Genomic DNA, 57,032 nt, shown 5'->3' with positions numbered 1-57,032 from the left:
GGCGCATGACCCAGACCTGGGGCACGTGGGAGGGCGAGCACGAGTGCGTGCTCCCGGGCGACGACCTCGTGCCGGACGCGCGCGCCGTCGTCGCGACGCGGGCCGTCACGGTCGATGCGCCGCCGGCGGACGTGTGGCCGTGGCTCGTGCAGCTAGGTCAGGGCCGCGGGGGCTTCTACTCGTACGACGCCCTGGAGAACCTGGTCGGCCTGGACATCCACAGCGCCGACGCGATCGAGGAGCGCTGGCAGGGCCTGGCCGTGGGCGACGACGTCCACCTCGCCGACGAGGCCGTGCTGCGCGTCGCGCTCCTGGAGCAGGGCTCGCACCTCGTGCTGCTCGGCTCGCCCGGACCGGGACAGCCGGACACGATGCCGTTCCGGTTCTCGTGGGCGTTCGTCGTCCGCCCGCTGCCGCCGGGCGAGGACGGCGTGCCGCGCTCACGCCTGCTGGTCCGCGAGCGCTATCTCCCGCTCGGCGTCGTGGGCCGGGCCATGGTCGAGGCGGTACAGCCGGTGAGCTTCCTCATGACGCAGAAGATGCTGCGCGGCGTCCGCAACCGGGCGACGCGCCGCCCTCACCGCTGAGTGCGGGACAGGTGCAGCCGAAGGCCCCGTGCGACGACAAGCATCCCGCACTCAACGGTGGGGCGTGGCTCAGCCGCGGAAGACCTCCGCAACCGCGCGGGCGAGGTACCACGGGTCGACGACCGCCGTCAGCTCGCGCGCGGAGTGCATCGAGAGGATGGGGACGCCGACGTCGACCGTGCGGATGCCCAGGCGGGTCGCGGTGAGCGGGCCGATCGTCGAGCCGCAGGGCACGGTGTTCTTGGACACGAACTCCTGGCTCGGCACGCCCGCCCGCGCGCAGGCCCGGGACCAGGCCGCCGCGCCGTGCGCGTCGGTCGTGTACCGCTGGTTCGCGTTGATCTTGAGGATCGGCCCGCCGCCCGCGAGCGGCCGGTTCGCGGGGTCGTGACGCTCCGGGTAGTTGGGGTGCACGGAGTGCCCGACGTCGCTCGACACGCACAGCGACGCCGCGAGCTGGCGGTGCCGCTCCTCCTCCGTCGCGCCGAGGCCGGCCGCGATCCGGTCGAGCACGTCAGCGAGGAACGGTCCCGACGCGCCGGAGCGTGACTCGGACCCGATCTCCTCGTGGTCGAACGCCGCGAGCACGGGGATCACGTCGCCGTCGACAGGGGCGTCCGGCGTCCTGGCGACCTCGAGCAGCGCGACGAGCCCGGCGTGCACGGAGAGCAGGTTGTCGAGGCGGCCCGACGCGAGGAACGCGCCGTGCGCGCCGAACACGCGCGGCGACTGCGTGTCCGCGACGACGACGTCGTAGCCCGCGACCTCGCTCGCCCGGACGCCCGCGTGGTGCGCGAGCTCGGCGACCACGTCGCCGCCACCCGGCCCGGCCCCCGCACCCACCGCGTCGGACCCCGCCGGGCCGGCCGCCGAGGCCAGCCCCCACACCGGCTGCGTGTGCTGCTGCTTGTCGAGCGCGAGCCCGTCGTTCGCGGCACGGTCGAGGTGGATCGCGAGCTGCGGGACGCGCAGGAGCGGGCCGGTGCGCACGAGGTGCTCCTCGCCGTCGGACGTCACCAGGCGCCCGGCGAGCTCGAGCTCGCGGTCGAGCCACGAGTTGAGCAGCGGGCCGCCGTAGACCTCGACGCCCGCCTGCCACCAGCCCTCGCGCACGACGCCGGGCCGCGGCTTGAGCTTGAAGCCGGGCGAGTCGGTGTGCGCGCCGAGGACCGCGAACGGCGTCGTGGCGGTCGCGCCGGCCGGGACCGCCCAGGCGATCACCGCGCCGTCGCGCACGACGACGTACCGCCCGCCCGGGGATCCGGCCCCGCCGGTGGGAGCCGACGGCCACGCCGCCGTCTCGTCGAGCCGCTCGAAGCCGACGGCCTCCAGGCGACGAGCGACCTCGTGGGCCGCGTGGTACGACGACGGGGACGCCTCGACGAACGTCGCCAGGTCGTTGGCGTGCGCGAGCGCGCGGTCGTGCAGGGTCGGATCGGTCACGGCGGGCGTGGTCGGTGAGGTCACCCGCCCATCATCACCCACGGCGGGTCGTCACCCCGGGCCGCTGCCGAGAAGAGTCACCCGACGACGACCTCGAACGGTGCGCTGACGATCGCCGTGGACGTGCCGGCGGCGTCCGCCGGTCCGTCCCGGTGCGGGGGAACGGCGACGAGGTGCTCGACGTCGCGCCAGCGCCGGGTGCGCCGGTTCCCGTCGACGTACAGCGAGAGGATGGCGCGGCGCACGTACGACTCGGGAGCGTCGGGCCACCGGTGGCGGCGGGACCGGACGAACACGCGGACCACGGCCTCCTGCGCGAGGTCCTCGGCGGCGGGGACGTCCCCGGTGAGGAGGTACGCGTAGCCCACGAGCGCGCTGCCGCGGTCCCGCACGAGCACCGTGAGCGGGTCGTCGTCGGGGCGGTCCTGGCCGGTCGCTGGTCGCACGGTCCTCCTCGAGCTGGGACGGCGCGGGTGCGTTCGTCCTGTCGCACCCTGAGACGAGCGGCGCCCGCGAAACGTTGTACCGCGCGGGGCGCGGGTCCGCTCCCTAGGGTGGGTCCGTGAGCGCAGGCCGAGGAGCGGACGCGCCGGACCGCGCGTCGACCTGGGTCATCCTGCCCGGGCTGGCGCTGACGCCCGAGGACTCCGCACCGCTCGCGGACGAGCTCCGCGTCGTCGCCGGGACCGACGACGTTCGCGTCCTCGACGCGTGGCGCACGCCCGTCACCGGGCCGGTCGACGCGGTGCGGACGACCCTGCGGGTCGACGGCTCCGGACCGGTGGGCCTCGTGGGGCACTCCGTGGGCGGGCTCGCCGCGCTGGAGTGGGCGCTGCTGCACCCGGACGAGGTGCGTCGCCTCGTCCTCCTCGACCCGACGAGCCCGTGGGAGCCACACCTCCCGGCCCTGCACCCGGGGCGGCCGACCGCCCGGGCGGGGGACGCGCTGGCTGCGCTGGTCGGCAGCGCGCTCGCGACGGCCGGACCGGCCCTGCGGCGCGGGGCGGTGCGGGTCGTCGCCCGCCGCCCGGACCCGCTCCCGCGCGACGTGGCGCGGGTGCGCTACGGGAGCGCGAGCACCTGGACGATGCTCGCCCACGAGTGGTTCGCGAGCTGGGAGCAGGCGCCGCGCGTGCGCGCGCTGCTCGACTCAGGGCGCTCCCTGTCCACGGCGGCGGACCCGTTGCTCGTCACGGGTCTGCGCGGGAGCGCGCGGTTCCTGCGCCAGCAGCGGGAGCTGTCCGACCGGCTCGCCGTCCCGCGCGTCGGGCTCGCGGGCGAGGGGCACCTGTTCCCGCTCACCCGGCCCGACGTCGTCGCGCGACTCGCGGCGGGCGGTCACCGCACCCAGCGGCGCACGCCGGGCGCACCGCACGGGCACGCCCGGATCTGACCGGCCCTGACCGGCCCGGATCGGCGTCGGGTCAGGTGATCGTCAGCCGGACCGGTGCCGAGACGAGCCAGCCCTTGTAGAGGCCCCCACCCGTGGTCTCGGCACCCCACGACCCGTCGACCTGCTGGAGCGAGTACCGCGTGATCATCCACGGGTGCACGACCTGCACCGTGTACTCGCCCGGCGGCAGGGACGCGTCCGAGGGCATTCCCCACTCGCACGCCACCGCGATGGTGACGGCGTGGTCGAGCTGCTCGGTCGCGCCCGGCTCGAGGACGGCGTACGCCTCGGAGTCGGTGGCCGGTACGGTCGAGCTGACGATGGTCCCGTCCTGGGCGACGACGTACGCACGGAGCCAGCGGAAGTCGACCGTCTCGGTGCGCGCCGTGGGGAGCCCGGCGAGCCGGGCGGCGAGGGTGGCCTCGGTCCCGCTCGCCACCGAGAGGGCTCCCGGGGTCTCGAGCCGTGCGAGGAGCTCGTCGCCGGTCGGGGACGGGGCGGGCATGCCGCACTGGAGGTCCTCGTACGACGGCGCGCCGGGGAACGTCGTCGTCGGGCCGGTGAAGGCCCCGGGTACGGGGTCGGGGGTCGCCGGGGTCGCCGGAGGCTCCGCGTCGGGGGCGGCCGAGACCGTGAACGGGACCGACGGCGTCACGAGCCAACCGTCGAACAGCGGCTCGCCCGGCCCGGTGGCGGCGGTCACGGGCTCGCCCCAGGCGCCGTCGCGCTCCAGCGCGTACGACGACACGACCCAGGGGACGACGACCGCGAGCTCGTAGTCGCCCGGCAGGAGCGACGGCGAGTGCTCCGTGACGCCGGCGGGGTCGCACGAGGCGAACGAGTCGACCGACGTGGTGAGGTCGAGCACGTCGCCCTCGGCGAGGTCGACCGGCGCCGCGCCGTCGAGGTTCGTGGGGGTCACGGACGACACGACGAGCCCGTCCTGCACGACGACGTACCCGGTGAGCCCGGTCGGGTCCACGGCGCTCACGCGCGCGGCGGCGTCGACGGACACGCGGCCCGGGACCTCGACGAGGTCCGAGGACGCGACGGTGACGGCGGCGGGGTCGACCGACGCCGTCGCGAGCAGGGCCGCGCCCGTCGCGGCGGGTGCGGGCTCGCCGCACCGGAGCGCGTCGGTCGTGACGGGCGAGGGGAACGCGGCCCGGTGGGTGGGTGCAGGGCTCGGCGTGGGCTCGGGGCTCGGGGCGGGAGCGGGCAGGACGGGGCGAGGCTCCTCGGCGAGCAGGGCGTTCGCGCCGACGCCCGCGGCGGCGACGGCGAGCACGGCGGCCGCGCCGACCAGGACGGCACGGCGACGGCGGACGTGGCGGACGCCGTCGCGGACGAGACCGGCAGAGGTCGCGTCGTCGGTCTGGGGGACCACCTCGTCGGCGACCGACCGCAGCACGACGTCGAGGTCGACGGGGCCGGGGTTCGTGGGGCGGTTCATCGCGCACCTCCAGGGGCGGACGGGGCGGACGGGGTGGACGGGGCGGTCCCGCGGACGGGAGGCGTGACGGGCAGGTCGTCGTCGGCGACGCGCAGCGGGCCGAGCCGTGCCGCGAGCTTGGCGTTCGCGTCGCTCAGGTACCGCTTGACGGTGCCCTCGCTCAGCGAGAGCCGTTCCGCGACATCCCGGACGGTGAGGTCGGAGAAGTGGCGCAGGACGACGCACGCGCGCTCGCGGGGAGCCAGCACGCCGAGCGCCTCGACGACGTCGACGCGCGCCTCGACGACCGGTTCGACGCGGTCGGCCGGGTCGGGCGGGGCGAGGAGGTGGCGCACGCCGTCCCAGCGCCGCCGCCGTCGGGTGCCGTCGAGGAACCCGCTGAGGACCGCGCGCCGGACGTAGCTCTCGGCGAGAGCGAAGTCGGTCGCCGCGCGGCCCCGCCGGAACGTCCGGAACAGGGCGTCCTGCACGAGGTCCTCCGCCTCCGTGACGTCTCCCGTCAGCAGATAGGCGTAGCCCACCAGGGCGCGTCGCCGCGTGCGGACGATCTCGTCCAGCACCTCTTCCCATCGCGCCATCGCGACCGCCTCCCCCGCTCGTGGAACCACTCTTGTCCTTCTCAACGACGGGGTCGAGCGTTTCGTTGGGGTGGCGGGAGAGCGCGGTTCAGTGCGGCCCAGGGCCGGTCGGCGCGCCACGTTTGTGACGTCCTGCACGAGTGGTCGTGACGTGCGCCACACGTGCGTAGACTCACCCCCATCGCTCCGGCAGGGGACCGGCGCGACGGTCGCGCGGTTCGTCAAGGAGGACGGATGCTCACGCTCGGTTCGGAAAGTCTCACCATCGTCACCGTCATCGCGGTGATCGCGCTCGTGGCGCTGGTCTTCGCGTTCGTCCTGCGCAGACAGGTCCTCGCCGCGGAGGACGGCACGGCGAAGATGCAGGACATCGCTCAGGCCGTGCAGGAGGGCGCCGGGGCCTACCTGAGCCGCCAGTTCCGCACGCTCGCGCTGTTCGCGGTGATCGTGTTCGGCCTGCTGTTCCTGCTGCCCGGTGACGGCGGCATCCGCGTCGGGCGCTCGGTCGCGTTCCTCGTCGGTGCCGGGTTCTCGGCAGCGATCGGCTACCTCGGCATGTGGCTCGCGGTGCGCGCCAACGTGCGCGTCGCGTCGGCCGCGACCCGGCCCGGCGGACGCACCGAGGGCGCGCGCATCGCGTTCCGGACGGGCGGCGTCGTGGGCATGTCGGTCGTCGGCCTCGGCCTGCTCGGCGCCGCGGGGGTCGTGCTGATCTACAAGGGCGACGCCCCGGCCGTGCTCGAGGGCTTCGGCTTCGGCGCCGCGCTGCTCGCCATGTTCATGCGCGTCGGCGGCGGCATCTTCACCAAGGCGGCCGACGTCGGCGCGGACCTGGTCGGCAAGGTCGAGCAGGGCATCCCCGAGGACGACCCGCGCAACGCGGCGACGATCGCGGACAACGTGGGCGACAACGTCGGCGACTGCGCCGGGATGGCCGCCGACCTCTTCGAGTCGTACGCCGTGACGCTCGTCGCCGCGCTCATCCTCGGCAAGGCGGCGATGGGCGAGGAGGGCCTCGTCTTCCCGCTCGTCGTCACGGCGATCGGCGCGCTCGTCGCGGTGCTCGGCGTCTTCATCACGCGCGTGCGGGGCCAGGAGAACGGGCTCAAGGCCATCTATCGCGGCTTCTACCTGTCCGCGCTCATCGGTGCCGTGCTCGCCGCGGTCGCGGCGTTCGTCTACCTGCCGTCGTCGTTCGCGGCGCTCGACGGCACCGCGGACCTCGGCGACCTGTCCGGCCTCGCGGCCGACCCGCGCGTCGTCGCGAGCCTCGCGGTCGTCATCGGCATCGTCCTCGCGGGCATCATCCTGTGGATCACGGGCTACTTCACCGGCACGACGTCGAAGCCGACCCTGCACGTGGCGGCCACCTCCCGGACGGGTGCGGCGACGGTCGTCCTGTCCGGCATCGGCGTCGGGTTCGAGTCCGCGGTGTACACGGCGGGCGTGATCGCCGCCGCGATCTGCGGCCTGTTCCTCCTCGCGGGCGGCTCGGTGTGGCTCGCGCTGTTCCTCGTGGCGCTCGCCGGGTGCGGGCTGCTCACCACGGTCGGCGTCATCGTCGCGATGGACACGTTCGGCCCGGTCTCCGACAACGCGCAGGGCATCTACGAGATGTCGGTCGGCGAGTCGGGCGACGGCGACCCGGAGGCGGCGCAGATCCTCACGGACCTCGACGCCGTCGGGAACACGACGAAGGCCATCACCAAGGGCATCGCGATCACGACGGCGGTCCTCGCCGCGACCGCGCTCTTCGGGTCGTACGCCGACGCCGTGAGCCACGCGATGGCGGACGTCCAGACGGTCGGGAGCGGCCTCGTCACGGCGATGCTCGACTACGAGATCATCTCGCCGATCACGCTCGTGGGCGTGATCCTCGGCGCCGCGACGGTCTTCCTCTTCTCCGGCCTCGCGATCGACGCCGTGACACGGGCCGCCGGGGCGATCGTCTTCGAGGTGCGCCGCCAGTTCCGCGAGCACCCCGGGATCATGACGTTCCAGGAGCGCCCGGAGTACGGCAAGGTCGTGGACATCTGCACGCGCGACTCGCTGCGCGAGCTCGCGACTCCGGGTCTGCTCGCCGCGTTCGCGCCCATCGCGGTCGGGTTCGGCCTGGGCGTCGGCCCGCTCGCCGGCTTCCTCGCCGGGGCGATCGGCGCGGGCGTGCTCATGGCGGTCTTCCTCGCCAACTCGGGCGGTGCGTGGGACAACGCGAAGAAGATCGTCGAGGACGGCGCGTACGGCGGCAAGGGCTCCGAGGCGCACGCGGCGACCGTCATCGGCGACACCGTCGGCGACCCGTTCAAGGACACGGCGGGCCCGGCGATCAACCCGCTCATCAAGGTCATGAACCTCGTGTCCGTGCTCATCGCGCCCGCGGTGGTGCTCATGAGCGTGCCGGAGGACGCGAACCATGCGCTGCGCATCGGCATCGCCGTGGTCGCCGCGGCGATCGCCTTCGGCGCGGTGATCCTGTCCCGCCTGCGGGCGGCGCGGGTCGACCGCGAGGAGTCGTCGGTCGAGCCGGAGCGGGTCGCGACCGGCGCCTGACCCGCCGCGGACCAGCGCACGACGACGCCCGGGCCTTCCACGGCCCGGGCGTCGTCGTGCCGGTCTCGCGGACCGGGTCCGCTCTCAGCCCTTGACGGTGAAGGGCACGCGCAGGAGCGCGTCCTCGCGGGACGACGGGCCGACGCGGAGCTCGAACTCGCCCGGCTCGACGACCCGGTGACCCTGCGCGTCGACGAGCGTGCAGTCCGCGACGGGTACCTCGAGGTCGACGACGGCGGACTCGCCGGGCGCGAGCGCGACCTTCCGGTACGCCTTGAGCTCCTTCTCCGCCCACGTCACGGACGTGACCGTGTCGCTCACGTAGACCTGCACGGTCTCGCGGACGGGCCGCGTCCCGGTGTTGGTCAGCGTGACCTGGGCACGGACGACGTCGTCGGGACCGTGCACCGAGCCGAGGACGCGCAGGTCCGCGTACTCCACCGTCGTGTAGCTCAGGCCGTCACCGAAGGCGAAGGCGGGGCGCTGGGTGAGGTCGGCGTACCGGTCGCCGTGCTGGCCGCGGACCACGTTGTAGTACGTGGGCTGCTGGCCGGCGTGGCGCGCGAAGGAGATCGGGAGCCGGCCCTCGGGCTCGATCTGCCCCAGCACGAGCTCGGCCACGGCCTGCCCGCCGCGCATGCCCGGGTTCGCGGTCCAGACGATCGCGGCCGCAGCGTGGGCGGACGGCGGGAGCACGAGCGGCTTGGACGCGACGACGACGACCACGACGGGGGTGCCGGTCGCGACGAGCGCGTCGAGCAGGGCGACCTGGCCGCCGACGAGCTCGAGCGTCGCGGTCGACTTGCCCTCGCCGACGAGCTCGATCCGGTCGCCGACGACGGCGACGACGAGGTCCGCGTCGCGCGCCGCGGCCACGGCCTCGGCGATCAGCGCGTCGTCGGGCTCGGCGGGCACGACGACCTGCGGGCGCGGCTGCCCGTCGGGGAACAGCTCGCCCTCCGGGTCGGGCTCGAGCGTGAGGATGTCGGCGCCGCGCGCGTGCGTGACCGTCCAGCCCTCGGGGACGAGGGCGCGGAAGCCGTCGAGGACGGTCGTGGTCATCTCGCGCGGGTGGCCGTCGGGCAGCCAGTCGGCCTGGCCCGACGCGCCGGCCCAGTCGCCGAGCTGGGTGTGGTCGTCGTCCGCGTTGGGCCCGACGACGGCGACCGTGCGCCCGCCCGTGAAGGGGAGCGTGCCGTCGTTCGCGAGCAGGACGAGCGAGCGCCGCGCGACCTCGAGGTTGACGGCGGTGTGCTCCGCCGAGGCGATGACGGCCTCCTGGCGTGCGACGTCGGGACGACGCGGGTCCTCGAACAGGCCGAGCCGGAACTTGAGCGTGAGGATGCGGCGCACGGCTGCGTCGATCGCGGTCTCCTCGACGAGGCCGCGGGCGACCGCCTCGAGCGCGCCCTCGAAGAACTTCGGCGTGGTCATGATCATGTCGTTGCCCGCGCGCACGGCGGCGGCCGAGGCGTGCACGTAGTCGGGCTGGATGTGCTGCTCCCAGACCATGCGGCCGACGTTGTCCCAGTCGGTGACGAGCGTGCCGGTGTAGCCCCACTCGCCGCGCAGGACGTCGTCGAGCAGCCAGCCGTTGACGGTGACGGGCACGCCGTCCATGGACTGGTAGCCGAGCATGAACGTCGCGCAGCCCTCGCGCGCGACGCGCTCGAACGGGGGCAGGAACCAGGACCGGAGCTTGCGCGGCGAGATGTCGGCCTCGCTCGCGTCGCGGCCGCCCTGCGTCTCGGAGTAGCCGGCGAAGTGCTTGGCGGTCGCGAGGATCCCGGTCGGGTCCGCGAGGCCGTCGCCCTGGTACCCGCGCACCATCGCCGACGCGAGCTCGCCGATGAGGTACGGGTCCTCGCCGAACGTCTCGTCGACGCGCCCCCAGCGCAGGTCGCGCGCGATGCACAGCACGGGGGAGAACGTCCAGTGGATGCCGGTCGCGGCGACCTCGACCGCCGTGGCGCGGGCGACCCGCTCGACGAGCTCGGGGTCCCACGTGGCGGCCATGCCGAGCTGCGTGGGGAAGATCGTCGCGCCGACCCAGAAGGAGTGGCCGTGGATGCAGTCCTCGGCGACGAGCAGGGGGATGCCGAGGCGGGTCTGCCCGGTGAGCGCGTGGGCCTCGACCACGTTCTGCGGGGACGTGTGCAGCAGCGACCCGGCGTGCTTGTCCAGGACCGCCGGCCCGACGCCGTCGCGCGCGTCGAGCTGCAGCATCTGCCCGACCTTCTCGGGGAGCGTCATCCGCGCGAGGAGGTCCTCGACGCGGTCGGCCACGGGCAGAGCGGGGTCGAGGTAGGGGAGGGTGCTCACGGACGGTCCTTCCACGGCGACGGCGACGGTTCCCCGGGGCGGTGCATGTCGGGCGGGTCGCCACCGACGCGCTCGGGAGCCCGGGCGCGGCCACTCTACCGGTAAAACTGAATAACCGGTAAGTAAGTCTGTGGCCTCAGTGCCAGTGGTCCAGGAAGCGCGCGACCGTCTCCGTCGCGTGGTCCAGGACGCGCCCGTCCTCCGCCGCCGCCGCGGAGAGCAGCGCTGCGTCGACGACGTGCGCCACCAGGTCGACGTCCGTCACGTGCGCGTGCCCCGACGCGTCCAGCACGGTCCGCGCCGCCGCGAGCAGACGCGGGCGCGACGCCCGCATGATCGGCCGCAGCGCAGGGTCGCGCATCGCCGTGAGCATCGGGTCCAGCCGCACGTCGACCACCGTGTCGTCCACGTGCGGCGCGTACAAGGTCTCGATCAGCTCGCGCGCCGTCGCCGTGCTCGAACGAGGTTCCCGCGACAGCGCGTCCGCCCGCTGCTGCGCGGCCGTCGCGCGCACGTCCTCCGCGGCCTCGACCGCCGTCGAGACCAGCGACGCGCTCGTCGGGAAGTAGTACGACGCCGAGCCCTGCGGCACGCCCGCCGCCCGCGCCACCTGGCGGTGGGTCACGGCGCCGAAGCCCTCCTCGATGAGCAGGTGCGCCGCCGCCTCCACCATCGCGCGCTGCCGCTGCGCGCTGCGCCCCTGCACCGTCGCGCGCGCGCCGTGCGCCGGGTCGTGGACCGTCCCGCGCGTCGCCCCGGCCGCGGCGCTCTCCTCGTCGCGCCGCGCCGCCCGGTCGATGGTGCCCGCTCCGTCGTCCACGGGGCCATCGTAGTGAGGCCGTCGCCGCGCGCCCGGAGCCCGACGAGGTAGAGACGTGGTCACCGTGCCCGACGGCGTGTGGTCGCCCTGGGTGGTCGGGGTGGGTGGTGGTGCCGCGTCGACCATCCGCCGCTCGTTCCTCGCGGCTCCCGTGTTTTCGGTCGGGATCGTCCTGCGTTCGCAAGCTCACTCCGGACGATCCCTCGTCCAGGCCCGACCACGACGCGGCACCACCACCCACCCCGACCTGCTTCGACTCGCCCCGGTCTGCGCTCACCCTGGGCGACCGAGCGCGCGTGGGGGCGCGAGGGCCCCGCGGAATAACCTATACGCACGTATGGTTATCGCTCTCGGGCCGTGACTGCGGTCCGTGGGAACGAACGAGGAGTGGACAGAGATGGTCGCCGCCGAGGGGCTCGTCATCGACTGGGCGCAGATGCCCACGTACAACACCGTGATGTCCGTCGCCGTCGGCGCCGGGCTGATCCTGCTCGTCATGCTCGGCCGTGAGCTGCTCCGGTCGCCGGGGAAGGTCGTCGTCGAGGGGTGGTCGCTCGCGTTCGGCGTGCTCGGCACGATCCTCACGGCGACGGGTCTGCACATGACGCTCACGTGGCCGCTCGCCGCGGGCGGCTTCCCGTTCGACAACATCATCTTCGGCGAGACGAGCCTCGCGTTCGGCGTGCTGCTGCTCGCGGCGGCGTTCTACCTGTGGACGCGCGGCCGGGCTGCGCTCGAGCGCGCGGACGCGACGGAGCACCTGCAGGCCGTGGCCCGCCCGGTCTCGGTGTTCGTGCTCGGCATGGGCCTCGGGCTCGTCGCCATCGCGGTCGCGGGCGTCACGTACCAGCTCTTCGCCGCGCCGCCGGAGGAGCCCATCTCGGGTGCGTTCGCCGCCTACCCGCTCGTCGAGGCGATCTTCATGTCGGGGCTCATCGCGCTCGTCGGGGTGGGGGCGATCCTCTTCCCGTTCGCGGTGCGCTGGGGGCGCCGTGTCGTGCGGACCGTCATCGGCTGGGCCTGGGGGCTGTCCGGGGTGGCGTTCCTGCTGTTCGGCGCCATGAACTTCTTCACCCACATCGGGCTCATCGTCAACACGATGGGCTGACGACGGGCCGCCGTCCGGCGGGCGGTCGGGACCCCGCGGGCCAGGACGGCTCGCGGGGTTCGCCTCGCGCGCGCGAGGCGTCATCATAGGGGCCATGCAATCACCGGTGCGCGTCGTGGCCCATGCCGCGGTCCTCGCCGTCGTCGCCGGGCTGTGCCTCGCCGTCGTCGCGAGCGGGGCGTTCGACGTCGTGTCGTTGCCCGACGCCGCCCCGGCCGCCGTGCCGTCCCCGCCCGCCGCGTCCGAGGGCGGGGACGGCGCCCCGGTGGACGACGACGGCGCCGACGACACCCCGGGGGCCGCGCCCGACGACGGGGCGGCCCAGCCGGGGGACGAGGCCGAGGGCACGACGGCGGACCCCGCCGCCGCGACCGCCGTCGACCCGGTCTGCCGGGACGCCGAGGTCGCGTGGGGGGCCGCGGCCAAGGCGCAGGTCAATCTCACCGTCGAGCACCCCGAGGCGCTGGTCGAGGGCTTCACGACGGCGCGGGACGCGCTCGCCGGGGCCACACCACCGGGCGAGATCGCGCGCGACTGGGCCGTCGTGACGACCTATCTCACGATGATCGCCGACGAGGTCGAGGCGACCGGCGCGCGCGACACGGGCGAGCTGTCCCGGGCGATCGACCGCGTCGGGCGCCGCATCGACACCGGCGCGCTCACGTCGTCGTCGCAGGCCGTCACGGACTACTTCCGGGCGGGCTGCACCCGCTGACCGGGTCACTGCGGCCTTTCACCCCGTGGCGCTCGCCACATGGGGAGCGGTCCCCACCTCGGCGGTTTGAGGGCGCGCGAGGCGTCGCCATGGGAAACCATGGGGCACATGCGCAACCGACTGACGATCACGAAGACCACGACCGCCCTCGCGACGAGCGCCCTTCTCGTGCTCGGCCTCGCCGCCTGCGGCGGCTCGGGCGACGACGCGAGCACCGACTCCGAGACGACCGCGTCGGAGGAGACGACCCCGGCCGAGGACGAGTCCACCGACACGACCGAGTCGGAGGACGCCACGGAGGAGGAGACCGGCGACGCCGAGGCGTCGGGCGACTTCTGCACCGCCTACCAGACGCTCCTCGACGCCCAGAGCACGCTCGGCTCGATCGACTCCAGCGACCCGGCCGCCGCCGTCACCGAGTTCGAGACGTTCACCGCGTCCCTCGAGGCTGCTGAGGCCCCCGCCGAGATCAGCGGCGACTGGGACACGGTCACGGGCGTGTTCCGCCAGCTCACCGACACGCTCGAGACCGCCGTGGACGACCCGGCCAGCGCCGACCTGTCCTCCATCACGTCGCTCATGACCGACGAGTCGTTCCAGACCTCCGCCCAGAACGTCGCGGTGTACGGCACGCAGAACTGCTGACGTCCCCTGCTCCCACCCGGACCCCGGCCCGCCTCGGCGCGCCGGGGTCCGGTGCGTCCGGCGCCGGACCGGCTCTCCCCGCGCGGATCCGCCAGGATGGACCCATGCCTCCTGCCGACGCCGCACCTGCCTCCTCCCTGCCCGCCGCACCGGACGCCGTCGTGAGCCCGGCCCCGCCCGGCGCGGGCCTGACGCCGGCGGAGCTCGGGGCAGCGGCGGCGACGCTGCGCGCGGACCTCGCAGCGGCCGGGTTCACGGTCGACGGCGTCGAGCGGGTGCTCGGCCCGGTCGCGTCGGCTGCGTTGCACCGCGAGCAGGCCGTGCCCGCGCGGCGCGCGCTGCGGGGACGCGACGACGATCCGACGGCCGCGCTGGCGGCGTTGTTCCTCCTGGGCGACGACGTCCCGCGTGCCGCGCTCGACGCCGCCCTCGGGAGCACGGGGGTCGACGGCGCCCGGCGGCTCGGTCTGGTCGAGGCCGCGGGCGCAGCCGACGACGACGCCGTGCGGGCCGTCGTGGACCTGCGGCCGTACGCGGCGTCGGACGCGGCGGGCCCGGTGACGTGGTGGCTGTCCTCGGACCTGGGCGAGCTCGCGACGGGCCACCGGCTCGCGCCGGACCACGTGCTCGGCGCGGGCGGGGCGTCCCTGACGCTCGCGCAGGTGACGGTCCGCACCCCGGTCGGGCGCGTGCTCGACCTCGGGACGGGCTGCGGGATCCAGGCCCTGCACGCCGCGCGGCACGCAGGGTCGGTCGTCGGCACCGACATCTCGCGCCGGGCCCTCGGCTTCGCGGCGTTCAACGCGGCGGTCAACACGGCGGCGTCCGGCGCACCGATCGAGCTCCGCGCGGGGTCGATGCTCGAGCCGGTGGCGGGCGAGCGGTTCGACCTCGTCGTGTCGAACCCGCCGTTCGTCATCACTCCGCGCGGCGGGGGCGGCGGGGTGGACGCGCTGCCCGCGTACGAGTACCGCGACGGCGGGCGCGCGGGCGACGACGTCGTGCGCGACCTCGTGACAGGTGTCGGCGCGGTGCTCGCGCCGGGCGGGGTGGCCCAGCTCCTCGGCAACTGGGAGCACCGCCGTGGCGTCCCGTGGGACGAGCGCGTCGGGGCGTGGCTCGACGAGGCCGGGCTGGACGGCTGGGTGGTCCAGCGCGAGGTGCAGGACCCGGCCGAGTACGCGGAGACGTGGATCCGCGACGGCGGGACGACGCCGGAGCGGGAGCCCGGGGCCTGGGCCGCCGCCTACGACGCGTGGCTCGACGACTTCGCGGCCCGCGACGTGGAGGCCGTCGGGTTCGGGATCGTGACCCTGCGGCGCCCGCTCGACGGCGACCGGCCCACCCTGCGCCGGCTCGAGGAGCGCACCGGGCCGGTCCGCCAGCCGCTGGGGGGCCACCTCGCGGCGGCGCTCGCCGCGCACGACTGGCTCACGGCCCGCGACGACGCCGCGCTCGGGGGCGCGCGCCTCGCCGTCGCGCCCGACGTGACCGAGGAGCGGTTCCACACGCCGGGAGCGCCCGACCCCACGGTCGTCCTGCTGCGCCAGGGCGACGGGTTCGGGCGGGCCGTCCAGGCGTCGACGGGGCTCGCGGCGCTCGTCGGGGCGAGCGACGGCGAGCTCACGGTCGGGCAGCTCGTCGGGGCGATCGCCGCGCTCTTCGAGGTGCCGGCGGAGGACCTCGCGGGCGAGCTGCTGCCGACCGTGCGGGGACTCGTGCGCGACGGCTTCCTGACCCCGGTCGGCTGACGCCCCGTACCGGTGCTGGCCGGGACCCGGGTCACGTGCCGGCGGCGGGCGGCGCCCCGAGCGCGGCGAGCAGCGCGTCGATCGTGCGCCGCGTCACGGCGACCATGTCGACGCGGTCCGGGTCCAGGAGCCACTGGACCTGGAGGCCGTCCATGACGGCGACGATCGCCGCCGCGGTCTGCTCGACGTCGGTGCCCGCGGGCACCTCGCCACGCTCCAGGGCCTCCTCGAGCGCGCGCTCGACCAGGGCGCGCAGGCCCACGTAGCGGTCGCGGAACCACTGCTGCGCGGGGTGCCCGTCGGTGACGGCCTCGGCGGACAGGACCGCGTAGAGCTGGGTGATGCCCGGCCGTGCGACGTTGCGCGCGACCGTGTCGACGAGGTGGTCGAGGTACGCGAGCCCGTGCGGACGGGACGACGCGCGGGCGGGACCGTCGTCGCCGTCCGCGTCTTCGGCGTCGCGCGCGTGGAGGAGCGCGGTGAGCAGCCCCTCCTTGGTCCGGAAGTGGTGGAGGATCGCGGGCGCGGAGATCCCGACCTCGTCGGCGATCTCGGCGAGCGACGCCCCGTGGTAGCCACGCGTCGCGAACGCTGCCGCCGCGACGTCGAGGATCTCCTGACGGCGGCGGCCGCCGCGCCCGCGCGGGACCCGGGGCGAGGGGACGTCTGCGTCGTCGTCGGCGCTCACGGGGGCAGCCTATGCGGCTGAGCCGTCCGGAAGGCCTGCGAGACCGCCGCGAGACAGGGCAGTGCCGCACCGATACGTTCAGGTCGCATGGACCTCGAGGTGCGTCACCTGCGCATGATCGTGGTGGTGGCCGAGTCGGGCAGCGTGACGAAGGCGGCGGCGTCGCTCGGTCTCGCCCAGCCCGCTCTCACCGCCCAGCTCAACCGGATCGACCGCACGCTGGGCGGGTGCGTGTTCACGCGCGACCGCCAGGGGGCGCGCCCGACCGAGCTCGGTGAGCTGGTGCTGCGCCACGCGCGCGTCGTGCTGCCCGCGATGACCGCGCTCGTCGACGACGCGCGGCGGCACGTGTCGGACCGGGCGACGGCGGGGCCCGTGCGTGTCGGGACGGTGAGCTCCGCGATCGGCGGGCTGTTCGCGAGCCGCCTGCACGCGGCGCTGCCCGCCGCGCTCGGGGTCGACGACCTGCTCGTCACCACGGCGACGTCGTGGTCCGTCGAGGAGACGGCGGAGCGGCTCGCGAGCGGGACCCTCGACGTCGCGCTGGTCGGCATGTGCGGCGACGCGGCCCCGCCGGCGGACGGGGGCCTCGTGTGGACGGCGGTCTCGACGGACCCGGTGTTCGTCCTCGTCGACGAGTACCACCCGGTCGCGGCGCGGGACGCCGTCGGGCTGGGCGAGCTCGCCGACGCGCTGTGGCTCACGGCCCCGGGCACCGGCTGCTTCGAGCGGTGCTTCGTGAGCGCGTGCGTACGCGCGGGGTTCACGCCGCGGGCGATGGGGGAGTCGGACCGGACGTCGTGCATCGACCAGGTGCGCGGCGGCCACGCGGTCGCGCTCGTCCAGCCCGTGCTGCTCGACGCACCGGGCGTGCGGACGGTCGCCCTCGACGGGGCTCCGCTGCGCTGGACGCACCACGTGGGCTGGCGCCGTGACGCGGCCGAGCGTCTGCCGGTGGACGCGATCGCTCGCGCCGCCGCGGGGGCGCACCGCGACGCGGTGCAGCGCTCGCCGCGCTACCGGCGCTGGCGCGCCGAGCACCCGGTGGAGATCGCGTAGGGGCGGACCCGCACATAGCGCCCGCGTATGACCTGATCGTGATCTGGGCGTGCGCCGGAGGTCTCCCTAGCGTGACCCTCGACCGGGCCGCCCGGCCCGGCGAAGGGAATGGACGACATGACACGACCACTCCGCAGGAGGATCGCCGCGGTCACCGCCGCCGCGACGCTCCTGACGGGCGCGGCCGCGACGCACGCCGTCGCGGGCACGCCCGCCCCCGAGGACCAGCGCGCGACGGTGCGCGCTGTCCCCAAGACGACCCCCGGCCTGGAGCGCGCGCTGCAGCGCGACCTGGGCCTCAGCGCGCGGGACGCACGGACGCGGCTCGCCTTCCAGTCCGACGCGGCGGGTACCGAGGCGGCGCTCGAGCGTCGCCTGGGCGCCGACTACGCGGGCGCCTGGGTCGACGACGCCGCGAACGTCCTCTACGTCGGCGTCACCGACGCCGCCGACGCCCGCGCGGTGCGGGCCGAGGGCGCCACCGCGGTGACCGTGGACCACACGCTCGCCGACCTCGAGACCTGGCGCGCGACCCTCGACGGCGCGCTCGCGGACGACCCGGCGGCGCTGCCGGGCTGGTACGTCGACGTGACGCGCAACCGCGTCGTCGTCTCCGTGCGCGAGGGTGGCGAGTCCGACGTCGCCGAGCAGGTCGCGGCCGCGGGCGTGCCCGCGGACGCGGTGGCGTACGAGGAGACGGCCGAGGTCCCGCGGCCGCTGATCGACGTCGTCGGCGGCAACGCCTACACGATCGGCGGTGGCACCCGGTGCTCGGTCGGGTTCGCGGTGCAGGGCGGGTTCGTCACCGCCGGGCACTGCGGCTCGACGGGCGCGCGCACGTCGGGCCCGGCCGGCACGTTCCGCGGGTCGAGCTTCCCCGGCAACGACTACGCCTGGGTCCAGGTCGACGCGGGCAACACGCCCGTCGGCGCGGTGAACAACTACGCGGGCGGCCGGGTGGCCGTGGCCGGGGCGACGCAGGCGCCGGTCGGGGCGTCGGTGTGCCGGTCGGGCTCCACGACCGGCTGGCACTGCGGGACGGTCCTGGCGTACAACGCCTCGGTCACGTACGCGCAGGGCACGATCACCGGCCTCATCCGCACGAACGTGTGCGCCGAGCCGGGCGACTCCGGCGGCTCGCTGCTCGCGGGCAACCAGGCGCAGGGCGTCACCTCCGGCGGGTCGGGCAACTGCAGCTCCGGCGGCACGACGTACTTCCAGCCCGTCGGGGAGATCCTGTCCGCGTACGGGCTCACGCTCGTCACGAGCGGCGGGGGCGGCGACCCCGAGCCCCCGACCGGCTGCACCGGCTACGCCCGGACGTACACCGGCACGCTCTCCGCCGGCGCGACGGCCGTCCAGCCGAACGGGTCCTACTACACGGCCGCGACCGCGGGCACCCACCGCGGCTGCGTCACGGGCCCGGCGGGCAGCGACTACGACCTGTACCTCCAGCAGTGGAACGGGGCGTCGTGGGCGACGGTCGCGCAGTCCACGTCGCCGGGGGCCAACGAGTCTCTGACGTACAACGGCGCGGCGGGCTACTACCGGTTCGTCGTGCACGCCTACGCAGGCTCAGGCCCCTACACCCTGGCCACGACAACCCCCTGAGCCCCCTGACTGCCTGACCCTGTCCGCGTCGAGCACGAGGTTGCTGTCGTTCCGGTCCTCTTTCCGGGAGCAACCTCGTGCTCGACGGCGTGCAGGGACGTGTTCGGCGCGGCTCGCCGCGCGCAGGGGTCCCGTCAGGCGAGCAGCGCCGGGCCGTACTTGAGCACCACGAGGATCGCGAGACCCACGAGCCATGCCGCCACCAGGTACCCGAAGGCTCCCGAGCGCACGAACCCGAGCAGCCGCGCCTGCGCGGCGCGCGGCAGGTACAGGTTGTCCTCCAGGACGTTCCAGTGCAGGAGCGACGCGAACACGAGCGTCGTCGAGACCGTGATGAGCAGGCACCACGGGCACAGCGCGCCGATGACGAACATGGACTGGTAGAAGAGCCAGTAGGCAAAGACGACGCCGAGGAAGTACACGCACTGCGCGGCGAAGAGGAACCATCGGGGGAACCGCGTCCCGCCCAGCGCCGCGACCGCCGTCGTGATGACGATGGGTTCCGCGATCAGGCCGAGGAACGCGTTGGGGAACCCGAACACCTGCGCCTGCCACGACTGCGCGACCGTCCCGCACGACAGCACGGTGTTGACGTCGCACGACAGCGTGGCGGTGGGGTTCGCGGCGAGGAGCACGGCGTCGTAGGACAGCACGAACGCCGCGGTGAGGCTGAGCAGGCCGAACAGCAGCATCTCGCCGAACAGCACGCCGCGGGAGTGGGTCCAGCCGGTGGGCCGGGCGAACGCGTCGAACGCCGCGTCTGGCGCGTCCCCCGTGCCCGACGGCGTCCGGCCCGCGCGCGCGTCGTCCGTCAGGGCGGTGGTCGTTCCGGTCACGGGCGGTCCTCGGGTCCGCGGGGCCCCGCCGGGTCGGGGGACGCCCCGGCGGGCGGGCAGAAGGTGGCGCCGGCCGGCAGGGTGGGCGCGCTGCCGGCTCGGCGCCGCACCCAGGTTACGAAGCCCGCGCCCCCGGCCGACAGGGACCATGGTCCTGGATCCTGGGCTCGCGCCCAGGCCGCCCCCGAGCGATGCGCTCCCGCTCGAGCGCTGCGTCCGGGGACGCATCCGTCGCGCGCGGACGCAGCACTCGCCGTCGGGCCGGGTGCGTCCGCCCGGTGGGTCGTCCCGGTCGTGGGGGAGTGGCGACCTAAGATCTGGGGGCGCGCTCCCCGCGGCGCCGCCAGACCGGAACCCCCCCGCCCGAGAGGACCTGCGTGCAGCACGACGACGTCGACTCCCTGCGACGGTCGAGCGCGGCGTGGCGGCTCCTGCGCGCGGACACGGCGCCGCTCGTGCTGTCGTTCCTGGGCACGCTGTTCGTCGAGGACAACGTGCGCGCGATCCCCGAGAGCGAGCTCGTCGCGCGGCTCGACGACCACCTGTGGGCGGTCGACGGCCGGTCCGCGCGGGCCTCGGGAGCAGAGCCGCGGTACCCGCGGGCCCCGCAGGCGTACGTCGACCACTGGGCGCACCCCGACCAGGGCTGGCTCCGCGCCTGGTACCCGCCGGGATCCGGCGAGCCGCACTACGACGCGACGCCCGCCGTCGAGCAGGCCGTGCGCTGGGTCGCGTCGCTGCGCGGCCGTGGGTTCGTGGGCACCGAGTCGCGGCTCAACACGGTGTTCGAGCTCCTGCGCCAGCTCGCCGTCGGGACCCAGACCGACCCGGCGGAGCGCCTGCGCGAGCTCGAGGAGCGGCGCGCCGCGATCGACGAGGAGATCGCGCAGGTCCGCGCCGGGCGCGTGGCCGTGCTCGACGCCGCCGCGCAGCGTGACCGCTACCAGCAGCTCACGCAGACCGCCGCCGACCTCCTCTCGGACTTCCGCGAGGTCGAGGCGAACTTCCGCTCGCTCGACCGCGAGCTGCGCGAGCGCATCACCGGCTGGGACGGCGCCAAGGGCGAGCTGCTGGAGGAGGTCGTGCGGTCGCGCACGGCCATCGCCGAGTCCGACCAGGGCCGCTCGTTCCACGCGTTCTACGACTTCCTCCTCGACCGCCGCCGGCAGGAGGAGTTCGCCGCGCTCGTCGAGCGCGTCCAGTCCCTCGACGCGATCGTGCCCGACGTCGTGCGGCCGGCGCCCGAGGCGGCAGGTCCCGACGCGGGCGTGCGGGTCGCGGTCGACGACGAGCACCGCCGGCTGCGCCGCGTCCACTACGACTGGCTCGACGCCGGCGAGCGCACGCAGGCGACCGTGCGGACCCTCTCGGAGCAGCTCCGCCGCTTCCTCGACGACCAGGTCTGGCTCGAGAACCGGCGTGTCATGGACATCCTGCGCGGCGTGGAGGCGAAGGCCCTCGCCGCGCGCGACGTCGCCCGCAGGCAGGGTGGACCGGGCGCGGGCGGTCCCCCGGCGATGGCGGTCGACGCCGTCGCGCCGGAGGTCGTGCTGCCGACGGAACGGCCGCTCTTCTCGCCCCGGCCCACGGCCCGGCTCGACTCCGACCACGTCGAGGCCGGCGACGACGACTTCGAGGTCGACGCGCTGTACGACCAGGTGCACGTCGACCCGGAGCGCCTCGCACGGGTGGTCCGTGCGACGCTCACCACCCCGGGCGGCCCGGGGGAGGTCGCGCTCGCCGACCTGCTCGCCGCCGCGCCCCTCGAGCACGGCCTGGCCGAGCTCGTGACGTACCTGTCGCTGGAGGACCCGCGCTTCGTCGTCGTGCACGACGAGGAGCGCACCGACGAGGTGCGCTGGGAGGGCGAGGCTCCGACCGGTCCCGTCGCCGACGACGGGGTGCCGGACCCGGTGCTGCGCGTCGCGCGGCTGCCGCGCGTCACGTACGCGCGGCGCACCGGGGCGGGCGGCGACCCGCCGCGGGCGCCGCACGACGCCGTCGCCGTCCTCGACACCCCGCCCACCGCCCGAGCCGCCGAGCGTCCCCACGAGACCGCCGACCCCGCCCCGGAGGAGACCCCGTGAGCACGACCCGCCCCGCGCGCGACCCGGAGCTGTCCGTCGTCGTGACGTCGCTCCTCAAGGGCGTCGTCTACCGCGAGTCCGGCGAAGCGCTGTGGCGCGAGCTGCTCGCGCGCGAGGCGCAGGTGCGCGACACCGTCGCGATGATGGGCCTGCAGGTCGTCGTCGACGAGGGCGACGGCTACGCCTACCTGCGCTCGCAGCCCGAGCACGAGCGCGACGAGCGCGTGCCGCGCCTCATCCCGCGCCGCGAGCTGCCGTTCGACGTGAGCCTGCTGCTCGCGCTGCTGCGCAAGCGGCTCGCGCAGGCGGACTCCGAGGGCGGCGAGACGCGGCTCGTGCTCGCGCGCACGGAGATCGTCGACCTGCTGCGGGTGTTCCTCGCGCAGGACGCCGGCGCGGCGGCCAACGAGGCCCGGCTGGTGGACCGCGTGGACGGTCTCGTGCGACGCGTCGTCGACCTGGGCTTCCTGCGCCCGGCGGGCCGTCCTGACCCGGACGGTGCGCCCGACGGCGGGGCCGTCCCGGTCGAGGACGGCGACCCGGCCGCGGGCGACGCGCGGCGGTACGAGGTGCGCCGCATCCTCAAGGCGTTCGTGGACGCGCAGTGGCTCGCGGACTTCGACGCGCGCCTCGCGCAGTACCTGGAGCTCGCCGCCGACGGCGGGGCGCGCGGGACGGCGTCGGGCACGGCGGGCACCGGCACGAGCTCGGGGACGAGTGCGGCGACGAGCGCAGGCACGACGACGAGGACGGTGGCGTGATGGAGGGCCTGTTCAGCGCGGTCGAGCTGCACGACCCGGCGGCGGACCTCGACGCCCGGGCGGGCTTCCGCCTCGAGCGGCTCGAGGTGCTCAACTGGGGCACGTTCGACCAGCGCGTGTGGGCGTTCGACCTCGACGGGCGCAACGCGCTCCTCACGGGCGACATCGGGTCGGGCAAGTCGACGATCGTCGACGCCGTCACGACGCTGCTCGTGCCGTCGCACCGCATCTCCTACAACAAGGCGGCGGGCGCGGGCGCGCGCGAGCGGTCTCTGCGCTCGTACGTCGCGGGGCACTACAAGTCCGAGCGCGACGAGGCCACGGGCACGACCCGCCACGTGGGGCTGCGCGAGCGCGGCACGTACTCGGTGGTGCTGGGCCGGTTCTCCAACCGCGGGTTCGACCAGGAGGTCACGCTCGCCCAGGTGTTCTGGCTCGCGCCGGGGCAGTCGGGCCAGCCGGACCGGTTCTTCGTCACGGCGGACCGCCCGCTGACGATCACGGCGGACTTCGCCGGGTTCGGCGGCGACGTGGCGGCGCTGCGGCGTCGGCTGCGCGAGTCCGGCGCCCAGGTGCGCGACCACTTCCCCGAGTACGGGCGCGACTTCCGCCGCCTGCTCGGCATCCCGTCGGAGCAGGCGATGGACCTGTTCCACCAGACCGTGTCCATGAAGTCGGTCGGCGACCTCGGCGAGTTCGTGCGCGAGCACATGCTCGAGCCGTTCGACGCGGACCGCTGGACGGACCGGCTCGTCGCGCACTTCGACGACCTCACGAGCGCGCACGACGCCGTCGTGCGGGCCACCGCGCAGATCGAGCGTCTCGCGCCGCTGCTCGCGGACTGCGACGCGCACGACGTGCTGGGGGAGCGGTCCGCGGCGCTCGTCGCGCGCCGCGATGCCCTGCGCGCGTTCACGGCGTCGCGCCGCGTGGCCGACCTCGACGGGCTGATCGGCGCGCTCGACGAGCGCGTCGCTGACGGCGAGTCCCGCCGTCAGCGGGTCGGTGACGAGCTGGGGCTCCTCGCGGCCGAGCGGCAGCGGCTCGAGCTCGAGCGCGCGGGCCACGGCGGCGACCGGCTCGCCGCGATCGAGGGCGAGGTCGCGCGCCGCGAGGTCGAGCGTGCCGCGCGCGAGCGCCGCGTCGCCCAGCTCGCGGGCTACGCCGCCGCGGCGGGCCTCACGCTCGCTGCACCCGAGGCTGCCGAACCCGGTGTCTCTCCCCGGGGCGAGGGCGTCGTGGGGAGCCAGCCAGGGTTCGGCGGAGGGGCGGCGGGCGTGGCTGCCGCGCTCGTCGATGCCGCGGCCTTCGCCGCCTTGCGGCGCGCGGCCGACGACGCCGCGGTGCGGGTGCGCGACGACCTCGCCCGGGCGGAGGAGCGGGTGAGCGAGGTCGCCGCGGAGCTGCGCGCCGTCGAGCAGGAGACCGCCGACGTCAAGGCCGAGCTCGCGAGCCTCGCCGACCGGCGCTCCAACCTGCCGCGCACCCACCTGGAGGTCCGCGACCGGCTGTGCGCCGGCGTCGGGGTGACCCCGGGCGACGTGCCCTTCGTGGGCGAGCTGCTCGCGGTGCGCCCCGAGCACGCCGACTGGGAGGGCGCGGCCGAGCGCGTGCTACGCGGCTTCGCGCTCTCCCTCCTCGTGCCCGCGGCGCACTACGACGCCGTGTCCGCGTGGGTCGACCGCGAGCACCTGGGCCTGCGGCTCGTGTACCACCGGGTGCCCGAGCGTGTGCCGGCCGCCCGGCCCGCGCCCCGCGACGACGTCCCGCTCCTCGCCGACCTGCTCGACGTGCGCCGCCTCGACGACGCGCCGTCGCTCACGGCGTGGGTCGAGGCCGAGCTGGAGCGTCGCGCCGACCACGCGTGCGCGCCCGACCTCGACGCGTTCCGTCGGCTGCCCCGCGCGATCACGCGCGCCGGCCAGGTCAAGCACTCGCCGGACCACCACGAGAAGAACGACACGCGCGCCGTCGACGACCGCCGCGGCTACGTCCTCGGGTGGTCCACGCAGGCCAAGATCGATGCCCTGCTGGAGCAGGCGGCAGAGGTGACCGCCCGGCGCGACGTCGTCGCGCGCCGTCGGGAGGCCGTCGCAGCCGAGCGGTCCGACCTCCAGGCCCGCTCCGCCGCGCTCGGGCGGCTCGACGTCTACCGCGACTGGGACGAGCTCGACCGGGGCGCCGAGACGGCGCGCATCGCCGAGCTCGCCGAGGAGAAGCGGCGGCTCGAGCAGGCGAGCGACGAGCTCGGCCGGATCGCGACGCTGCTCGACGACAACGCGCGCCGCCACGACGAGCTCGAGGCCGAGCGCGACCGCGTGGTCGCGACGCTCGGCGCGGACCGGCACGCGCTCGACGAGGCGCGCACCGCGCGAGAGCGGGCGCGGGCGGTGCTCGACGGCGCGGGCGAGGTGCTGGACGAGGAGACGACGGCGGCGCTCGCGGCGGAGTTCGACCGCGAGCTCGCGACGGTCGGCCCGCCCGGCGGCGTCGACCGGGACGGCTCCGACCGTGACGGCGCGACCGGCCCGACGCGCGCGGCCGACCTGGACGCCGTGGAGAACGCGGTGCGCTCACGGCTCACGGCCGAGGCGGAGCAGGCGCAGCGCGAGCGAGCCGACCTCGGGACGCGGGTCGCGGGCCAGATGGCGTCGTTCCGCTCGGCGTACCCGGTCGAGACGGCCGAGCTCGACGCGGACGTGCGGTCGGCCGACGGCTACCGCGAGATCCACGACCGGCTCGTGCGCGACGACCTCCCGCGCTTCGAGGCCGACTTCAAGGCGTACCTCAACACCAACGCGATCCGCGACATCGCGGGCTTCGCGGCCGAGCTCGCCAAGCAGGCCGACGTCATCCGCGACCGGATCGACACGATCAACGACTCGCTCCGCGCGATCGACTACAACCCTGGTCGGTACATCCGGCTCGAGATGTCGCGCACGCCGAACCTGGAGGTGCGCGAGTTCCAGCAGGACCTGCGCGCGTGCACGGACGGCGACGGGATCCTCGCCGAGGACGACCGCGCGCTCGCGGAGGGCGACGGGTCCGTCGCGGGGGACGCCGACGCGCTGTCGTACTCGGAGGACCGGTTCCTGCGCGTCAAGGCGCTCGTCGAGCGGTTCCGCGGGCGCGAGGGCATGACCGACCTCGACGAGGCCTGGCGCCGGCGCGTGACGGACGTGCGCAACTGGTTCGTGCTCTCCGCGTCCGAGCGCTCGCGCGCCGACGACTCCGAGCACGAGCACTACTCCGACTCCGGCGGCAAGTCCGGCGGGCAGAAGGAGAAGCTCGCGTACACCGTGCTCGCGGCGTCCCTCGCCTACCAGTTCAAGCTCGACTGGGGCGCGGTGCGTTCGACGGCGTTCCGGTTCGTCGTCATCGACGAGGCGTTCGGCCGGGGGTCGGACGAGTCGACCCGGTTCGCGCTCGAGCTGTTCCGGCGCCTGGGGCTGCAGCTCCTCATCGTCACGCCGCTGCAGAAGATCCACGTCATCGAGCCGTACATCTCGGCCGTCGGGTTCGTCGACAACCCGTCGGGGCGGTCGTCCCGCCTGCGGACCCTGTCGATCGCCGCGTACCGCGACGGCCGCACGGCCGGCGAGGCGCCGCCGTCGGGCACGGACGTCGCGACCGCGCCGGAACCCGAGCCCGCCACGAGGTAGGGCCCTGGTCCGCCGCGACCCGACGGCGGGGCGTCAGTCGAGCGGGCGCGGACGCCGGGCCCCGGCGAGGGTGGAGGCGAGGATCGCCTCGATCGCGAACGCGGTGCCCTCGGCGAGGTTCACGGCGTCGGGGTCGAGGAGCCACTGGATCTGGAGGCCGTCCATCGCGCCGATGATCGTGGACGCGGCGAGGTCGACCGCGGCGTCGGTGAGCTCGTAGTCCGTCTCGGTGTCGCCCGCGGCGCGGCGCTCCTCGATCACCTCGCGCAGCGCGCCCGCGATGTCGGCGCGCAGCCCGGTGAAGCGCTCGGTGACCCAGGCGCTGGCCGGGTGGCCGTCGGTGACGGCCTCGCCGGTGAGCACGGTGTAGGCCTGGACGATCCCGGGCCGCTCGGCGTTGATCGCGGCGGTCTTGACGAGGTGCCGGAAGAGGTCGAGCCCGCCCGGGATGTGCTGCCCCTCGAGGTGCTCGACGTCGACGCGGTCCCGGAACTCCAGCACCTCGGTCAGCAGCCGGTCCTTGGAACCGAAGTGGTGCAGCACCCCGGCGTGGGTGATGCCGACCTGCTCGGCGACCTCGGCGAGCGAGCCCTGGTGGTAGCCCTTGGAACCGAACACGCGCATGGCTGCGCGCAGGATCTCCTCGCGGCGCTCGAGCGTCGCCGGGCGCGTGCGGCGGGGGCGGGGCGTCCGTGCGGGGGCGGCGTCGGTGGCGCTCCGCGCGGGGGTGGCGTCGGTCATGACGGTAACCATACTGTGACCCCCTGTCTCTTACTGACGAGTTAGTAATGTGTGGTTGAATCGCCTCCGGAATGGCGTCGAGGGCGACGGAGCGCCCGGCGTCGCCGCAGATCACGGACTCGCTGAGGAGCCCCGCGTGACCACTCGCACCGTCGCCCGCCGTACCGTCCGCGCCGCGGCGCGTCGCGCGGCCGTCGTCGCCTCCATCACCGTCCCCGCCCTGCTCGTCGCCTCGGCCTGCGGCCTCGTGAGCCCGGCCCAGGAGCCGACGCCCGAGGCTGTCTCCCCCGTGCTGACGATCGGGATGCCCAACTCGGTGGACGAGGAGGACAACAACCCCTTCGACAGCGGGTCCGCCGCGCAGAAGCTCGGGTACGCGAACGTCCTCTACGAGCCGCTCGCGCAGGTCAACCTCGTCGACCCCGCCCAGGACCCGACCCCCTGGCTCGCGAGCGCCTGGTCCTGGGACGCGGGATACACGGAGCTGCGGGTCACGGTGCGCGAGGGCGTGCTCTGGTCCGACGGCGAACCCCTCACGCCCGACGACGTCGCCTTCACGTTCACGCTCCGCAAGGACGACCCCGCGCTCAACCCCGACCTCCTCCCGTACGAGGACGTCCGCGTCGAGGGGCGGGACGTCGTCGTGACGTTCGGGAGCGGCCAGTACGTCAACCGCACGAAGGCGATCAACACGTTCGTCGTGCCCGAGCACGTGTGGGCGGACCGTCCCGTCGAGACCCTCATCGACGACCTGAACGTCGACCCCGTCGGCACGGGCCCGTACGTCCTGGAGGAGTTCGCGCCCGACGGCGTCACCCTCGTCGCCCGGGACGACTACTGGGGCGGGCCCCTCGCCGTCCCCGAGCTGCGGTACGTCGCGTACCCGGACAACGACTCGCTCACCGCGGCGTACGTGAGCGGGGAGGTGCAGTGGGGCTGGGCGTACATCCCCGGCTACGAGACGGTCTACCTCGCCGCCGACCCCGACCACCTCCACCAGTTCGCCCCGACCGGCCTGGCGATCGACGCGCTCTTCCTCAACACGCAGGTGCCGCCGTTCGACGACGTCGCCGTGCGGCGCGCGCTGAACGGCGTGCTCGACCGTGACAGCATCTCGAACTACGCCACCTCCGGCGTCTGGCCCGCGCTGCGCAACGCGACCGGGCTGCCGCTGCCGGCCGGCGAGCCGTTCGTCGGGGCCGATCTCGCCGACCGGGTCCTCGCGGTCGACGTCCCCGCTGCCGCCGCGATCCTCGAGGACGCGGGCTACGAGCTGGTGGACGGCGTCCTGCACGACCAGGACGGCGTACCCGTCACGTTCACACTGACGAACCCCTCCGGGTGGACCGACTACATGTGGGAGCTCGAGGCGGTCAAGGAGGCGGCCGCGCGGCTCGGCATCGTCGCGACCGTCGAGGGGCAGGACGAGGCCGAGTGGTTCGACAAGATCGGCAAGGGCGACTTCCAGGCGTCGATGCACTGGACCGACGGCGGCGCGACGCCCTGGGACACGTACTCCAGCCAGATGAACGGTGCCCACCTGCGCCCGCTCGGCACCAGCGCCGACCAGAACTTCGGCCGGTTCCAGGACGCGGACGCGGATGCCGCGTTCCTCACCTACGCGTCCTCCACCGACGAGGCGGAGCGCGCCGCGGCACTGGCCACGATCCAGCACGTCTACGTCGACCAGGTCCCCGCGATCCCGCTCCTCGGCCGGCCGACGGCCGCCCAGTACTCGACCGTGGCGTACACCGGGTTCCCGTCGGACGCCGACCCGTACGCGTCGCCGCAGCCGACCAGCCCGGCGGCGTCGCTCATCCTCACGCGGCTCGTGCCGAGCGCGGGGGAGTAGCGCACCCGGAGCCTCTTCCCGTCGTCTTCTCCGAACGCACACACGCGTCCTCTACGGTGGAGGGATGCCTGCCGACCACGCCCCGACCCGGCCGCTGCCGACCAGCGGCGGGACGGGAACGCGACCGCTCCCGGCGACGCCGCCGGTGCTGCCGCCCGCGCGCTCCGGCGCCCCGTATCAGCCCGTCGCAGCGCCCCCTCCGGCCCCGTACCTGCCGGGGGGTCCGTACCCGCCGGGGGGCCCGTACCCGCCGGCGCCGCAGCCCGCGCCCCGCCGCCCCCCGGCCGTCGAGGCGGACGGACCGAGCACCGCGTCGCGGGTCGTCGCCGCCGTCGTCGCGGTGCTCGCCGTCGCGTGCGCGTGGCTCGTGTGGCGGTTCTTCGTCGACACCTTCGCGGGGCAGATGCTCGAGCGCGCGGCGTTCGACGGTGCCGCCACCGGCCAGGGCGAGCTCTGGACGGTGGCCGAGCCGGTCCTGGACACGGTCTCCGTCGCGTTCGTCGTCGGCGGCCTCGGCGCGGCCATGGGCATCGCGCTCCTGCGTCGCCGCTGGGGCCTCGCCGTGCAGGTCGCGTTCCTCGTCGTGGGGGCGAACGTCACGACGCAGCTCGTCAAGCACTCGCTCCTCGGCCGCGAGGAGCTGATCGGCGGCTGGCACTGGGAGAACTCGTTGCCCAGCGGTCACACCACGGTCGCCGGGTCGGTCGCCGCGGCCCTGCTGCTCGTCGTGCCGCGCGCGGCACGTCCTCTCGTGGCGGTCCTCGGCGGCGCGTACACGGCGGCGACCGGGGTCTCGACCCTCGTCGGGCAGTGGCACCGGCCGAGCGACGTCGTCGCCGCGGTCCTCGTCGTCCTCGCGTGGGCGGCGCTCGTGTGCGCCTTCACGCCGCGGTCGGCCCTCGACCCGGGCGCCGGCTCGTCGCCGGGCTCGACGGTCATGGCCGTCCTCCTCCTGCTGGGCGCCGCGGCGGCCGGCGTGGCGGCGGCGCTCGCGCTGCGGGCGACGCCCGCGACGTGGGACACGACGGCCGCGCAGGAGGTCACCGCGTACGCCGGCGGGGTGGCGGGAGTGCTCGCGGTGACCGCCGCGGCGTTCGCCGTCCTGCTCCTCGTCCGGCAGTCCACGGCTCGCCCGGACGTGCACGCCGTTCGGGGGTAGGGTGCGGCTGGCGCGACGGGAGTAACGTCGTAGGCTGCCACGGCGGACGACCGGACGGTCGTCCCTGGGCGCCGCGGCGCAGCGCGCCCGGGGCGCGGCCCGGCCGCCGTCGGGCACGAACGCCCGCCACTGACACGTACGCACGGACGAAAGCAGGATCGGATGCCACGCAAGCTCGTGATCGTCGAGTCGCCCGCCAAGGCTCGCAAGATCCAGGGCTACCTCGGCGACGACTACGAGGTCGAGGCGAGCGTCGGGCACATCCGCGACCTCCCGCAGCCGTCCGAGCTGCCCGCGGACATGAAGAAGGGCCCGTACGGCAAGTTCGCGGTCGACGTCGACCACGGCTTCGACCCGTACTACGAGGTCTACGCGGACAAGAAGAAGAAGGTCGCCGAGCTCAAGCGCGCGCTCAAGGACGCCGACGAGCTCTACCTCGCCACGGATGAGGACCGCGAGGGCGAGGCCATCGCCTGGCACCTCCTCGAGGCGCTCAAGCCCAAGGTCCCGGTCAAGCGCATGGTGTTCCACGAGATCACGCGCGAGGCCATCCAGCGGGCGCTGCAGAACACGCGCGACCTCGACGAGCACCTCGTCGACGCGCAGGAGACGCGCCGCATCCTCGACCGCCTCTACGGCTACGAGGTCTCGCCGGTGCTGTGGCGCAAGATCGCCCAGGGGCTCTCGGCCGGCCGTGTCCAGTCGGTCGCTACCCGCCTCGTGGTCGAGCGCGAGCGCGAGCGCATGGCGTTCGTCGCCGCCGAGTACTGGGACGTCACGGGCACGTTCGAGCACGCGGACGCGTCCGCCGCCGACACCGGGAAGGCGTTCGGCGCCCGGCTCGTGCAGGTCGGCGACGCGCGCGTCGCGTCGGGCCGCGACTTCGACGACCGGGGGCAGCTCAAGGCGGCCGCGGTGCGCGACGGCGTCGCGCACCTCGACGAGGCGACGGCCCGTGCCGTCGTGGTGGGCCTCGCGGACGCTGCCTTCGCCGTGCGCTCCCTCGACACCAAGCCGTACACGCGCCGCCCGGCGGCGCCGTTCACGACGTCGACCCTCCAGCAGGAGGCGAGCCGCAAGCTCCGCATGTCGTCGCGCCAGGCGATGCGGACCGCGCAGTCGTTGTACGAGAACGGTTACATCACCTACATGCGGACGGACTCGCCGTCGCTCTCGGCCGAGGCCACGACCGCGGCCCGGCGCCAGGCCGCCGAGCTCTACGGACCCGAGTTCGTGCCCGAGAAGCCGCGCGTCTACACCGCGAAGAACCAGGGCGCCCAGGAGGCGCACGAGGCGATCCGTCCCGCGGGCGACTCGTTCCGCACGCCCGCGCAGGTCAAGCGCGAGCTGAGCGACGACCAGTTCAAGCTCTACGAGCTCGTCTGGAAGCGCACGGTCGCGTCGCAGATGGCCGACGCCAAGGGCTCGACGGCGTCCGTCCGCCTCGGCGCGACGCTGTCCGCGGCCGCGGGGGACGTCGCGGGTCGCGACGCCGTCTTCGCCGCGTCCGGCACCGTCATCACGTTCCGCGGCTTCCTCGCCGCGTACGAGGAGAGCTCGGACGTCGACCGGTACGCCGAGGACGCGCCCGTCGTCGGGACCAAGGGCGACGACGACGCGCGCCTGCCGCAGATGGCCGAGGGCGACCCGCTGCGCGGGGACGACCTCACGGCCGACGGGCACTCGACGTCGGCCCCGCCCCGGTACACCGAGGCGAGCCTGGTCAAGGCGCTCGAGGAGCTCGGCATCGGGCGGCCCTCGACCTACGCGTCGACGATCTCGACCATCCAGGACCGCGGGTACGTGCTGTCGCGCGGCCAGGCGCTCGTGCCGAGCTGGCTCGCGTTCGCCGTCGTGCGGCTGCTCGAGGAGCACTTCGACCGGCTCGTCGACTACGACTTCACCGCGCGCATGGAGGCCGACCTCGACGAGATCGCGGCGGGCCGCCGCGACCGCGTCGCGTGGCTCACGGAGTTCTACTTCGGCGACGCCGCGAAGGGCGAGGATGCCGAGGGCCTGCGCGACCTCGTCGCGAACCTGGGCGACATCGACGCGCGCGGCATCAACTCGGTGCCGATCGGCGAGGGCATCCAGCTCCGCGTCGGGCGCTACGGGCCCTACGTGGAGGACCTCTCCGTCCCCGTCAAGGAGGGCGAGAACCCGCCGCGCGCGTCCGTGCCCGACGACGTCGCCCCCGACGAGCTGACCGTCGCCAAGGCGCGCGAGCTCCTCGCGGCCGGCGCCGACGACGGCAAGGTGCTGGGCACCGACCCCGTCTCGGGGAACGAGGTCGTCGCGAAGGCCGGACGCTACGGGCCCTACGTCACCGAGGTGCTCGACCTCCCGCCGATCGACACGAGCCTCTCGGCCGCCGCGCAGAAGAAGGCCAAGGCCGCGCAGCCCAAGCCCCGCACGGCGTCGCTGCTCAAGACGCAGACGCTCGACACGATCACGATCGACGACGCGCTGCGCCTGCTGTCGCTGCCCCGCGTCGTCGGGACCGACCCGGAGTCCGGCGAGGAGATCACGGCGCAGAACGGCCGCTACGGCCCGTACCTCAAGAAGGGCACCGACTCGCGCTCGCTGCCCGACGAGGAGTCGATGTTCACCGTCACCCTCGACGAGGCCATCGAGCTCTACAAGCAGCCCAAGCGCGGCCGCGGCCAGCGCGCCGCGACCCCGCCGCTGCGCGAGCTCGGCGACGACCCGAACAGCGGCAAGCCGATCGTCGTCAAGGACGGCCGGTTCGGCGCGTACGTGACCGACGGCGAGACGAACCGCACCCTCCCGCGCGACGTCACGCCCGAGTCGATCACGCCCGAGCGAGCGATCGAGCTGCTCGCCGAGAAGCGCGCGCAGGGCCCGGCCAAGAAGCGCACGACGGCGCGCAAGCCCGCCGCGAAGAAGACCGCCGCCAAGAAGTAGCAGCCTTCCCGCCGAACAGGTGGTCGTGACTCGTCCGGGCGACCGGACGAGCGACGACCACCTGATCGAGGGGACGGGACCGCCAGGTCGGCCTGCCCCGGGCCGGGCCCCGCCGCGACGGCAGGGCTCCGGCCCGAGGGCGCGCGTCAGTGTGCGGCGTGCTTGACCGGCTCGGGGAGGCCGGCCTCGGCCCGGACGCGGCGGGAGAAGCCCTCGATGGAGCGGAGAGCGTCGACGAGCTCAGGGACACGCACCGGGAACGGCATCGCGTGGATCGTCTCGCCCTCCGCGGTGGCAGCCTCCGCGACACGCGTGAGGTCGCGGACGTCGTCCGTGGTGAGGCCGATCTCGGTGAGCGTGTTCGGCAGCCCGACCCGCGTCGTGAAGCGCACGAACTCCTCGATCTCCTCGGTCGGTGCGCCCTCCAGCACGAGCTGTGTGACGGAGCCGATGTTCACCTTCTGGCCGTGCGTGAGCCCGTGCGTCTGGGGCGCGGCGGTGAGGCCGTTGTGGATGGCGTGCGCCGCCGCGAGGCCACCGGACTCGAAGCCCAGCCCGGACAGGAGCGTGTTCGCCTCGACGACCTTCTCGACGGCGGGCGTCACGAGGTGGTTCGCGACGGCGTCGATCGCGGGCAGCGCGTTCTCCCACAGGATGTCCCACGAGAGCTGCGCGAGCGCCGTGCCCGTGACGAGGGGAAGACCACCGGCCATGGTCGACGCGTTCGCCTCGGCGACGGCACGTGCCTCGATCCATGTCGCGAGCGCGTCACCGACGCCGGCGACGAGGAACTTCACGGGAGCGTTCGCGACGAGGCCCGTGTCGACGAGCACGAGGTCCGGGTTGTGCGGGAAGAACCGGTACTCCTCGAACGCGCCGTCCTCGGTGTAGATGACGGACAGGGCGGAGCACGGGGCGTCGGTGGACGCGACCGTCGGCACGGAGACCCACCGGATGCCGCGCAGGTGGCCCGCGGCCTTCACCGCGTCGATGGTCGAGCCGCCGCCGATCCCGACGATCACGTCGGCGCCGAGCTCGTCGATCTCGCGCGCGAGCCGATCGACCTCCGCGGCAGTGGCGTAGGTGCCGAAGCCGGTGCGGTGGCGGGGGAGGTCCTGCTCCTGGAAGGACACGGCGACCGTGTCCTGGACGATGCCCCACACGACGTCGTCGGCGACGAGCAGCGGCTTCGTGCCGATCGGCCGGACGAACTCGCCGAGCCGCGTGAGCGCACCGCGGGCCTGGACGTAGCGCAGCGGGCTGATGAGCGTGCGGACGGGAACCTCGGACATCGTGGCCTCCTGTGGAGTCGGTGGGTCGCCGTCGGGCGCGCCGCAGCCGTGCGAGGCCGGTGCCCGCCGGCCATCCCCACCGTGTCACGCGACCCGGGCGACCACCACCGGGACGCCGGGTCGCGTGACCTTGGTCCCGGCCGGGTCGGCGAGCGAGCAGCGCGACGGTGACGAGCACCCGTCACGACCCTGCTCACCAGGACGGTGCGTACGTGGTGCGCGAGCGCCGCGCACAGCGGTCCCGCTCTGGCGCACAATGCATGAGCACTGTTATAACAGTGCTATGACATCTTCGATCGACCCGACGACCGTGCCCGGGCGCTGGGACACCCTGCATGCGCTGCTGCGGCGCCTCGACGACGAGATCGGCACGGTCTACACCGACCGAGCCATCGAGGGCGTGCGGTCGCGGTTCGTCTACCCGCTGATCCGGCTCGCGCACACCGGCCCACTGACCATCCGTGAGCTCGCGGAGTCGCTCGGGCGGACGCACTCGGCGATGAGCCAGACCGTCACGGCGATGCGGCGCGAGGCACTGGTCGACACCGAGCCCGGCCCGGACGCCCGGACGCGGCGGGTCGCGCTCACCGAGAAGGCTCGCGCGCTCGTCCCGCTCCTGGAGGCGGAGTGGCGCGCGACCGAGGAGTCCGTCGCCGAGATCGACGACGAGCTGCCCCATGCCCTGAGCGCGGTCGTCGTCGAGCTCGAGCGCGTCCTCGCGCGACGGTCGTTGCGCGAGCGGCTCGTAGAGCGGCTCGACGCAGCGGGCTACCCGCTGCCCGCCGAGCCCGCCGAGCCCGCCGAGCCCGCCGAGCCCACCGGTCCGGACCCCGAGGCCGCCCCGCCCGAGGGTCGTTGAGGTGCGCGACCACGTCCTCGACCTCCGCCCCCTGCGCTCCAGCCGCTCGTACCGCGACCTGTGGGCGGGCTCGGCCGTCGGTGGGCTCGGGTTCCAGGTCGCGAGCGTCGCCGTGCTGCTCCAGGTGTGGGAGCTCACGCACAGCCCGCTGTGGACGGGCACGATCGGCCTGGCTACCGCCGTCCCGCTCCTGACGCTCGGGCTCGTCGGCGGTCACCTCGCCGACGTCCACGATCGGCGCACGATCATGCGGCTCGCCGCGTCGGGGCAGGTGCTGGCCGCAGCGGGGCTCGCCGCGCAGGCCCTCGCGGGCAACCGGTCCGTGTGGCTGCTCCTCGGCCTCGTGAGCCTCGGGGCGGCGTGCAACGCGCTGGGCTCACCGGCCCGGCGGACGGTGCCGCCGCGCCTCCTCCCGCCCGACCAGGTCGCCGCCGGGCTCGCGCTGCAGAACCTCGCGTTCCAGGTCTCGATGCTCGTCGGCCCGGCGCTCGCCGGCCTGGTGGTCGCGCACTGGGACCTCCCGGCGGCGTACGGGCTCCAGGCCGCGGCGGCGCTCGTCGCGCTGCTCGGGCTCGTGCGTCTCCCGCCGCTGCCCCCGGGTGGCTCGCCGGCCCCGTCCGCCGCGGTGGCCGCGGTCGTGCCCGCGGTGGCGCCCACCGAGGACCGTGCGGTGGGGGCGGATGCTCCGGCCGAGCCGACGGCGGCGGGTGCGCGGGCCGCCGGACGCGCGCCGCGCCGTCGGGCCGCCGCGGGCGGGTGGTCGATCGTGTGGCGCAGACCGACCCTGCGCGGGTCGTTCGCGACCGACGTCGCGGCGACGGTGCTCGCGATGCCGATCTCGCTCTTCCCGCTCGTCAACGAGCTCCGGTTCGACGGCGACCCGCGCACCCTCGGGCTGTTCCTCTCGGCCGTCGCGGTGGGCGGGATCGGGGCGGGCCTGTTCTCGGGTGCGGTGACCCGGGCGCCGCGGGCCGGAGCGCTCCAGCTCGCCGCCGCGGCGACGTGGGGCGTCGCGCTCGCCGGGTTCGGCCTCGCGGGCCCGTTGTGGCTCGCGCTGGGCTGCCTCGCTGTGGCGGGTGCCGCTGACACGGTGAGCGTGGTGACCCGCGGCGCGCTCGTCCAGCTCGAGACGCCGGACGAGTTCCGTGGGCGCGTGTCGTCGGTCGAGCACGTCGTGGGCGTCGCGGGGCCGGAGGTCGGCAACTTCCGCGGCGGAGTGCTCGCGTCGCTCACCTCCGCCCCGGTCGCGCTGGCGGTGGGCGGCCTGGCGGCGAGCGCCGTCGTCGGCCTGGTCGCCTGGCGCAACGCCCCGCTCCGCCGCTACCGCACCCCGACCCCGGAGCCGATCCCCGTCCGTTGAGTGCTGGGTATGTGTCGTCCTGACGGCGCCGGGACGACGAATGTCCAGCACTCAGCGGCGCACGGGTGGTCAGTCGACCGTGACCGCGTCGAGGACGGGGAGGCGGGCGGCGCGGATCGCGGGCCACACGCTCGCGACGAGGCCGATCACGACGGCGACGCCGAGGATCGCGAGGACCTGACCCCACGGGACGGCGAGCGTGCTCAGGCCCTCGTCGGCCAGGACGCCGGGCAGCGCGGCGCCGATCCCGATGCCCGTGGCGACGCCCAGCACCGTCCCGTAGACCGCGGTGAGCACCGACTCGATCGCGATGACGCCGGCGAGCTGGAGGCGGCCGAGCCCGACGGCGCGCAGCAGCCCGATCTCGCGCGTGCGCTCGATGATCGACAGCGCGAGCGTGTTGACGATGCCGAGCAGCGCGATGACGATCGACAGCGCGAGCAGCGCGTAGAGGATGACGAGCACCTGGTTCACCTGGTCGGCGAACGCGGACGCCGTGTCCTCGCGGTCGAGCACGGTGACCACGAGGAACGGCTCGACGGCGGTCGTCAGCGCCGAGCGGAGGTCCTCGACCTCGGCCGGCGTTGCCCCCTCCGCCGCGGACACGTAGACGATCCGCACGCTCGCCTGGGCGGCCGGCACGACGGCGTCGAACACGTCGTCGCGCACGAGGATCCCCGTCCCGACGAGCTGGCTGTCGATCACCGCCCCCACGCGCGCCTCGACCGCGGTCGCGCCCTCGCCGAGGCGCAGCGTGTCGCCCACCTCCCAGCCGCGCTCGCGCGCGGTACGCCGGTGCACGACGGCGTCCCCTGCCTCGAGCGTCGCCGTCGGGTCTCCCGCGAGCGCCACGGGGTCGAGGGCGGTGTCGAAGAAGCCGGCGGGCACGCCGGCCACGTCCGTCCCGCGGGCCTCGCCGCCGCCCGACCCGTCGTCAGACCCGGACGACCCGCTCCCGGAGGTGCCGACGGTCGCGACGGGTGCCAGCCCGAGCCGCACGGTGTCGACGACGGCGGCGCCCGGGGTCGCGGTCACCGCCTCGACGGCACCCTCCGGCACGACGAGCGTCGCGGAGTCGACGACGAGGTCGGCGCGCACCTCGTTCTCCACGATGCTGCGCACGGACGCCTGGGTCGATGCGGCGATGACCCCGGTGACGGACACGAGCGCCATGCCGATGAGCAGGGCGCCCGCGGTGCTCGCGGTGCGGCGCGGGTTGCGTGTCACGTTGCCGCGCGCGAGGCGGCCGAGCGGCCGCAGCGCGACGACGAGCGGCCACGCGAGCACGGTGAGCACGCCGCGCGCGACCGCCGGGGAGCCGACGAGCACGCCGACGAGCACGAGCCCGGCACCGACGCCGAGCAGCACGCGCGGGCTGAGGTCGTCGACCCAGGCCCACCCGGTCGGGGCGTCGGCGACCGACGAGCCGAGGAACGCGGCGAGCCACAGCACCCCGGCGCCCGCCGCGACGAGCACGACCCCGCCGACGGCCCGGACGCCGGTCCCGCGGTCCGGGGCGACGTCGTCGCGCATCGCCTGGACGGGCGGGATCGCGGCGGCGCGCCGCGCGGGCAGGACCGCGGCGAGCAGGCTGACGACCGCCCCGAGCCCGACGGCGGCGACGACCTGCGGTGCGCCGAGCGGCACGCGGCCGGAGAACTCCATGCCGGCCAGGGCGAGGCCCCACCGGATGACGCGTACGAGCCCCGCGCCGGCGAGGACGCCGAGCCCGCCGCCGACGAGCCCGACGACGACCGCCTGCACGAGCACCGAGGTGAACACCTGGCCCGGCGACGCGCCGAGCGCGCGCAGGAGCGCGAGCTCGCGCAGCCGCTCGCGCACCGACATGGCGAACGTGTTCGCGATGATGAACGCCCCGACGAACAGCGCGATCGCCGCGAACACGAGCAGGAACGTCTCGACGAACCCGAGCACCTCCTCGACGGCCTCGCTCGCCTCGGCACGCGCCTGCTCGCCCGTCACGGCCTCGGCGCCGTCGGGCAGCACGCCCCCGACGCGCTGCGCGAGCGCGTCCTCGTCGACGGCCCCCGACGTCGGGGACGCCCAGACCGAGAGCTGCGGCACCATCCCGTCGGGCGCGAACGCCTCGCGCGCCGTCTCCCCGTCGATCCCGACGAGCACCGCGCCCGCCGCGGCGGCCTCGATCCCGAATATCCCGGACACGGTCACGGGCGTGGGCTCGCCGCCCAGCACGACCGTCGTCGCGTCACCGGTCGACAGTCCCGCCGTCTCCGCCGCGCTCTGCTCGAGCACGATCTCGCCGGGTCCGGGCCACGCGCCGTCGAGCAGGGTGAGGCTCGGGTCCTCGGGGTCGATCGAGAAGGCCGTGCTGGGCGGTCCCGTCGTCACGACGGCGGTCCCGTCGGCGGCGACGAGCACGACCGGCCCGGACACGTCCGGCACGGCGCGCGCGACGCCGTCGACGGCCTCGACGTCCGCGGCGAGGTCCGCAGGGACGAGCGTGCGGTCGCCCGCGAACCCGTTCCCGCCCCCGCCGCCCGGGCCCGTCGCGTCCCCGGTGACCTCCTGCGACCCGCGCACGTAGACGTCGGCGGTGAGGGTCGTCGCGATGATGTCGTCGAACGTGGAGGAGAGCATGCCGCGGAACGCGAACGTGCCCACGACGAACGCGACGCCGAGCGTCACGGCGAGCACCGAGAGCACGAACCGCACGACGTGCGCCCGCACGCCCCGCAGCGCGACGCGGATCATGCCGGGTCGACCGGCGCGGCGTGGCGCCCGGCCGGAGCCACGGACGCGCCGCCCGCGGGTCCGGCCGGCCCGGCGGGCGGGGCGCCGTCGCCCGCGGCGAGCGCGAGGGCGTCGAGGATGTCCTGCTGCGACGGGTCGTGCAGCTCGCCCGCGAGGCGGCCGTCGGCGAGGAACACGACGCGGTGCGCGTACGACGCGGCGCGCGGGTCGTGCGTGACCATGACGACGGTCTGGTCGAGCTCGTCGACGGACCGCCGGAGGAACGCGAGCACCTCGCCCGCGGACCGGGAGTCGAGGTTGCCGGTCGGCTCGTCGGCGAACACGATCGACGGCCGCGAGACGAGCGCCCGCGCGCACGCGACGCGCTGCTGCTGCCCGCCGGACAGCTCGGACGGGCGGTGGTGCAGGCGGTCGCGCAGCCCGACGGAGTCGACGACCTCGTCGAACCAGGCCCGGTCCACGTGCGTGCGCGCGATGTCGAGCGGGAGCGTGATGTTCTCCGCCGCGGTGAGCGTGGGGACGAGGTTGTACGCCTGGAAGACGAACCCGACGCGCGTGCGGCGCAGCGCCGTGAGGCGCCGCTGCGACATCCGGCTGATCTCCTGCCCGTCGATCACGACGCTCCCGGAGGTCGGCGAGTCCAGGCCCGCCAGGCAGTGCATGAGGGTCGACTTGCCCGAGCCGGACGGCCCCATGATCGCGGTGAGCCGCCCGCGCGCGAAGTCGACGTCGACGCCGTCGAGCGCGCGCACCGCCGTCGGGCCGGACCCGTAGACCTTGACGAGGTCGCGCGCGCTCGCGCGCGCCTCGGGCGCGTCGGGGGTGTCGGTCGGCGCGTCGGTCCGGGGCGCGGGGGACGTCATGGTCCCCATCGTGGCGCGACGGGGAGCGCGCCGCACCACCCGCGCGGGGGAGATGCCGTCCCGCGGCGCAGGACGTCGCCCCGACGTGCCGTGGACACCGCGCCGTGGGAGCGATCCCACCGGGATAGCGTGGGGCCATGAGCATCGACGCCCAGGCGGCTGCCGAGAACTCGGCACAGCTCGCCGTCCACCCTGTCCCCGACCTCTCCGCCGACGTCACCGGCACGGTCCTCGACCCGCGCAGCGCGCCGCCGATCCGCTGGGGCATCCTCGGGGCGGGCGGGATCGCGTCGTCGTTCGCGGAGGCCGTGCGCCTGCACACGCAGGGTCGCGTCGCCTCGGTCGGCTCGCGCGACCGCGTGCGCGCGGAGCGCTTCGCCACCGCGCACGGCGTCCCGACGACGCACCACGGCTACGAGGAGCTCGTGGAGGACCCGCAGGTCGACGTCGTGTACGTCGCGACGCCGCACTCCCACCACCGCGAGCACGCGCTGCTCGCCATCGCCGCGGGCAAGCACGTGCTCGTCGAGAAGGCCTTCACGCGCAACGAGGCCGAGGCGGTCGAGGTGCTCGACGCCGCGCGCGAGGCGGGCGTGTTCGTCATGGAGGCCATGTGGACGCGGTTCCTGCCGCACGTCGCCGCGCTGCGCGGGGTGATCGCGCGCGGGGAGATCGGCGACGTCGTCAACCTCAGCGCCGACCACGGGCAGTGGTTCGCGTTCGACCCGGAGCACCGGCTCTACGCGCCGGAGCTCGCGGGCGGCGCGCTGCTCGACCTGGGCGTGTACCCGGTGTCGTTCGCGCACGACCTGCTGGGCGTGCCGTCCTCGGTCACCGCGGTGGGCTCGCTCACGGAGACGGGCGTGGACGGGCAGGTGAGCATCACGCTCGGCTACGGCGACACCCAGGCCACGCTGTCGACGACGCTGTGGTCGCGCACCGCGACGACGGCCGTGATCTCGGGGACCGCGGGGCGCATCGAGGTCGAGGGCGCGTTCTACGCGCCGACGTCGTTCCGCGTGGTCCGGCACGACGGCTCGTCCTGGTACTACGACGGCTTCACGGGTGAGGGCAAGCAGTACCAGGCGGCCGAGGTCGCGCGCCGCGTCGCCGCGGGGGAGACGCAGAGCCCGCGCATGTCGTGGGACTCGACGCTCGAGGTCATGCGCACGCTCGACGAGGTCCGTCGCCAGGTCGGGGTCGTCTACCCCGGGGAGTGAGACCACCCGACGCAGGTCGTCACCGGTCCTTGAAGTAGCGGAAGAGGTGCTGCTCGCGGACGAGGCAGGCGGCGACCGTCGCCCCGACCACGGCGCACAGGGCGCCGAGCACCGGGCCGCGGACCACGACGTCGAACACCGCGGTCGGGTCCATCGCCCCGACCCGGGCGACGACCACGCGGAGCCCGACCACGCTCACCGCGGTCCCGACCGCCGCCCAGACGACGGTCTCGAGCGACGACGTCGCGAGCTGCGCGGAGCGCGACTGCCCGGCGTGGAGCGCGCCCGCGTGCTCGAGGCGACGTCGTCGCACGCTCGCGTAGCCGAGGACGAGGCCGAGGACCGCGCACGCCGCGACGGCGTACCGGGTCGGTCGGGCGACGTACGTGGCGTGCGCGTCGTAGGCCGCACCGAGGGAACGGTTCACCTGGCCGACGGTGATGGCTTCGGTGCTCTGCGGCTGGACGTCGACGACGCCTCGGAGCAGGTCCTCGACGGCGGGCGTCGTCGGCCAGGCGGCTGCCCAGCACTCCTCGAACCGGGCGTTCGTCACGGTGGGTCGGAGGACCGCGAAGCCCAGGCGGCCGTCGCGGCCGTCGTCGGGCCACGCGAACGTGCCGGCGAGCACGAGCGGCCCGTCGTGGGTCTCGAGCGTCGCTCCCCGGGCGAGCCCCAGTCGCTCCGCGAGCTGGTCGGACATCCACACGCCCTCGGGCAGCGGCGAGCGCACGGCGAGGACGCCCGCCAGGGACGGCGTGACCGCGAACGACTGCAGCGGGCTGGCCGGGGTCGCGGACGGGACGACGGGCGTCGTCGGGACCAGCGCCCCCGCGTCCTGCACGGAGGTCGACCCACCGAGCGCGTCGCACGCCTGCGGGTCGACCAGGCCCGGTGCGCTCACCGTGCGCACGTCGGCGGCCGCGGAGCGGTACCGCGCCGCGTCGTGCTCCATGCCGACGATCGTCGAGGCGTCGAGCGCGGCGAGCGCCCCCGCCGCGACGCCCAGGGCGAGCGCGAGCCCGACGGCGCGGGTCGTCCCCGTGGCCAGGTTGCGGGCGACCTCGGAGAGGATCGTGGAGAGTCTCACGGCTGTCCCACCACCGGGTCGTGGACGAGGCGGACCAGGTCGACCACGCGGTCGCACGCCGCACGGGTGTCCGGGTCGTGGGTCGCGATCACGACGATCGACCCTCCGGCGGCGATGTTGCCGAGCGTCGCGTTGACGGTCGCCGCGGTCCGGGTGTCGAGCTGCGCGGTCGGCTCGTCGACGAGCAGCAGGTCCGGGGCGGTGCAGACCGCACGCGCGAGCATGAGCCGCTGCGCCTCGCCGCCCGAGAGCGCGGAGAACGGCCGGTCGGCGGCGTGCTCCAGGTCGAACATCCGCAGCACCCCGAGCGCCTCGGCCGATGCCGCTCGGCGGGTCTGGCCGCGGGCGACGAGGGGGAAGGCCACGTGGTCGAGCGCCGACCGTCGGGGGACGCCGTACGGGTTCTGGAACACCCAGCCCGTCCGTTCGATCCCGATCTTCGTGAGGGTGCCCGCCGTCGGGGTCTCCCAGCCGGCGAGGATCGACAGGAGCGTCGACTTCCCGCAGCCCGAGGGGCCGCACAGGCCGACGACCTCGCCCGGAGAGAGGCGGAGGTCGAGGTCCTCGAACAGCATCGGCGTGCCCGGGAACCGGTGCCCCAGGCCTTCGACGCGCACCTCCCGCGCGCGGCGGCCGGCCGGGGCCTCAGCATCGGGCCGGGCGTCGGGCCCGACGCCCGGTCGTGTGCTGCGCGTCGCGCTCATCCGCAGCCGTCCGCGGTGATCGCGTCGCCGACGTCCACGGTGGTCGGCGCCTCACCCTCGACGGTCACGAGGCTCGCGCCGAGGCCGGACCCCACGATCGTCACGGGCCGGGCGACGCCGTCGGACTGGATGCACGCCGACGTGCCCTGGACCGCGAAGACGGCCGACGGCGGGACGCGCAGGGCGGCGAGGGGCTCGGCGAGCTGCGTCGTGGCCGGTGCGGTGTCCGGGGAGTCCGAGGCACGCGTCGCCCGGTAGTCCGGCGTGGCGGCGGCTGCCGCGAGGAACGCGGGGTCGGTCGCCGTCCCGGAGTCGTCGAGCACGGTCGTGCTGCCGAAGAGCGTGAGCGTGCGCGGCCCGGGGGCGAGCCCGTTCGGGACCTCGTCGATGCTGACGCTCGTCAGCGCGGCCGGGGTGGTGCCGACGTCGCCGCCGCCGAGCAGGGTGCCGAGCGTCGCCGTCCAGGTCTCGGGAACGACGCTCGGCGCGGGGAGCCACATGACGTGGGAGAGCGCGAGGCTCCCGGTCGGCTTCGTCGCGCCCGCCCGCTTCTGGAGCTCCTTGACGGCCGCCGTCGTGCCGCGCCCGTAGTAGCCCGTGGTGTCGACCGTGTAGCCGAGCCGCACCAGCTCGTCCTGCAGGGCCTGCACGTCGATGCCCCGGGCGCCCTGCGTCAGGTCGCGATAGAGGGGGACGGTCGTGTGCAGCGCCACGACGGGCTCGCTGTCGACGTCGAAGATCGTCGCCCCGGAGGCGATCTCCTGCCCCGGGGCGGCGAACGCCTCCGTCACCGTGCCGGTCGCGGCGCTGCGGAGGGCCAGGGGCTCCGACACGTGCAGCGTGACGTTGACGGTCCGGTCGTCGTCGAACTGCTGCGGCGCCACCGGGGAGGAGCGCTCGTCGCTCGCCGCGGTGAGCTCGTCGGGCACCTGGGGCGGAGCGAGGAACAAACCCGCTCCCACCCCCAGGGCGCCGACCGCGATGCTGGTCAGCAGCACCGCGGACGAGCGTCGGATCCCGGCCACGTCTACTGCTCGTCGTAGTTCGGCGCGACGTACTCGGGAACTGCCTTCGCGCACTCCGCCTGGGCCTCGTCGGAGGCGCTCGTGGAGTCGCCGGCGGACACGCTGCCCTGGTCCCCGGCGCCGAGGGCGATGTTCCCCTCGCCGTCGATGATCGCGTCCACCCCGTGGTCGAGCAGGCAGTCGAGGTAGTCCTGGGTGGCCTGGTCGGCCTCGCCGGAGGCGGGCGGCGCGTCGTTCCCCCCTCCAGCGTTCCCGCCGCCGGCACCGTCGTCCGTGCCCTGGTCGGCGGATGACTCGGCGGTGGGCGGCGGCTCCTCCGACGTCGTCGACGTGCAGGCTGCCAGGAGCAGCGTCACGCTCGTGAGTGCGGCCAGGAGTGTCGTGGTGCGCTTCATGATCGTCCTTCCGGTGGTGGGGGGTCTACGGTCCGACGGCGAGGGTGAACCCGGCGCCGCGCAGGCACTGGTTCTGCTCGGGGTCGGTCGGGTCGAAGGTCGCCGCCGACACGTCGCCGCCGAGCTCGCGCTCGAGGTCGTCGGGGGAGTAGTCCTCCGGGACGGCGCCGAGGCCCTGGAGGCACTCGATGGCGATCTCGCGGGGGTCGGCGAGCAGGTTCGGGTTGTTCTGCTGCTGCCCGTAGGTGGCCTCGATGCGCATGGTCGTGCCGTCGGCGCAGTCGGTGCCACGTTCCCCGTACTCGTCGAGCGCGGCCTGGCCGCCGGTGATGACGGACTGGGGCGGGGTGATCTGGTAGATGCCGTCAGGTCCCATGACCCAGGTGTCCTGGTAGCCGAGGTCGCTCATGCAGGCCTCGTACCGCTGGAAGGCCTCCTCGTAGTCGGCGGGGTCGATGCGCCCGGTCTCGACGGCGCGCTCGAAGACGTCGCGCTCGAAGTCGGAGAGGTTGGGGTTCTCGAGCCGTTGCTCGAAGAGCGCGACGAGGCTGCCGGCGATCTTCTCGCCTGCGGTCGGCGTGTCGTCCGGCTCCGTGGCGGTGCTGCAGGCACCGAGCCCGAGGGCCGCGCCGCCGACGAGGCACAGCGCGGTGATGAGGCGGTTCGTGCGGGTGCGCACGCTTCGTGACACGGGACATCAGCTCCAGGGAGGTCGGTACGAACGAGTCCGGACACACCACGGGTGGGGGCGCGAGGAGGCACCCCCACCCGTGATCGCTGCGGTCAGTAGCGGAACCACACCTGGGCGGCGTAGCTCGACGACGTGCCCGAGTCCGCCCACGCGTACGAGGACGCGGAGTACCACGCGGACAGGGCGGAACGGTTGCCGTGCTGGGCGTAGGACCGGCCGTCCCAGCCGTTGTTCGTGGTGGTCGTCGCCCTCGAGTAGTCCGAGGCGGCGTGCAGCGTGTAGTACCCGGCCGCCGAGGCCGCCGTGCCCGTGAGGGCCAGGCCGGCGGTCAGCGCGACGGCGGTGATGCCCGTCGCCACGGAACGCTTTGCTCCCTGCTTCATGATGTCCCCTTGCTTGGTGATTTCTGCCGGCCAGGTCGGCACGGCACACAAAGCATGTGCGGACAATGTGCGAGGAGACAATGGGCATCTCAGAGCCCGAGATGATTGGGAATTCAATAGATGAAGAACGGCGTTCATCCGAGGGGAGGTGCCGCGCGCTCGGGTGCGTCCCCGCCGTGCCGTCGTCGCGCGAGAGCGGGGATCGGCGCCGCTCCGGACCGTGTCGTCGCAGGTCAAAGGCCTGACGAGGATTCCCTGGTCGCCGCCGGCGATGGGTCGCGTGCTGAATCACGAGTTGCCCCCTGCATCTCGATCTATTGCGCTGTGGCGACGACGCTAGGTGCCGAACCTGGAACCCGGCTGGGAATCCTGTCGGAATTCCCTGGTCGTGCTCGATGGAGGGACAATGATCGAGAATTCTTCTGGGTGCGAATTGTTTGTGCACTAAGAAATGTGCTCGACGGTGCGCTATCGTCCTGCTTCGTGAGCGCAGAGACGAAAGACCCGCTCGAGCTCGAGGCTCAGCTGTGTTTCGTCCTCTCGGTCGCGGCTCGGGGGCTGGTCGCGCTGTATCGTCCGCACCTCGAACCGCTCGGGATGACGCATCCGCAGTACCTCGTGATGCTCGCGCTGTGGCAGGGGGCCAGGGTGTCGGAACGTGCGACCGTGACGAGCCTCGCCGACCGGCTGCGGCTCGACCCGGCCACGCTCTCGCCGCTGCTCAAGCGGCTCGAGGGGGCGGGCTACCTGCGTCGGGTGCGTTCCACGGACGACGCGCGGGTCGTCGAGGTGCTGCTCACGGCGCGCGGCAACGAGCTCCGGGGCGCCGTGGAGGACCTGCCGTCCGCGATCGCCGCGGCGACAGGGCTCGGCGGGGACGAGCTCGACGGGGCGCTCGAGCTGGCGTCGAGGATGGTCGCTGCCGTCGAGGAGGCGGGGTCTGCGTAACCCCCGCGGGCGTCACCGTCCGGCGGGTGTCGATCCCTCGTCGTGCTCGACGACGTAGCTGCGGCCGTCGGGGCCGGTCACGCGCTCGAAGCGGGTCCGCAGCTCCTGGTCGCGCTCGCGCTCGGCGTCGGAGATCCCGCGCCCGTCGGCGTCCTGGCGGCCGACCTGGGCGGGGCCGAAGATCGGGAGGAAGCCCTCGGTGATGCGCATGCCGAGCGTGCGCCTGTCCTTCTTCCGCGCCACGGTCGTCCTCCGCTGTAAGGTCTCGTCAGATGCTTGGTGCACCAATCATTGGTGTGCCAAGAATAGCGCGAACCTCGGTACCATGGCGCCATGGCGGGTGACGAGTTCGACGGGACGGTCGACGGGGCGGTCGCGCGGGGCGCGGGCACGCTGTTCGCCGACCCCCTCGCGCTCGAGGCGCAGGTCTGCTTCGCGCTCTCCGCGGGCGCGCGCGGCATGGTCGCGCTGTACCGCCCCCTGCTCGAGCCGCTCGGCATCACGCACCCGCAGTACCTCGTGCTCCTCGCGCTCTGGCAGGACGACGCCGCGGGGACCACCTCGACCGTCGGCGACCTCGCCGCGCGGCTGCACCTCGACGCCGGCACGCTGTCGCCGCTCCTCAAGCGGCTCGAGGCGCTCGGCTACGTGCGCCGGTCGCGCTCGCCCGACGACGGTCGGCAGGTCCGCGTGACCCTCACCGCCGAGGGGCGCGCGCGCCGCCAGGACGCCGAGGGCATCCCGCCGTCGATCGTCGCGGCCACGGGGCTCAGCCTCGACGAGCTCGCCGAGGTCCACGCCGCGGCGTCGAAGGTCGTGGCCGCGGCGCTGCGCGCCGGCGTCTACTGACGAACGTGCGTCTGCAGCCTGACGAGCATGCGGTGGTGGCTCGTCAGGGGACGAGGGTGGGAGACAACCCCCTGTTCGGCGGGGTGGTCAGGCGTCGGTGACGCGGACGCCGTCGGAGTCCACGACGAAGCGGACCGCCGCGAGGCCCGTCGCCAGGGCGTCCGGCGCCGGGGACACCGCCGCGAGCTCGTCGGCCGAGTGGGTGCCGGTCACGGCGAGCGTCGTGCAGCCCGCGGCGCGCGCCGAGGCGATCCCCGCCGGGGCGTCCTCGACGACGAGGCAGCGGGCCGGGTCCACGCCGAGGCGCTCCGCGCCGAGCAGGAACGGGTCCGGGTCGGGCTTGCCGCGCGCGACGTCGTCGGCCGTCACCACGACCGACGGCGCGTCGAGACCCGACGCCGCCATGCGTGCCGCGGCGAGCGGGCGGGTGCAGGACGTGACGATCGCCTGCCGTCCGGGAGGGAGGACGGCCAGCGCGTCCCGCGTGCCGGGCAGGATCGTCACGCCCTCGTTGTCCTCGAGCTCGAGCGCGTGGATGCGCTCGTAGGCCGACTCGACCCGGTCCTCCGGCAGGAGCTCGGCGATGAGCGTGCGTGCCGGGGTGCCGTGCTGGATCTGGAACTCGTCCGGGTCGGGCAGGCCATGCTCCGCGGCCCAGCGCCGCCAGTTCCGGTCGACCGCCGGGACGGAGTCGATGAGCGTGCCGTCCATGTCGAACAGCACGGCGTCGAACGTGCGTCCGGCGAACGCGACGCCGGGGGTGGGCAGGGGACGGGGCGCGGCGGCGGGGTCGGGCATGCCCCGAGGCTAGCCCGCGGCCCGTGTCCGACGCCGCGGATAGGGTGGACGCCGTGAGCGCACCCGGGTACTTCATCTCCTTCGAGGGCGGCGACGGCGTGGGCAAGACCACCCAGTCGCGCCTGCTCGGGCAGTGGCTCGGCGAGCTCACGGGGCGCGAGGTCGTGCTGACGCGCGAGCCCGGCGGCACCGAGCTCGGCAAGGAGCTGCGCGCCGCGGTGCTCCACGGGCAGGACATGGACCCGCGCACGGAGGCTCTCATCTACGCGGCGGACCGCGCGCACCACGTCGCGAGCCTCGTGCGGCCCGCCCTCGAGCGCGGCGCGGTCGTCGTGACGGACCGCTACCTCGACTCCTCCGTCGCGTACCAGGCGGGCGGGCGTGAGCTCGGCGCGGACGAGGTCGAGCTCATCTCGCGCTGGGCCGTGCAGGACCTCATGCCGGACGTCACGATCCTGCTCGACCTCGACCCGGCAGCGGCTTCCGCGCGGATCCGGCGGCAGCACGACCGCCTGGAGCGCGCCGGGGCGGAGTTCCACCGCCGCACGCGCGACGCCTTCCTCGCGCGCGCCGCGGCGGACCCGGAGCGCTGGGTCGTGCTCGACGCCGCCGCCTCGGTCGACGACCTCCAGGCGCAGATCCGCGTCGACGTCGCGGCCCGGCTCGAGCTCACGCCGGTCGTGGAGGAGGCGGAGGACACCGTCGCCGCGGACCCGGACGACGGCTTCGACGACACCGACAGCGCGATCGGGTACGAGCCTGGCACGGGGGACGCGGCGGGACCGGCGTCGGGGAGCGGTGCGGCGTGACCGTCTGGGACGACGTCGTCGGCCAGGAGCAGGCCGTGGAGCTGCTCCGCACCGCCGCGACCGACCCGGCGGCGATGACGCACGCGTGGCTGCTCACCGGCCCGCCGGGCTCCGGCCGCTCCAACGCGGCGCGCGCGTTCGCCGCCGCGCTGCAGTGCGAGCAGGGCGGGTGCGGGCACTGCCAGGCGTGCCGCACCACCCTCGCGGGCACGCACCCCGACGTCACGCTCGTCGCGACGGAGCTCGTGACGATCAAGATCGACGAGGTGCGTGACCTTGTGACGGTCGCGAGCCGCAGCCCTTCCCAGGGCCGGCGTCGCGTGATCGTCGTCGAGGACGCCGACCGCATGGCGGAGCGCACCACGAACGTGCTGCTCAAGGCGATCGAGGAGCCTGCCCCCCACACGGTGTGGATCCTCTGCGCGCCGAGCCCGCAGGACGTGCTCGTGACGATCCGCTCGCGGTGCCGTGGCGTCGTGCTGCGCGTGCCCCCGGTCGAGGCCGTGGCCGGGCTGCTGGTCCAGCGCGACGGCGTCGACGAGCACGTCGCGCTCGTCGCGGCCCGGGCTGCGCAGAGCCACATCGGGCTCGCGCGCCGGCTGGCCCGTGACGCGGGGGCGCGCGACCGACGGACGTCGGTGCTCTCGCTCGCACGCCGCGTCCGTGGGGTGGGCGACGCGGTGCTCGCGGCGGGGGAGCTCGTGGACCTCGCGCAGGCCGAGGCGAAGGCGGCGACCGAGGAGCGCGACGCGGCCGAGAAGGCGGAGCTGCTGCGCGCGCTCGGCGTCGCCGACGGCGAGACCCTCCCGCCGCGTCTGCGGTCCCAGCTCCGCGATCTCGAGGCCGACCAGAAACGGCGCGCGACCCGGCACCAGCGCGACGTGCTCGACCGTGCGATGGTCGACCTGCTCTCCCTCTACCGCGACGTGCTCGTCGTGCAGCTCGGGGCGGAGGTCGAGCTCGTCAACGTCGAGCTGGCCGAGGCGGTGCGCTCGCTCGCCGAGGACTCCACGCCGGAGCAGACCGTGCGGCGGATGGACGCGATCGGTGTCGCGCGCGAGCGGCTCGAGGGTAACGTCGCGCCGCTGCTCGCGGTCGAGGCGATGGTCATCGCGCTGCGTCCCCAGGGCTGAACCGCCCGCGGGGTGGCCCCTCGTCAGCGGCGGCGGCTCCGGGAGAACCGCCCGCTCCCGAGCGGCGCACGGCCACCTCCGCCCTGGCTGCGGCGTCGGCGCCGTCGTCGGTCGACGAGGGCCTGGACGGCGACGCTCCCGAAGGCGAGCACGGCGATGACCGCGGTGATCCGAGCACCCAGGGGCGTGCTCGGAGCGCGACCGCTGCCCGAGCCGGTGGCGACGAGCTCCGGGGCGAGCAGGCCGCCGATCACGACCCAGCCGAAGAAGAGCGTCACCGTGCCCGTGACGAGGACCTTCGCGACGGCGTAGACGCGGTTGCCGATGCGCCGGGGCACGGTCAACGACACGGCGCCGACCGTGAACGCGAGCAGGAACGCGAGCACCAGGAGGGCCGGCACGAGCTCCTCGCCCTCGGAGAGGTCGTCCCACGACGCACGGAGCAGGAGGGCGCCGATCCCGAGCGGGACCGCGGCGAGCAGGAGTCCCGACCACCAGCGCAGGGGAGGGTCGCGCGGTGGTTGCCGGCGCGGCTGCCGGGGTCGGGTCCGGCGGCTGGCGTTCACGCCCCGGCCCGGTCGCTCGCGGCGGCCCGTGACGCGGCGATGCGCTCGCCGTTCTCCTCGGACCAGGCGCGGATCGCGTCGATGGGGCCGAGGAGCGACCGACCGAGGTCGGTGAGCGCGTACTCGACGCGCGGCGGAACCTCGGCGTAGACGGTGCGCTGGACCAAGCCGTCGCGCTCGAGCGAGCGCAGCGTCTGCGTGAGGACCTTGGGCGTGACGACGCCGACGAGGTCACGCAGCTCACCGAAGCGCAGGACGCGCCGACGCAGGGCCATGAAGACGAGGAGCGTCCACTTGTCGCCGATGCGCTCGACGACGAGTCGGCTCGGGCAGTCGGCGGAGAACACGTCGGGTCCGAGGCCCGTCCCGCCGTCGGTCCCACCGCGTGGTCCGCTCTGCGAGACGCCCGCGGCGACGGTGCCGCGTGGTCGGCTCGCCATGGTATCCACGCGGGAAGTATGGCACGGTGAAGTCACCAGTACCTGGGAGATACCGTGCCGTCCGGACCGGTCGCCGACCGGCCACGACAGGGAGGTACGACATGCAGGTGCTGCTCACCGGGGGGACCGGGTTCGTCGGGTCGGCCGTGCTGCGCGAGCTGCGCGGCCGCGGGCACGAGGTGACCGCGCTCGTGCGCTCCGAGGCGTCCGCCGCGGCCGTCGCCGACGCCGGGGCGACCCCGGTCCAGGTGGACGCGTACGACGCCGACGCGCTCGTCGCCGTCCTCGACCGCGCGGACGGCGCGGTCCACGCCGCCGCGCCCGGCGACGGGACGAGCGAGACCCTCGACCGCGCGGTCGTCGAGGCGGTCACGCGTGCGTTCGGGGGGACGACCAGGCCGTTCGTGCACACGAGCGGGGTGTGGAAGTGGGGCAGCGGCGCGGCCACGGAGAGCTCGCCGACCGACCCGCCCTCGATCGTCGCGTGGCGCGTCGCCGTGGAGGAGCTGCTGCTCGCGCAGGACGTCGTGGCGTCGGTCGTCGCGCCGGGTGTCGTCTACGGGGACGGCCGCGGCATCCCCGCGCTCGTGTCGGGTGCGCCACGCGTGGACGGCCCGGAGGGCACGGGCCTCGCGCTCGTGGGCGACGGGGCGCAGCACTGGTCGGTCGTGCACGTCGACGACCTCGCGGTGCTCTACGCGCTCGCGCTGGAGCAGGGAGCGCGCGGCCACCTGCTCGGGACGACGGCGGAGCACCCGACGGTCCGGGCCCTCACCGAGGCGGCGAGCCGGGCCGCGGGGCTGGGCGGCGTCGTCGTGCCGCAGTCGGTGGAGGCGACGCGCGAGCGGTTCGGGGCACCGTTCGCGGACGCGTTGCTGCTGGACCAGGAGACGCGCGCCGTGCGCTCGGCCGAGCTCGGGTGGAACCCGGTCCGGGAGCCGTTGCTCGTGGAGCTGGAGAACGGCTCCTACGCGCCCGAGGCCGCGGCGCGCGCCTGACGCACGCTCACGCCGCCGGGTCGTGCCTCGAACGTGAGACGGGCCGGTCGTGCGACGTCTGTCAGGCGAGCGCCTTCGCCTTGAGCTGCGCGAACTCCTCGGGCGTGATCGCCCCGGAGTCGAGGAGCGACTTGGCGTGCGTGATCTGCTCGGCCGGCGACGTGGTCGCGACCTGGCGGATGTACGCGTCGGTGTCCTGCTTCGCCTGGACGACGGCCGCCGCCTGCCGCTCCGCCATCCCGCGCCCGCGGGCGATGAGGTAGACGAGCGACGTCAGGATCGGCAGGAAGATGAGGAAGATGATCCACACGGCCTTCCACCAGCCCGAGAGCTCACGGTCACGGAACAGGTCCGCGATGATCTGGAAGAGCACGATGAGGTAGGCGATGAAGAAGAAGCTCCAGACGAGGAGCCAGAAGAAGTCCCAGAAGTCCACGGTCGCGCCCTTTCTCGACGGATCCCCGTACCCGGAGCACGGCCGGCTGCCGCGCACCAACAGGGCGAACCTAGCGACGATGGGGGGTTCGCGCCCGGCGAAAGCCGGGTGAAGCGCGCGAAGGTGCCGTACCTCGTCTCTCGGGGCGGATCACCCGGGTTCCGCTGTCGCCACCCGACGACGAGCCCGCACGACGTCGCCGACGATGACGGCGAGGAGGATGCCGTCGGTGGCCCAGTTGAGCGCGAGCGGCGTGAGCCAGAGGTGCGTCGCGTAGAGCGCGCCGACCGCGGCGGCGCCGAGCAGGTGCGGGAGGGACCACGGGCCGCCGGCCGCGCGGCGGAACAGCGCGTTGCCGACCAGGTAGGTCGCCGCCGCCCCGCACACGAGCGCGGCGGTCCACGCGTCCGCGTGACCCGCGCCGTCATGACCCAGCGGGTGCAGCAGGACCAGCTCGTCCGCGACCGCCGTGAGCACGATCCCGGCGACGATGACGAACGGCACGTACGTGTACGCCGTCTGCGCCACCATGCCGCGCTCGTCGCGCGACGTGAAGTACTCGGTCGCGCGCCGCTCGGAGCGGTCGAAGAAGAGCAGCCACATGAGCACCGTGCTCGCGAACGCGGAGCAGAACGCGGACACGGTCGTCGCGTCGAGCGGCAGCTCCGCGAACGCCGCGCCCGTGACGATGATCGACTCGCCCAGGCAGATGATGACGAACAGGCTCACGCGCTCGGCCATGTGCTCGCCCCGCACGACCCACGTGCTCGCACGCGACGCGCCGAGCCACGGCAGCCAGAACATCGCGCGCGGGCCCGCCAGGTCGATCACGCACGCGACGGCCCACAGCACGAGCCGGTGCTCCTCGACGACCGCCCCCGCGATCCACAGGCTGCCCGAGACGACGAACCACGTGGTGATGCGGACGAAGTTCACCGCGTTCTCCGGCCAAACCCGGCCCAGGGCGACCAGGACGAACGCGCTGCGCCCCACCTGCATCGTCACGAGCATCACCGCGAACAGCAGGGCCTTGTCGCCGAACGCCTCGGGGATGGCGCTCGCGAGCACGAGACCGAGCAGCATGAGGACGACGAGCATCGCCCGCACGGGGACGCGCTCGGGGTCGAGCCAGTTGGTGGCCCACATCGTGAAGACCCACACCCACCACACCGCCACGCCCAGGACGAGCGTGTGCGCGAGCGTCTCCGCGCCCGGGTGGGCGATGAGGCCGTGTGAGAGCTGCGTGACCGCGAAGACGAACACGAGGTCGAAGAAGAGCTCGACGTAGCCGACGCGGCTCGAGTCGCCGCCGTCGCCGTGCCGCCGGAGGTCCGTGCGCAGTCCCCAGGGCAGAGGGGCGGGCCCGGTGCCGGGCGTCGGGAGCGGAGCGTCCATGGTGGGATGCTCCCACCGGCGCCGGGTCACCGTCCGGTCACGATCGCCCGGCGCGTCGCGGTTCGCCGCGCACGACCGCCCGCCAGGGCCCACGATGGTCGCGCCACCGTCGCCCACCGAGGAGTGCTCATGGTCCCCGTCCGCCGCCCCGTCTCCCGGACGGCTCGCACCGCGTCCGCGCTCTCGCTCGTCCTCGCCGTCGGCCTGCTGGGGGCGTGCGCCTCGGAGACCGACGGCGGCGGGGACGACACGTCCGCCTCTGAGGAGTCCACCGAGCCGAGCGACGACGCGTCCGAGGAGCCGTCGGACGACGCCTCCGACGAGGAGGGCCTGCCCGACGCCGGGACGATGGACGTCGTGGCGGGCGCGCACGGCATGGGCCTGCCGCCCGGCGTCGACGCGCCGACCGAGGGCGGGACGGGCGCCGCGTGGAGCGCCGAGCCCGGTCTGCTGTTCGTCGTGACGTACGGGTCGAGCACGTGTCCCGTGCTCGCGGAGGACGACGCCGCGGTCGAGGGCAGCGACGTCGTCGTGACGTTCGTCGAGATCGCCCCGGACACGCCGTGCACGATGGACTACGTGCCGGCCACCTCGGTGGTCGGGGTGCCCGACGACGTCGACGCGAGCGGCGAGGTGAGCGTCGTGCTGGGCGACCGCGGGACCGTCGTCGTCCCGCCCGCGGCGGACGGCACGACCGGCGAGTCGGCCTGGGTCGAGGAGTAGTCACCCCCTGCGGTGAAGAGCGCGTGAAAGGACGGTCCCGCCCCGGCGGGACCGTCCTGCGCGCGCCGGGGGAGCGGCTACCGTGTGCGGGTGACGACGCCCCCCTCCCGCGCTGCTCGACGTTCCCTGGCCGGCGCCGCGACCCTCGTGCTGGCCCTCGTCCTGGGCGCGTGCTCGGTGCCGCCCAAGCAGCAGACCCCCGTGGACGACGTCGCGGCCTCCGCGTCCGGCACGGGCGAGACCGGGCCGGAGGGCTTCGAGGACTTCTACGGCCAGAGCCTCGCGTGGGAGGACTGCGGCGCGGGATGGGAGTGCGCGACCGCGCGCGCACCGCTCTCGTGGCAGGACCCGGCGGCGGGCGAGATCGAGCTCGCGGTCAAGCGGCAGCCCGCGACGGGGGAGCGCATCGGGTCGCTCCTCACCAACCCGGGCGGGCCCGGGGCCTCGGGGATCGACTTCATCACGACCCTCGCCCCGACGGTCGGCGAGCGCGTCACCGCGGCGTACGACCTCGTCGGGTTCGACCCGCGGGGCGTCGGCCAGTCCTCGCCCGTCGTGTGCCTCGACGACGCGGCGAAGGACGAGTCGCTGTCCCGCGACTTCGACACCGACGAGGCGGGGCTCGAGGCGCTCGCGGAGGACCGGCGCGCCTGGGCCGACGCGTGCGCCGAGAACACGGGCGACCTGCTCGGCCAGGTCGACACGCAGAGCGCCGCACGCGACATGGACATGCTGCGGGCCGTGCTCGGCGACGAGAAGCTCGCCTACCTCGGCTACTCCTACGGGACGCAGCTCGGCGCGACGTACGCGGGGCTGTTCCCGGACAAGGTCGGGCGCCTCGTGCTCGACGGCGCGATCGACACGAGCCTCGACCCCGACACGATCTCCGAGCAGCAGGCCGTCGGCTTCGAGAACGCCCTGCGCGCCTACGTCGAGGACTGCCAGGCCGGGGGCGAGTGCCCGCTGCGCGGTGACGCCGACGCGGGGATGCGGCAGATCCGCTCGCTCCTCGACGCCGCGAAGGCGAACCCGCTGCCCACCGACTCCGACCGCCGCGTGACGCAGACGCTCGGCTTCTACGGCGTCGCCGTCACGCTCTACAACGACCAGAGCTGGCCGGTGCTCACGCAGGCGCTCACGGAGGCGTTCGAGGAGGGCACGGGCAACCTGCTGCTCTACCTGGCCGACTTCTACAACGACCGCAACCCCGACGGGACGTACTCGTCCAACTCGTCGGAGGCGTTCCGCGCGGTCAACTGCCTCGACGGGCGCCAGGACGACGACCCCGACGCGATGCAGGCCCAGCTCGAGCGCCTCGAGGAGGCCGCGCCCACCATGGGCTCGTTCTTCGCGTTCGGCGGCCTCACGTGCGACGGCTGGGCGTACCCCGTGGCGGAGCAGGAGTTCGACCTGCACGCCGAGGGCGCCGCGCCGATCGTCGTCATCGGGACGACCAACGACCCCGCCACCCCGTACGTCTGGGCCGAGGGCCTCGCGGACACGCTCGACTCGGCCGTCCTGCTCACGTGGGAGGGCGAGGGGCACACCGCCTACGGCCGCTCCAACGCGTGCGTGGGCGACGCCGTCGACGCCTATCTCGTGGACGGGACGGTGCCCGAGGACGGGCTGCGCTGCTGACGCCGAGGGTGCCTGACGGCCGCCCACGAGGCCGCTTTGGAATCTGGCCCGGTCGTTGGGTACAGTAGGCGCTCGTTGCCAGCGGTTCGCGGAGCGGACCGGGACGTAGCATGCCGCCTTAGCTCAGTCGGTAGAGCGATTCACTCGTAATGAATAGGTCATCGGTTCGATTCCGATAGGCGGCTCCCTGGAAGGCCCGGAACCACAACGGTTCCGGGCCTTCGGCGTTCCTCAGGCGGGTCGCTCCTGTGGCAATCCGTGTAGCTGTGCGCGTCGCGGACTGTTGACGTCGGACCACACGAGCGCGGACCCGATCGACGCGGCTAGGGTCTGCCCGAACGTCCGGGCTGCGCGGTCGAGCAGCGCGGCCCAGCGCGAGCGCCCGCCACCGAGCTCGGTGGAGCGGATGATGAACGGGTACGTGCCCCTGAGGATCTCCTCCATGAGGCACACTTGGTGGACGCTTCAACACGAAGGACGGGGTTTGCGGATCGAGGTTCGGTCTGTCGATGTCGGCTCGTCGCAGACCGTTGTCGTCGACTCGCCTGCTGGCAGGTTCGGCGCAACCTGGCGGGGCCCGGCGCCCGCTGTGGGCGACGTCGTCGACGTCGAGATCGACTGCGCGCCCTGTCGGTGGGCGGAAGTCGTCATCGGAACCGCTGCTGGAGAGCTGCCTCCGGGATCGCTGCATGGCGTCATCGAACGGGTAGAGAGCGACGGCGTGGCTGTTCTGCGCTCGGGGCCTGCGATCACACTGCTCGAGATGGTGGGTCCCCAACCCGACGGCATGCCCGGAGCACGAGTCGCCATTCCAGCGTCGGACATCCGGCTCTTCCCCAGCAACCTCTAGCAACACGGCCTAGGTGTGATGTCCAGGGAGGTTGTCCCGATCCCGTGACGAGGACACGGGGCCGGGTTACCGGATGACGAAGGCCTCCGGT

General features: G+C 74.5%; 50 protein-coding genes and 1 tRNA gene (1 of these 51 running past the window's edge). 27 read left to right on the top strand and 24 right to left on the bottom strand.

What is annotated here, in order from left to right; translation table 11 throughout:
* On the top strand, nt 1-587 hold the 3' portion of the coding sequence (locus tag NF338_RS02950) for an SRPBCC family protein (RefSeq protein WP_264029429.1). It extends 70 nt beyond the left edge of the window; the window shows 587 of its 657 coding nt (coding positions 71-657); its start codon lies off the left edge, out of view; it ends in the stop codon at nt 585-587.
* 69 nt (nt 588-656) lie between these two features.
* On the opposite strand, the gene NF338_RS02945 is transcribed toward NF338_RS02950, so the two are convergent.
* Both NF338_RS02945 and NF338_RS02940 read right to left on the bottom strand, forming a co-directional pair.
* Nucleotides 657-2,054, bottom strand: coding sequence for a M18 family aminopeptidase (locus NF338_RS02945; RefSeq protein ID WP_412845957.1), 1,398 nt, complete (start codon nt 2,052-2,054; stop codon nt 657-659).
* Nucleotides 2,055-2,107: 53 nt separating this feature from the next.
* Complete coding sequence (locus tag NF338_RS02940) at nt 2,108-2,476, bottom strand: sigma factor (protein WP_264029428.1); 369 nt, start codon at nt 2,474-2,476, stop codon at nt 2,108-2,110.
* A gap of 116 nt (nt 2,477-2,592) precedes the next feature.
* On the opposite strand from NF338_RS02940, the gene NF338_RS02935 reads away from it, so the two are divergent.
* Nucleotides 2,593-3,423 (top strand): alpha/beta fold hydrolase, encoded by an 831-nt coding sequence (locus tag NF338_RS02935; RefSeq protein WP_264029427.1) that lies wholly within the window; start codon nt 2,593-2,595, stop codon nt 3,421-3,423.
* 31 nt (nt 3,424-3,454) lie between these two features.
* Here the strand turns inward: NF338_RS02935 and NF338_RS02930 are convergent, their stop codons facing one another.
* A complete protein-coding gene (locus NF338_RS02930) occupies nt 3,455-4,876 on the bottom strand; it encodes a hypothetical protein (RefSeq protein ID WP_264029426.1) in 1,422 nt (473 codons plus the stop codon).
* On the bottom strand, nt 4,873-5,454 hold the full coding sequence (locus NF338_RS02925) for a sigma-70 family RNA polymerase sigma factor (RefSeq protein WP_264029425.1): 582 nt from the start codon (nt 5,452-5,454) through the stop codon (nt 4,873-4,875). Before NF338_RS02925 ends, NF338_RS02930 begins: the two co-directional genes overlap by 4 nt.
* A gap of 234 nt (nt 5,455-5,688) precedes the next feature.
* On the opposite strand from NF338_RS02925, the gene NF338_RS02920 reads away from it, so the two are divergent.
* Entirely contained in the window at nt 5,689-8,004 is a 2,316-nt protein-coding gene (locus NF338_RS02920; protein WP_264029424.1) for a sodium-translocating pyrophosphatase, read from the top strand.
* An 84-nt stretch (nt 8,005-8,088) separates the two neighbouring features.
* Here the strand turns inward: NF338_RS02920 and NF338_RS02915 are convergent, their stop codons facing one another.
* Together NF338_RS02915 and NF338_RS02910 are read right to left on the bottom strand one after the other, a co-directional pair.
* Complete coding sequence (locus NF338_RS02915; RefSeq protein ID WP_264029423.1) at nt 8,089-10,326, bottom strand: glycoside hydrolase family 3 N-terminal domain-containing protein; 2,238 nt, start codon at nt 10,324-10,326, stop codon at nt 8,089-8,091.
* Nucleotides 10,327-10,462: 136 nt separating this feature from the next.
* Nucleotides 10,463-11,146, bottom strand: coding sequence for a TetR/AcrR family transcriptional regulator (locus tag NF338_RS02910; protein WP_264029422.1), 684 nt, complete (start codon nt 11,144-11,146; stop codon nt 10,463-10,465).
* 370 nt (nt 11,147-11,516) lie between these two features.
* Here NF338_RS02910 and NF338_RS02905 point away from each other — a divergent pair, with 370 nt between their 5' ends.
* From NF338_RS02905 to NF338_RS02890, 4 genes are all read left to right on the top strand, one after another.
* A complete protein-coding gene (locus tag NF338_RS02905; RefSeq protein ID WP_264029421.1) occupies nt 11,517-12,254 on the top strand; it encodes a DUF981 domain-containing protein in 738 nt (245 codons plus the stop codon).
* Nucleotides 12,255-12,348: 94 nt separating this feature from the next.
* Nucleotides 12,349-12,969 carry a hypothetical protein gene (locus NF338_RS02900; RefSeq protein WP_264029420.1) on the top strand — a complete coding sequence of 207 codons (621 nt, stop codon included), beginning with the start codon at nt 12,349-12,351 and terminating at the stop codon, nt 12,967-12,969.
* A 108-nt stretch (nt 12,970-13,077) separates the two neighbouring features.
* Nucleotides 13,078-13,614 (top strand): hypothetical protein, encoded by a 537-nt coding sequence (locus NF338_RS02895; protein WP_157759579.1) that lies wholly within the window; start codon nt 13,078-13,080, stop codon nt 13,612-13,614.
* A 104-nt stretch (nt 13,615-13,718) separates the two neighbouring features.
* Nucleotides 13,719-15,365, top strand: a complete 1,647-nt coding sequence (locus NF338_RS02890; RefSeq protein ID WP_264029418.1) for a methyltransferase — start codon at nt 13,719-13,721, stop codon at nt 15,363-15,365.
* A gap of 31 nt (nt 15,366-15,396) precedes the next feature.
* On the opposite strand, the gene NF338_RS02885 is transcribed toward NF338_RS02890, so the two are convergent.
* Nucleotides 15,397-16,053, bottom strand: a complete 657-nt coding sequence (locus NF338_RS02885) for a TetR/AcrR family transcriptional regulator (RefSeq protein ID WP_264029417.1) — start codon at nt 16,051-16,053, stop codon at nt 15,397-15,399.
* An 87-nt stretch (nt 16,054-16,140) separates the two neighbouring features.
* Between NF338_RS02885 and NF338_RS02880 the strand changes: the two genes are divergently transcribed.
* Entirely contained in the window at nt 16,141-17,112 is a 972-nt protein-coding gene (locus NF338_RS02880) for a LysR family transcriptional regulator (protein ID WP_264029416.1), read from the top strand.
* A gap of 117 nt (nt 17,113-17,229) precedes the next feature.
* The gene (locus NF338_RS02875) at nt 17,230-18,723 is read left to right on the top strand and encodes a S1 family peptidase (protein WP_264029415.1); all 1,494 of its coding nucleotides are present in this window, start codon (nt 17,230-17,232) and stop codon (nt 18,721-18,723) included.
* 134 nt (nt 18,724-18,857) lie between these two features.
* On the opposite strand, the gene NF338_RS02870 is transcribed toward NF338_RS02875, so the two are convergent.
* The gene (locus tag NF338_RS02870; RefSeq protein WP_264029414.1) at nt 18,858-19,559 is read right to left on the bottom strand and encodes a vitamin K epoxide reductase family protein; all 702 of its coding nucleotides are present in this window, start codon (nt 19,557-19,559) and stop codon (nt 18,858-18,860) included.
* A 377-nt stretch (nt 19,560-19,936) separates the two neighbouring features.
* Here NF338_RS02870 and NF338_RS02865 point away from each other — a divergent pair, with 377 nt between their 5' ends.
* From NF338_RS02865 to NF338_RS02855, 3 genes are read left to right on the top strand one after another with little or no spacing between them, the layout of a single operon-like run.
* Nucleotides 19,937-21,646, top strand: a complete 1,710-nt coding sequence (locus NF338_RS02865) for a DUF3375 domain-containing protein (protein ID WP_264029413.1) — start codon at nt 19,937-19,939, stop codon at nt 21,644-21,646.
* The gene (locus NF338_RS02860) at nt 21,643-22,407 is read left to right on the top strand and encodes a DUF4194 domain-containing protein (protein WP_264029412.1); all 765 of its coding nucleotides are present in this window, start codon (nt 21,643-21,645) and stop codon (nt 22,405-22,407) included. The genes NF338_RS02865 and NF338_RS02860 overlap by 4 nt, the downstream gene beginning before the upstream one ends.
* The gene (locus NF338_RS02855) at nt 22,407-26,069 is read left to right on the top strand and encodes an ATP-binding protein (RefSeq protein ID WP_264029781.1); all 3,663 of its coding nucleotides are present in this window, start codon (nt 22,407-22,409) and stop codon (nt 26,067-26,069) included. The genes NF338_RS02860 and NF338_RS02855 overlap by 1 nt, the downstream gene beginning before the upstream one ends.
* A 33-nt stretch (nt 26,070-26,102) precedes the next feature.
* On the opposite strand, the gene NF338_RS02850 is transcribed toward NF338_RS02855, so the two are convergent.
* The gene (locus NF338_RS02850; protein ID WP_264029411.1) at nt 26,103-26,810 is read right to left on the bottom strand and encodes a TetR/AcrR family transcriptional regulator; all 708 of its coding nucleotides are present in this window, start codon (nt 26,808-26,810) and stop codon (nt 26,103-26,105) included.
* Nucleotides 26,811-26,946: 136 nt separating this feature from the next.
* On the opposite strand from NF338_RS02850, the gene NF338_RS02845 reads away from it, so the two are divergent.
* The 3 genes from NF338_RS02845 (at nt 26,947) to topA (ending at nt 32,746) form a co-directional block, all read left to right on the top strand.
* Nucleotides 26,947-28,662: an ABC transporter substrate-binding protein gene (locus NF338_RS02845; protein WP_264029410.1), complete on the top strand. Its 1,716-nt coding sequence runs from the start codon at nt 26,947-26,949 to the stop codon at nt 28,660-28,662.
* Between the two features lie 64 nt (nt 28,663-28,726).
* The gene (locus NF338_RS02840; RefSeq protein WP_264029409.1) at nt 28,727-29,821 is read left to right on the top strand and encodes a phosphatase PAP2 family protein; all 1,095 of its coding nucleotides are present in this window, start codon (nt 28,727-28,729) and stop codon (nt 29,819-29,821) included.
* A 162-nt stretch (nt 29,822-29,983) separates the two neighbouring features.
* Nucleotides 29,984-32,746 carry a type I DNA topoisomerase gene (gene topA / locus NF338_RS02835; protein ID WP_264029408.1) on the top strand — a complete coding sequence of 921 codons (2,763 nt, stop codon included), beginning with the start codon at nt 29,984-29,986 and terminating at the stop codon, nt 32,744-32,746.
* Nucleotides 32,747-32,892: 146 nt separating this feature from the next.
* Here topA and NF338_RS02830 read toward each other — a convergent pair whose 3' ends face one another.
* Nucleotides 32,893-34,038: a glycerol dehydrogenase gene (locus NF338_RS02830; RefSeq protein ID WP_264029407.1), complete on the bottom strand. Its 1,146-nt coding sequence runs from the start codon at nt 34,036-34,038 to the stop codon at nt 32,893-32,895.
* A 283-nt stretch (nt 34,039-34,321) separates the two neighbouring features.
* Here NF338_RS02830 and NF338_RS02825 point away from each other — a divergent pair, with 283 nt between their 5' ends.
* Nucleotides 34,322-34,897, top strand: a complete 576-nt coding sequence (locus NF338_RS02825; RefSeq protein WP_264029406.1) for a MarR family winged helix-turn-helix transcriptional regulator — start codon at nt 34,322-34,324, stop codon at nt 34,895-34,897.
* Nucleotide 34,898: 1 nt separating this feature from the next.
* Nucleotides 34,899-36,257 (top strand): MFS transporter, encoded by a 1,359-nt coding sequence (locus NF338_RS02820; RefSeq protein WP_264029405.1) that lies wholly within the window; start codon nt 34,899-34,901, stop codon nt 36,255-36,257.
* A 69-nt stretch (nt 36,258-36,326) separates the two neighbouring features.
* On the opposite strand, the gene NF338_RS02815 is transcribed toward NF338_RS02820, so the two are convergent.
* Nucleotides 36,327-38,990: an ABC transporter permease gene (locus NF338_RS02815; protein WP_264029404.1), complete on the bottom strand. Its 2,664-nt coding sequence runs from the start codon at nt 38,988-38,990 to the stop codon at nt 36,327-36,329.
* A complete protein-coding gene (locus tag NF338_RS02810; RefSeq protein WP_264029403.1) occupies nt 38,987-39,853 on the bottom strand; it encodes an ABC transporter ATP-binding protein in 867 nt (288 codons plus the stop codon). Before NF338_RS02810 ends, NF338_RS02815 begins: the two co-directional genes overlap by 4 nt.
* Nucleotides 39,854-39,990: 137 nt before the next feature.
* On the opposite strand from NF338_RS02810, the gene NF338_RS02805 reads away from it, so the two are divergent.
* Entirely contained in the window at nt 39,991-41,073 is a 1,083-nt protein-coding gene (locus tag NF338_RS02805; RefSeq protein WP_087471087.1) for a Gfo/Idh/MocA family protein, read from the top strand.
* A gap of 19 nt (nt 41,074-41,092) precedes the next feature.
* On the opposite strand, the gene NF338_RS02800 is transcribed toward NF338_RS02805, so the two are convergent.
* From NF338_RS02800 to NF338_RS02775, 6 genes are all read right to left on the bottom strand, one after another.
* Nucleotides 41,093-42,160 (bottom strand): hypothetical protein, encoded by a 1,068-nt coding sequence (locus NF338_RS02800; RefSeq protein ID WP_264029402.1) that lies wholly within the window; start codon nt 42,158-42,160, stop codon nt 41,093-41,095.
* Nucleotides 42,157-42,864, bottom strand: a complete 708-nt coding sequence (locus NF338_RS02795; protein ID WP_264029401.1) for an ATP-binding cassette domain-containing protein — start codon at nt 42,862-42,864, stop codon at nt 42,157-42,159. Before NF338_RS02795 ends, NF338_RS02800 begins: the two co-directional genes overlap by 4 nt.
* A complete protein-coding gene (locus tag NF338_RS02790; RefSeq protein ID WP_264029400.1) occupies nt 42,861-43,889 on the bottom strand; it encodes a peptidoglycan-binding domain-containing protein in 1,029 nt (342 codons plus the stop codon). Before NF338_RS02790 ends, NF338_RS02795 begins: the two co-directional genes overlap by 4 nt.
* Before the next feature lie 2 nt (nt 43,890-43,891).
* Nucleotides 43,892-44,284 (bottom strand): hypothetical protein, encoded by a 393-nt coding sequence (locus tag NF338_RS02785; protein WP_264029399.1) that lies wholly within the window; start codon nt 44,282-44,284, stop codon nt 43,892-43,894.
* 25 nt (nt 44,285-44,309) lie between these two features.
* Complete coding sequence (locus NF338_RS02780; RefSeq protein WP_264029398.1) at nt 44,310-44,963, bottom strand: hypothetical protein; 654 nt, start codon at nt 44,961-44,963, stop codon at nt 44,310-44,312.
* Nucleotides 44,964-45,067: 104 nt separating this feature from the next.
* Nucleotides 45,068-45,358, bottom strand: coding sequence for a hypothetical protein (locus NF338_RS02775; protein ID WP_264029397.1), 291 nt, complete (start codon nt 45,356-45,358; stop codon nt 45,068-45,070).
* A 483-nt stretch (nt 45,359-45,841) separates the two neighbouring features.
* Between NF338_RS02775 and NF338_RS02770 the strand changes: the two genes are divergently transcribed.
* Nucleotides 45,842-46,306 carry a MarR family winged helix-turn-helix transcriptional regulator gene (locus tag NF338_RS02770; RefSeq protein WP_264029396.1) on the top strand — a complete coding sequence of 155 codons (465 nt, stop codon included), beginning with the start codon at nt 45,842-45,844 and terminating at the stop codon, nt 46,304-46,306.
* A 12-nt stretch (nt 46,307-46,318) separates the two neighbouring features.
* Here NF338_RS02770 and NF338_RS02765 read toward each other — a convergent pair whose 3' ends face one another.
* Nucleotides 46,319-46,549, bottom strand: a complete 231-nt coding sequence (locus tag NF338_RS02765) for a hypothetical protein (RefSeq protein WP_087471094.1) — start codon at nt 46,547-46,549, stop codon at nt 46,319-46,321.
* 90 nt (nt 46,550-46,639) lie between these two features.
* Between NF338_RS02765 and NF338_RS02760 the strand changes: the two genes are divergently transcribed.
* Nucleotides 46,640-47,155 carry a MarR family winged helix-turn-helix transcriptional regulator gene (locus NF338_RS02760; protein WP_264029395.1) on the top strand — a complete coding sequence of 172 codons (516 nt, stop codon included), beginning with the start codon at nt 46,640-46,642 and terminating at the stop codon, nt 47,153-47,155.
* Nucleotides 47,156-47,242: 87 nt separating this feature from the next.
* Here NF338_RS02760 and NF338_RS02755 read toward each other — a convergent pair whose 3' ends face one another.
* Nucleotides 47,243-47,953 (bottom strand): HAD-IA family hydrolase, encoded by a 711-nt coding sequence (locus tag NF338_RS02755; RefSeq protein WP_264029394.1) that lies wholly within the window; start codon nt 47,951-47,953, stop codon nt 47,243-47,245.
* Between the two features lie 53 nt (nt 47,954-48,006).
* On the opposite strand from NF338_RS02755, the gene tmk reads away from it, so the two are divergent.
* Complete coding sequence (tmk, locus tag NF338_RS02750; protein WP_264029393.1) at nt 48,007-48,762, top strand: dTMP kinase; 756 nt, start codon at nt 48,007-48,009, stop codon at nt 48,760-48,762.
* The gene (locus NF338_RS02745) at nt 48,759-49,895 is read left to right on the top strand and encodes a DNA polymerase III subunit delta' (RefSeq protein ID WP_264029392.1); all 1,137 of its coding nucleotides are present in this window, start codon (nt 48,759-48,761) and stop codon (nt 49,893-49,895) included. Before tmk ends, NF338_RS02745 begins: the two co-directional genes overlap by 4 nt.
* Nucleotides 49,896-49,918: 23 nt before the next feature.
* Here NF338_RS02745 and NF338_RS02740 read toward each other — a convergent pair whose 3' ends face one another.
* Together NF338_RS02740 and NF338_RS02735 are read right to left on the bottom strand one after the other, a co-directional pair.
* Nucleotides 49,919-50,461, bottom strand: coding sequence for a hypothetical protein (locus NF338_RS02740; protein ID WP_264029391.1), 543 nt, complete (start codon nt 50,459-50,461; stop codon nt 49,919-49,921).
* Entirely contained in the window at nt 50,458-50,901 is a 444-nt protein-coding gene (locus NF338_RS02735; protein WP_412846126.1) for a winged helix-turn-helix transcriptional regulator, read from the bottom strand. The genes NF338_RS02740 and NF338_RS02735 overlap by 4 nt, the downstream gene beginning before the upstream one ends.
* Nucleotides 50,902-51,002: 101 nt before the next feature.
* Between NF338_RS02735 and NF338_RS02730 the strand changes: the two genes are divergently transcribed.
* Complete coding sequence (locus tag NF338_RS02730; protein WP_412845941.1) at nt 51,003-51,899, top strand: NAD-dependent epimerase/dehydratase family protein; 897 nt, start codon at nt 51,003-51,005, stop codon at nt 51,897-51,899.
* A gap of 61 nt (nt 51,900-51,960) precedes the next feature.
* Here the strand turns inward: NF338_RS02730 and NF338_RS02725 are convergent, their stop codons facing one another.
* Both NF338_RS02725 and NF338_RS02720 read right to left on the bottom strand, forming a co-directional pair.
* Complete coding sequence (locus NF338_RS02725) at nt 51,961-52,335, bottom strand: SHOCT domain-containing protein (RefSeq protein WP_087471101.1); 375 nt, start codon at nt 52,333-52,335, stop codon at nt 51,961-51,963.
* 150 nt (nt 52,336-52,485) lie between these two features.
* On the bottom strand, nt 52,486-53,730 hold the full coding sequence (locus NF338_RS02720; protein ID WP_264029389.1) for a low temperature requirement protein A: 1,245 nt from the start codon (nt 53,728-53,730) through the stop codon (nt 52,486-52,488).
* A 129-nt stretch (nt 53,731-53,859) separates the two neighbouring features.
* Here NF338_RS02720 and NF338_RS02715 point away from each other — a divergent pair, with 129 nt between their 5' ends.
* From NF338_RS02715 to NF338_RS02700, 4 genes are all read left to right on the top strand, one after another.
* Complete coding sequence (locus tag NF338_RS02715) at nt 53,860-54,453, top strand: hypothetical protein (protein WP_264029388.1); 594 nt, start codon at nt 53,860-53,862, stop codon at nt 54,451-54,453.
* A 90-nt stretch (nt 54,454-54,543) separates the two neighbouring features.
* On the top strand, nt 54,544-56,091 hold the full coding sequence (locus NF338_RS02710) for an alpha/beta hydrolase (protein WP_264029387.1): 1,548 nt from the start codon (nt 54,544-54,546) through the stop codon (nt 56,089-56,091).
* 112 nt (nt 56,092-56,203) lie between these two features.
* Nucleotides 56,204-56,276: transfer RNA gene (locus NF338_RS02705), tRNA-Thr, on the top strand.
* Between the two features lie 257 nt (nt 56,277-56,533).
* Nucleotides 56,534-56,941 carry a hypothetical protein gene (locus NF338_RS02700; protein ID WP_264029386.1) on the top strand — a complete coding sequence of 136 codons (408 nt, stop codon included), beginning with the start codon at nt 56,534-56,536 and terminating at the stop codon, nt 56,939-56,941.
* The last annotated feature ends 91 nt before the right edge of the window (nt 56,942-57,032 follow it).

It is taken from the genome of Cellulosimicrobium sp. SH8 (assembly GCF_025818875.1).
Taxonomy (GTDB): domain Bacteria; phylum Actinomycetota; class Actinomycetes; order Actinomycetales; family Cellulomonadaceae; genus Cellulosimicrobium; species Cellulosimicrobium cellulans_D.
This window is presented reverse-complemented; position numbering and strand designations above follow the sequence as displayed.

Excerpts from the sequence above, each read along its gene's own strand:
- NF338_RS02930 (WP_264029426.1), bottom strand. The coding sequence starts at position 4,876 with ATGAACCGCCCCACGAACCCCGGCCCCGTCGACCTCGACGTCGTGCTG.
- NF338_RS02925 (WP_264029425.1), bottom strand. The coding sequence starts at position 5,454 with ATGGCGCGATGGGAAGAGGTGCTGGACGAGATCGTCCGCACGCGGCGA.
- NF338_RS02920 (WP_264029424.1), top strand. The coding sequence starts at position 5,689 with ATGCTCACGCTCGGTTCGGAAAGTCTCACCATCGTCACCGTCATCGCG.
- NF338_RS02900 (WP_264029420.1), top strand. The coding sequence starts at position 12,349 with ATGCAATCACCGGTGCGCGTCGTGGCCCATGCCGCGGTCCTCGCCGTC.
- NF338_RS02895 (WP_157759579.1), top strand. The coding sequence starts at position 13,078 with ATGCGCAACCGACTGACGATCACGAAGACCACGACCGCCCTCGCGACG.
- NF338_RS02890 (WP_264029418.1), top strand. The coding sequence starts at position 13,719 with ATGCCTCCTGCCGACGCCGCACCTGCCTCCTCCCTGCCCGCCGCACCG.
- NF338_RS02880 (WP_264029416.1), top strand. The coding sequence starts at position 16,141 with ATGGACCTCGAGGTGCGTCACCTGCGCATGATCGTGGTGGTGGCCGAG.
- NF338_RS02875 (WP_264029415.1), top strand. The coding sequence starts at position 17,230 with ATGACACGACCACTCCGCAGGAGGATCGCCGCGGTCACCGCCGCCGCG.
- NF338_RS02855 (WP_264029781.1), top strand. The coding sequence starts at position 22,407 with ATGGAGGGCCTGTTCAGCGCGGTCGAGCTGCACGACCCGGCGGCGGAC.
- NF338_RS02850 (WP_264029411.1), bottom strand. The coding sequence starts at position 26,810 with ATGACCGACGCCACCCCCGCGCGGAGCGCCACCGACGCCGCCCCCGCA.
- NF338_RS02840 (WP_264029409.1), top strand. The coding sequence starts at position 28,727 with ATGCCTGCCGACCACGCCCCGACCCGGCCGCTGCCGACCAGCGGCGGG.
- topA (WP_264029408.1), top strand. The coding sequence starts at position 29,984 with ATGCCACGCAAGCTCGTGATCGTCGAGTCGCCCGCCAAGGCTCGCAAG.
- NF338_RS02830 (WP_264029407.1), bottom strand. The coding sequence starts at position 34,038 with ATGTCCGAGGTTCCCGTCCGCACGCTCATCAGCCCGCTGCGCTACGTC.
- NF338_RS02825 (WP_264029406.1), top strand. The coding sequence starts at position 34,322 with ATGACATCTTCGATCGACCCGACGACCGTGCCCGGGCGCTGGGACACC.
- NF338_RS02815 (WP_264029404.1), bottom strand. The coding sequence starts at position 38,990 with ATGATCCGCGTCGCGCTGCGGGGCGTGCGGGCGCACGTCGTGCGGTTC.
- NF338_RS02810 (WP_264029403.1), bottom strand. The coding sequence starts at position 39,853 with ATGACGTCCCCCGCGCCCCGGACCGACGCGCCGACCGACACCCCCGAC.
- NF338_RS02805 (WP_087471087.1), top strand. The coding sequence starts at position 39,991 with ATGAGCATCGACGCCCAGGCGGCTGCCGAGAACTCGGCACAGCTCGCC.
- NF338_RS02795 (WP_264029401.1), bottom strand. The coding sequence starts at position 42,864 with ATGAGCGCGACGCGCAGCACACGACCGGGCGTCGGGCCCGACGCCCGG.
- NF338_RS02785 (WP_264029399.1), bottom strand. The coding sequence starts at position 44,284 with ATGAAGCGCACCACGACACTCCTGGCCGCACTCACGAGCGTGACGCTG.
- NF338_RS02775 (WP_264029397.1), bottom strand. The coding sequence starts at position 45,358 with ATGAAGCAGGGAGCAAAGCGTTCCGTGGCGACGGGCATCACCGCCGTC.
- NF338_RS02760 (WP_264029395.1), top strand. The coding sequence starts at position 46,640 with ATGGCGGGTGACGAGTTCGACGGGACGGTCGACGGGGCGGTCGCGCGG.
- NF338_RS02755 (WP_264029394.1), bottom strand. The coding sequence starts at position 47,953 with ATGCCCGACCCCGCCGCCGCGCCCCGTCCCCTGCCCACCCCCGGCGTC.
- NF338_RS02735 (WP_412846126.1), bottom strand. The coding sequence starts at position 50,901 with ATGGCGAGCCGACCACGCGGCACCGTCGCCGCGGGCGTCTCGCAGAGC.
- NF338_RS02730 (WP_412845941.1), top strand. The coding sequence starts at position 51,003 with ATGCAGGTGCTGCTCACCGGGGGGACCGGGTTCGTCGGGTCGGCCGTG.
- NF338_RS02720 (WP_264029389.1), bottom strand. The coding sequence starts at position 53,730 with ATGGACGCTCCGCTCCCGACGCCCGGCACCGGGCCCGCCCCTCTGCCC.
- NF338_RS02715 (WP_264029388.1), top strand. The coding sequence starts at position 53,860 with ATGGTCCCCGTCCGCCGCCCCGTCTCCCGGACGGCTCGCACCGCGTCC.
- NF338_RS02700 (WP_264029386.1), top strand. The coding sequence starts at position 56,534 with ATGAGGCACACTTGGTGGACGCTTCAACACGAAGGACGGGGTTTGCGG.